Genomic DNA, 57,406 nt, shown 5'->3' on the forward strand with positions numbered 1-57,406 from the left:
TTATGTGACATCAGTTGGTTCATGCGTTGTCTCAACGAACCGATAGCGCGTCAAGCCAATCAGGAAGATAACTGTACCGGCCGATTCTGGGAAGGTAGATTTAAATCACAAGCCTTACTCGATGAAGCCGCGGTGTTAACCTGCATGGCCTACGTTGACCTCAATCCCATCAGAGCCAAGATGGCCGATACGCCTGAGCAGTCGGCACATACCAGCATTCAGCTACGTATTCAGGCAGCATTGAAATGCGAACAACCCGCCAGGTTACTGCCCTTTATCGGTAATGAATGCGATAACCAGCCCAGTGGTATTACGTTTGGGCTCAAGGATTATCTTGAATTGATGGATGATACCGGGCGCTGTATTCGCAATGATAAACGTGGCGCGATAGGTGAAAAGAGTGCCAAGCTACTGACGCGGTTGAATATCCCTCATGAGAACTGGCTCAAGCTTACCACTGAATTTGGAAGACTATTTCGTGGACCGGTAGGCACCTTGCAAGAGCTCAGCTGTTACTGCGAACATTTGGAGAAGCGACGACGGCATTTTGCAACCAGTTGCCAGTACTTTCAAACGGCTTGAACCCCACTCTATCTCAACCGCAGTCATTGAAATCCCCTGAACCATGGGTGGGGCTAGCACGGCTCAAATCTCACATTTTTGCGTGAAATCGGTTCGATTTCATCAAACCTCTGCAACTCACGGATATCTTTCGGCCTCAGCGCACTCAAATCACCTAGCGGTGCTTGAACGCAGACCGAAAGAAGATTAAGTTATTGTTTTAAAGTGGGTGGCTTGATTTTTCGTCAATGTCATGGTCTTAAATTCGGGGGAAAGGTCAGCTGCGTGAAATCGGTTCGATTTCATCAAAGCTCTGTAACTCACGGATATCTTTCGGCCTCAGTGTGCTGAAATCACCTAGCGGTGCTTGAACGTAGACAGAAAGAAGATTAGGTTATTGTTTTATAATGGGTGGCTTGATTTTTTTGTAGCGCTCAAATCCGCTACCGGTGCTTGAACGCAGACCGAAAGAAGATTAAGTTATTGTTTTACAGTGGGTGGCTTGATTTTTCCTGAAAATTACAAAATAGATTAAAGAACGAATATGGAATATGGATATTTTAATAGAAACACCTCGTCTCTTAATGAGAGAGTTTTGCTTAGATGATGTAGATGCTGTCTTTGAATTTTCTACTAATCCAGATGTTATGCGTTATACGGGTGATGTGGGTACCGTTAATACCAAAGAAGATGCAGAGAATTTAATTGTTAATTGCTGGCAAGCAGAATATAAGAAGTATGGTTACTCTCGGTATGCATTGATTCATAAAGAAGATGATAAAGTTATAGGGTTCTGCGGAGTTAAGTACGAACCCGATTTGAACTGTCCAGACATAGGCTATCGGATGCTACCTGAATACTGGGGAAAGGGATTAGCCACAGAAGCTGTAAAAGCCACTTTAGAGTATGCAAAAAATACGCTTGGGCTTACTAAAGTAATTGGTGAGGTCTTAGTTGAGCATCTAGCGTCAGGTAACGTTTTACTTAAATCTGGTCTACGTAAAGTTGACACTTATGAAAAAGATGGGTTTATATTGAATAGATATGAATAAAAAATTAAGTTTACAAGTAATAGTAAAGAAAGATAACAAGTTGCTGAATTCGATAAACGAATTGACGGAGCGTTATTTTTCAACGAAGATATTATGAGGATTTGGCTCCTCGCTTTTTTAAGCCTCCTGTTACCAGGTTGCTCTTCGATCAATAAAACTACCTATCAACCTGTTTGTTTTCAATCCGTAGAACAAGCAATAAACATTGGTGAATCTCTGATATCTGCGGGATATTTTGAAAAAGTAAGTTACTGGGTTAACGGAGACCCCAGCATACCTGTTCGTGGGTTGGGTTTGGAATGGGATGGATTCGAACATTCAAAGTATTGTCCCAGCGGAGGATATCCTGTCCTCATCTCTTACCTGGATAAGGATGAACTTGGGAATTCTGAAATAGTGATTAAATGGGCTCAAATAGTTTTTAAAAATATGCTTAAGGAACGAGGCATTGAAACATAACAAGTGACTGTGGTATTCCGTCAATAAGTATTTCGCTAATTGTGATAGCTTTCGTCTCATTTGGGTTCGATTTTTCATCATGGTATTGAGCATAACCAACAACTTTCGCATATAGGCTATCAACGCTACTTAGGGCAGCGGTTATTTCCCGAGGAGGGATTGGTACAATTCTGCAAGAATAGTGTTGCTTGAAGTTGCTTATATTCCCGCAGACATACACCTATTTTCCAGGCGCAGGCGGAACTGTGACCTTCCGAGCCAGGGATGGCGAGGCAGAGCTTACAGGGACGTACTCGCAGCGTGTCACAGGATCGCCTGTGCGAAAAGCGCACCGCAGGTGATTGGCCGCTGCTTAACCACGTTATCTGCGCCAACGGCTGTCGGCGACACCGAGGGGGGATTAGTGCAATACTGTTAGTCCTGAGTAGCTGAAGTGTTCGCAGACATGCACCTCATTTTTAGGCACAGGCGGAACTGTGACTGTCGAAAACAGGGCCGAATTTTGTTCCAGACAAATTAGGCATTTCCTACGTCCTTGTAGGTCAGACGTTTTCGTCGAGCGCCCAAGGATGGGGAATGAATGTACTATTCCCAATCTCAACTTCTGGGTAAAAACAGGGTGAAGCGGGCGCCACCCAGGGGAGATTGATCTATTTGCCACTGGCCTTGGTAGCTCTGCAGCAGATCTTTGACTATCGCCAGTCCTATACCATGACCTTGTTGGTAGTTATCGGCTCTGACACCGCGCTCGAACAGCTGGTTTTTTTGCTGCTCAGTAATGCCTGGGCCATCGTCTTCGATGCAGAGGTTTAGCCCTTTTTCGCTAACCCAGGTTTTGAGGGCGACTTTGCTGTTTGCTGCCTTGCAGGCGTTATCCAATAGATTGCCGAGGAGTTCGGCCAGGTCGGCTTCATCGCCGTAAAACAGGGCGTTTGTTGCCAGGTCAGCCTCAAACTCCAGCGCCTTGTCCGCATAAATCTTGCCAAGGGTTCGCAGCAGTTTGTCGGCCACGGTTTTACTGTTCACCCCTTGGTGCCAAGCGCCGCTGCCGGCACTTTGGGCTCGCTTCAACTGGTGGCCTATGCTGGCGTTGATTTGGCTGATGGGCTCTTGGGCATCGCTCGGCAAAGACTTGAGGCTTTGCAGTACCGCCAGCGGTGTTTTCAGGCTATGGGCCAGATCCGACAGGGCGTTGCGATAACGCTGGCGTTGGCGCTGTTCGTTGCTTATCAGGGCATTGAGCTGGGTCGCGACCTGTTGCAGCTCCTTGGGATAGTCGCTGCCGAGATGTTGCCGTTTGCCTTGCTCAACCGCTTCGAGCTCGGCGCGAAAGCGCGCCAGTGGTTTGAGTGTCCACCAGAGCCAGCCCCCTTGTACCAGTAACAGGAACAGCATTAATAGTCCCAGGTATTGCCAGAGCTGGCGGCTGAAGGCGCCTTGGGTTTGCTCAAAGCCGGTCTGATCTTTGATGATGTGCACGGTAAAGGGAATATCCCGGCCATTATTCGAGGCCGAGGCAAAGCTGGCGCTGAAGCTGTAATTGAAGTGGGGTTTGCCCAGGAGAAGCATTTCGCCAAAGCGGCCTTCACCGAGTGGTGGGCTTGGAAGCTTGCCCGGAGGCGGCATACCGATAAAGGAAGGCGAATGCCATACCAGTTTGCCTTGGCTGCTGACCAAGGCGTAGAGCCCGGATTGATCTATGTTGAACTGTTTGTCCTGTAATTGTTCCGGCAGAACCAGTTCGCCCTGTTCCACTTCTGCCAATGCCAATACTCCATAAAGGGCGGCGCTGAGTTCATCTTTTACCGCGTGGGTCAATTGGGCACGAAAGGCATCGCTCAGGGTTACGCCGATAAGCGGCAAGAGCACCAGATTCAACAGCAGGGCGCTGATCACCAACCGGCCCTTGAGTGAACCGGGCAGCAGCCTTGCAGGCAAGGGCTTCATCAGGGGTTATCTCTGACAGGAAGCGTATTAAGGCGATAACCCTGACCACGCAGGGTTTCAATAAGCCCAAGCGTGCCCTCGGGATCCAGCTTCTTGCGCAAACGGCGAATAAATACCTCAATCACATTGGAGTCGAGATCAAAGTCCTGATCATAGATATGCTCGATAAGCAGACTCTTGGAAGTGACTTCGCCCTGATGCAGCATCAGATACTCGAGCAATTTGTATTCGGAGGCGCTGAGGCTGACGCTGTGTTTGCCGAGTCTCACTTCACCGCTGCTGGTATTCAGGGTGACAGGGCCACTTTGCAGCAAGGGGCTGGCCTTACCGGCGCTGCGGCGGATTAAAGCCTTGATCCTGGCGGTGAGCTCCATGGGGTGGAAGGGTTTGGTGAGGTAGTCATCACCGCCGGCATCCAGGCCTTCCACCTTGTCTTGCCAGCCATCTCTGGCGGTGAGGATCAGCACAGGGTAATCCAGTCCCTTGGCACGCATCTGTTCAATCAGTGCTATGCCGCTGAGTTTGGGTAGGCCGATATCGATAATGGCGGCATCATAGGGATATTCCGCCGCCAGAAACAGGCCCTCTTCGCCGTCTGACGCCGTATCCAGATTGAAACCTGCCTCTTGCAGATGTTGTTTTAAGTTGGCCTGTAAGGCGGCATCATCTTCTACCAATAACAGTCGCATAAGCTATTTCCTGTCAGTTTGCCTGCAGGCGGCCGCTGCGGGCATCCACAGAGACATAGACAATTCGGCCGCTGTCCTGCAGCAGTTTGACCCGATAACCCGGGTTGCCGTTGACCTTCACAGACTGCACCCTGAGTACCTTACCGCCATAAGCCTGCTTCACCAGTCTGGCGGCTTCATCGCCGCTGCGGACTTTCAGCTTGGCCTCCTGGCCCTGAGTCGTTCGTTCCGGCTTGGCAAAGGGGCCGGCATGCAGGGGCTGAGCGAAAGCCAGCGACAGCAATAGCATGCTTGCCGCGATAATTCCGCTTGAGTGATAAGCTTGATGCTTGATTTTACTGCCCCTTTTCATGGTTTTGCCCTTTTGGAAACGCTTGGCCCAGTGTAAAAGATCCCCGCGGTGGATGAAATAGCCAGCCGGGTCTTCACTCTCTATCTGTCCTTCCCCCCCGGTTTTCGCTCAGGCCCGGTCAGTTGTACTCCTTCCAAGATGAACATCTGCTGACAGAAACCGTTCATCTCATGTTCACCCAGGCTGACTTTTAATAATGCTAAGGAAGGTGCGAATAAGTCCTCGTGGCACTCTGGCTTGCACAGCAATTGGCGTTCAAGGCATCTGACTGAAGGCATGCCGGGGCCTGTCGAAGTCGGATAACGCAGAGAGCCGGTTGCTGTGAAAGCCCCGAAGGGCGTGGCTTACAGACCTGCCTGCTATGTTGTGCTTCTTGCAAAGGACTAGGGCCATTTGCTGCGAACCACGCCTTGCATCCAGGCCTGTAAGCCGACGCAGAGCACACATGGGACTTGTTCGCACCTTCCCTAAACCCGAATAAGCGCGGGATGCGCCCTGTGGAGAAGCACTATGAAATTATTATCTTACACTGTATTTAGCCTGTCGCTGTTTTTGGCTCTGTTTGGGGCTCTGCCTGCTGCCTATGCCAAGGAGCCTGTCGGCGGACAAGTCTCCATCGGCCAAAAAGCGCAGCAACCGAGCGATGAACAGGATAGCTCAGGCGCGAAGCTACGGGCGGCACAACACAGGCAGTTGCTCAAGCAACTGCAGCAGGAGTGGCAATCTACCGGAGCTCAGGTTTCCGGTGAGCGCATGACCCGCGAGCAGATGATTGCCAAGAAGCAGAAACTGCCCGAGATCCAAGCCGCGCCGCAGCGGATGGTCTCCACTACGGCCCACAGCTATTACCATGAGTTCAGCTTTTATGAGGCGGCCAGCTACCTTTATGATGATTATGACTCTGATGGCTTTTATCGTAGCTTTGCGGTGCGCTTCGATGCCGATGTTTACGGTAATGATCCGGCCGAGTCTGTGCCCGTTTATGCCGAGCTTTATCTGAGCCGCAACGGCGGTGACTGGGAGCATTACTACAGCACTGAGGTGTTCTACATTCAGGGAGACAGTACCCAGGATGACTTTGAAGTGCTCACCACGTTAGAGAGCGGCTATCCCAGCGATCACTATGATGTGCTGATCGACCTCTATGAACCCGGTTACAGTGACATAGTGGCAACCATAAGTTCTTATGAAAGCAATAGCCTCTATGCCTTGCCGCTGGAGAGTCGCGAATGGGACAGAGATGATGGCGCGACTGTGATAGTCGATGCCGGCGGCAGCCTGTCAGTGCTGGCGCTCGCGAGTCTGGTACTGCTTGGCGGCTTGCGTTACAGACGCGGCCAAGTTGCCGCCTGAAATCACAAAATTTAACTACACAGGCCGGGGTCTCTCCCGGCCTGTTTCTTTCCAGGTTCCCAACGGGGGCCGGAATGGGTCAACAAGGTTTACTCTTGTTGGCCTTTTATTTAGAGGCTTGCAGGATCACAAACTTACCATTGGAGGCTATGGTCTTGCAGTTGCCAAACAGGCGCTTGAGCTTGATGTGGTAACCCAGGTGACGGTTGCCGACCACATGCAGTATGCCGCCGTTCACCAGACGCCGTCTGGCATCGAGGAACATCTGCCAGGCAATATGATCTGTGATGGCCTCTCCCTGATGAAACGGCGGGTTACAGAGCACCAGATCCGGTGCGACGCCGGCGCTCAAATGACTCAGACAGTCATCCCAATAGAAGTGGCCGCGTTCGGCTTCAAAGCCATTGCCCTGCCAGTTGAGTCTGGCACTTTCCACGGCCATCTCTGAGTCATCGACAAAGTGAATGCTCGCCTCGGGATAACGTTTGGCCGCCGCCAGCCCTAAAACGCCATTGCCGCAGCCCAGGTCCACCACAGAGCTAAACTCACCTTCGGGGAGGTTGGCCAACATCAAACGGGCGCCGATATCCAGTTTGCCGGCGGCAAATACATTGCTGAGATTACAGATGTTGAGGCCGAATTCGCCAAGGGGCCACTCGCTGGGGGCAGGCAATTCGCGTGCCTGGCCATCGGCAAAAGCGGTAATCACCCGGGTTTTTTTCCATGCCAGACTGGCGCTGGCCTGGCCCAGATGTTTGCCAATCAGGGCCAACAAGGCTTGATTGATGGATTTGGCCTTGGCGCCAATCAATACCCGGGTACCGGCGGGAAGCATATTGGCCAGCATGCTCAACTGCCAGGCAAAAAAGTTGAGGTTCTTGGGCAGCTTCAGCAATATGGTATCGGGTACACAAGCAGGCATTTCCCGACTGTTTAGCCAGTGAATGTCGGCAGCGCTGAGATGGTTTTTCTCAAGATTCTGTCGAGCGCCAAGGTGGGAAGTGCGGGCATCCGAGCTCCAGTGAATCTTTGCATCTGGGTAACGTCGGCGAATGGCGCACAGCAGGGCACCAAAGCTGTCGTTGATAATAAGCACAGATTGAGGCGCCTGTTCCTCGGCGAGTTGTTTGAGCAGGTGTTCATCGGCGGCATCCCAGGCCTGGAGGTTGGATTCCTGCTCTTCGGGATAGCGGTGCAGAGTGAGCTGAATATCAGCGGCTGAGAACTGGCTGGTCATATAACTGGGCTTAAAGGACGAATTTGCGCGGATTATCGCAAATACTGGCGCTCAAGGCGATATTTGCGAAAATCTGCCTTGGTCATTATGTAATAGAGAAGGCTTAAGCCCGGCAATAAGCCACAGAGAAACAATGTCATGAAGTTCAAAGATGAGATTAAACATGAGTTCAAAAGAGATACAGCAGTCGCTGTTTGCACTTGAGCCTGGCTCATCTGCTGAGTCGGCAACAGGCGTGCAGCGGTTTGAGCAACCGCCTATGTTGCTGGTGCGCGGTTATCTCAATCCAGCCCAGCAGGAAGCCATTTGGCGCGAGGCGGAGCATTATCCCCTGACTCGCCCCGAGCTTGAGATATTCGGTAAGCGTCACGCCATTCCCCGTACTCAGGCGTGGTTTGGCGATCCCGGCTGTGATTATCGCTACTCAGGGTTATTGGTCAGGGCGCTTCCCTGGCCCAAATATCTGTTACGGCTAAGGCAAAAGCTGGATCGGGATTGGCAGCTTGGCAGCAATGGCGTGCTGGTAAATCGTTATGCCGATGGCCGCGACGCCATGGGGTGGCACAGCGACGATGAACCTGAGCTGGCAGAGGGGGCTGATATCGCTTCAATTAGCCTGGGCGCCGGGCGCGATTTTGATTTGAGACACAAGCAAAGCGGCGAGAAGCTGCGGCTGAGGCTTAACTCGGGCGATCTCTTGTTGATGCGCTGGCCGATGCAGCAGGAATGGCAACATGCGTTGCCAAGAAGGCTGAAACTCACAGAGCCCAGGCTCAATCTCACCTATCGGCGGCTCAAATTGGGTTTTCATCCCCCTGGTGGTTGAAAATTGCCGGATTGATCTTTGTTCGCCGACGCAGTAACCTGCCGCCAATCCCAACAGCTTATATCAGGTTTTACCATGTCCGTTGCCCAAACCATAGAGCAGAAGTTGCACCTCGCCCTGACGCCGAGTCATATAGAAGTCATCAACGAGAGCCACAATCACCATGTGCCGCCTAATTCAGAGACGCACTTCAAGGTGATCATTGTCAGTGAAGCCTTTGATGGCAAGCGTCTGCTGGCTCGCCATAGAGAAGTGAATCAGGCCTTGGCGGAAGAACTGGCCAATGGCGTGCACGCTCTGTCCATGCATACTTATACTCAGGCTGAATGGGATGCCCAAAGCGCTGTGCCTGAGTCGCCCAAGTGCCGAGGTTAAAAGTCCTGGCTTGATAAACCGCCTCCAGGGGCTGCATTTGTGTTTTGGCGCTGTAATAATAGCGCTTTGAGACACGAAACCATTTAACAGTGCAAGCCTGCTTGCCATCCAAGGGAGAATACCCATGCCATTGTTAGACAGCTTTACCGTGGACCATACCAAGATGGAGGCACCGGCAGTGCGGGTGGCCAAGACCATGAGCACACCAAAGGGCGATACCATTACGGTATTTGACCTGCGTTTTTGCGCGCCCAACAAGGATATTCTCAGCGAGCGTGGCATTCATACTCTGGAACACCTGTTTGCCGGCTTTATGCGCGATCACCTCAATGGTGACGGAGTGGAGATCATAGATATTTCACCCATGGGTTGCCGCACCGGCTTTTACATGAGCCTTATCGGGACACCGGAAGAAGGCCGGGTTGCCGATGCCTGGTTGGCAGCCATGGAAGATGTGCTCAAGGTACAAGATCAAAAGGCTATTCCCGAGCTGAACGAATACCAGTGCGGTACCTATCAGATGCATTCTCTGGAGCAGGCGCAGGATATTGCCCGCAATATTATTGCCGCCGGTGTCAGCGTTAACCGTAACGACGATCTCAAGTTGAGTGAGGAACTGCTGAAGCAGCTCTAATCCCGCCCGGCTTACCTCGCTCAATCAAGCGGCTTGATATTTACTCAAGTCGCTTTTTTTTTATTCGCAAATCAGTTAGTTTACAAAAATATAACATCAAAAGTGCGGTAACTGCTGATAGGGGATTGGGATATGAGTCAGAGGCGTGGCTTGCTTAAGGTGAGTGCAGTGGCCGTTTTGGTGAGCGGGAGTTTGGCCGGGCCGTGGGCGCACGCTTCCGAGCCTCTGGCTGCTGACCATCCGGCTTTTGAGCCCGCAGCAATCAATGCCATGTACTATGACTCGGCCGAGCGGCAATTGACTGCCGGTGGCGAGCTTATCCCAACCCTGCCTGCCAGTTTCAGTATCCGCGGCGCCGGTGGCAGCGGCCATTCCGGAATAGCGATTATCGAAGACAGGGTCAATCTGGCGCCGGCACCTTATTCTGCACCTTATTTGTGGCAACTGCCGGATCCCGATACCCTGGTTGCCAGCAGGGCCAATGCCGCCGGTAGCTTGTTCTATGGCGGTAGCGGCAGTTTTGGCGTTTTGGAAACCCAAAGCCTGGGGTTGCAGGAATCTCCGGGCAAGAGCGTGCGGCTTCAAGGCAATGAAGATAAAGGTTGGGGCGCCGAGGGCCGCGGCCTGATTGATGCCGATGATTATAAGGTGTTGCTGCAGGCGAGCCACAGGCGCCAGCAACCCTGGCAGGAGCCGAGAAGCGCCGAGCAGGGGCAAGACGACAGCCAGACCAAGGTCCTTTTCAAGATAGCGGCCAACAGCTTGCCGGGTGCCCGCAGTCGGCAACATACTGAATTCAAGTATCAGTATTCACAGCTGCGGCAGTTTTTGCCGGGAATGGGGCTGACGGCTGCCGATTGGCAACTGAACCCTGAACTGGTGTATGGCGCTGCCACGCAGGATAGACTCAAGAACCGCAGTCACAGATATCAGCTGTCCCACCGCGTTGAGCCTAGCGCCGGCTCTCGAGTGTTTACCGAGCTTTACTACCATAGCCATCACAGCTCGCAGTTGCAGATGAGTTTTGCCGATGGCGCCTTTATTCAAGGTGACGTGCTGGAGCAACTGGCGGCCTTGGATGCCGATGCTATCGGCGCGGTTTCATTGGTCGACTTTCGCCGTGATGATGACTTCGAGGCTATGGGGATCCAGACTCAGGCCATTACTCAGTATGGTCGCCACAAGGTGAGTTACAGTGCCCGCTGGCACAGAGACAAGGCCGAGCAGGCCCCCGGCCTGGGGAGTTGGTTATGGCAGGATGGACGACTGAGTGATACTGCGCAGAGTCTGAGTGTCAGGATTGATGACAAGGCCAGTGTCTGGAGCTCGGCGGTGACGGCTGAGCTCAACTGGTCGGCCGTGACTCTGGAGCTCGGCGTCGGCTATGAAGATGTCAGCTTGGAGCGCAGTAGCGAAACAGTGCCGCTTTCAGCCGCGGATTTCTCTGAAAGTGAATGGTTACCCACGGCCAAGCTCAGTTGGCGCGGGGAGGCACTGAGCCTGTTCATCAGTGCCGGCAGGGCCTGGGCGGCGGCGAGCCCCGGCAACCAGGGGCAACGCTCCCAACAAGCCTGGCAATATGAACTCGGTGGCCGCTTTGAGTCAGGTAGGCTGAAAAGTGCACTGAGCCTGTACCAGCGAGACTTCGACAATCTACATTTTGATTGCACCGCAAATAGCTTCTGCGACCCAGTGCTGCGCCTCAATCAATACAATCTCGGAGAAGTGGATGTTAAAGGCGCCGAACTGGCGCTCGACTACCGGCTGGACTCAGGCAGTGTCAATTGGCCCATGGGGCTCAAGTATCATTATACCCAAGCCGAGGCGCAGCATTCGGGTTGCCTTATGCTGAGTGGACCTTGCCTGATGGTCGATGAGCAGTTGCCCTGGTTGCCTGAGCATGCCTTGAGTCTTCATGCCGGTCTGGAGTGGGGCGGCTTTAAGGCCAGAGCTCAGGGTATATATCGTTCAGAAGTGGCAAGCCTTACCCCTCAGGTGACGGCTAAGGACAGCATGCAGCTGGATCTGCTGCTGAGTTATGACTTCAACTCAAAACATCAGCTCTATTTTCGCGCCGAGGATCTGCTCGATGACGCTAGTCCGTTACGTGAAAATGACAGTGGTTTGTTGGCAAGTGTTGGTCGACGTTTACAGCTGGGCTATCGAATGAAATTTTGAAGCAGAGCCTCCCCGGTAAAGCTGTGAAGATGAAATAAGTATTTTCGACTATTTAGTCGATTATTTCTTTAAAAATTAAAGGTATAAATTTATGAGTCAGGACAAAATCCTGCCTTTTGCCTGCTTGTCGCTATCTCTGCTTAACTCGTTTGGCTCAATTCTCTCTTGGTCACTTTGAAAGCAGGTTAAAACACTACAATTTTCGTGGCGATAGCGTTTCAATTGGGGTAAAATGCGCGCGACCAGCGTGATTGCGATCGCATTTCTGTGATAAATCTGCGCTAGCTCAACGCTCGATTTTTTTGTGTGAGAGTCGGGGGTTAGCAGGAACGCGGCGCATTGTCTTTCCTTCAAAACGTAGTGCATGTGGATATGATTACAATTAAGAAAGGATTGGATTTGCCTATAGCAGGCGGACCAAAGCAAGTTATCCATGATGGCCCAGCCATTAAACACGTAGCTACTTTGGGTGAAGAGTATATTGGCTTACGTCCAACGATGAAGATCAAAGTGGGCGATAAAGTGCAAAAAGGTCAGGTGATTTTTGAGGATAAAAAGAATCCTGGCGTTAAATATACGGCTTTGGCCAGTGGCACAATATTAGAAATCAACCGCGGCGCCAAACGTGTTCTGCAGTCGGTCGTCATAGACATAGAAGGGGACGACGCCGTCTCTTTTGCCAAGTATGATGCCCAGGCTCTGGATACTCTGGAACCGCAGCAGGTTCGCGATAATCTGATTGAATCAGGTATGTGGACCGCATTGCGCACCCGTCCTTTCAGTAAGGTGCCGGCAGTGGATGCGACAGCAGCGGCTATCTTCGTGACAGCCATGGACACCCAGCCACTGGCGGGCGATCCTCAAGTTGTTATCGCTGAGCATAAAGACGATTTCGTCAACGGCCTGAAAGTACTGGCCCGACTGACAGACAAAGTCTTCGTCTGTAAAGCACCAGGAGCAGACATTCCAGCGGCTAATGCCCAAGTGGAAGAGTTTGCTGGCCCCCATCCAGCGGGTCTGCCTGGGACTCATATCCACTTCTTGATGCCTGCCTCTGCCCGTCGCAGCGTATGGTACCTGGGTTACCAGGATGTCATTGCGATCGGTCAGCTGTTTACCACAGGTGAACTGAACAACCAGCGCGTAGTGGCCATCACTGGCCCCAAAGCCAAGAACCCTCGCTTAGTGCGCACTCTGCTGGGTGCCAGCACACAAGCCCTGACCCAAGACGAAGCCGATGGCCAAGTTCGGGTTATCTCAGGTTCTGTGCTTAACGGCCGTACTGCAATAGGTCCTCATGCTTATATGGGACGCTACTTCCAGCAGTTGACCCTGATTGAAGAGGGTACTGAGAAAGAGTTCTTCGGTTGGGTGATGCCTGGATCCGATAAATACTCCATTACCCGTGCTTTCCTGGGCCACTTGAGTCCTTCCCGACTGTTCAATATGACCAGCAGTACCGGTGGTTCCGAGCGGGCCATGGTGCCTATTGGCAACTATGAACGGGTGATGCCTCTGGATATTCTGCCCACTATGTTGCTGCGCGATCTTATCTCTGGTGATACCGATGGCGCCGTGGCATTGGGTGCGCTGGAGCTGGATGAGGAAGACCTGGCACTGTGTACTTTCGTATGTCCCGGTAAGTATGACTATGGTTCATACCTGCGTGACTGCTTGGAGACCGTCGAGAGGGAAGGCTTATGAGCTTGAAAGATTTTCTTGAGCGTATTGAACCGCAATTTGAAAAGGGCGGTAAATACGAGAAGTGGTATGCGCTCTATGAAGCCGCAGCGACCATTTTTTACACCCCGGGTAAAGTGAACAAGGGCAAGACCCACGTACGCGATAACCTGGATCTGAAACGCATGATGATTACTGTCTGGGCCTGTACTTTCCCCGCCATGTTTGTCGGGATGTACAACGTGGGTCTACAGGCGCAAATCGCCCTGGCCGCTGGCTTCGGTACTCCCGATGTTTGGCAGGTGGGTCTGTTTGAGCTCTTCGGTACTCAGCTGACAGCCGATTCCGGCTGGGCCACCTTGATGTGGTATGGCGCCTGTTTCTTCCTGCCTATATATGCAGTGACCTTCGCGGTCGGTGGTATTTGGGAAGTGCTGTTCGCCTCGGTTCGTGGTCATGAAGTCAACGAGGGTTTCTTCGTAACCTCTGTGCTGTTTGCCTTGACCTTGCCGGCGACTATCCCATTGTGGATGGTGGCACTGGGTATCACCTTTGGTGTGGTTGTGGCCAAGGAAGTGTTCGGTGGTACCGGACGTAACTTCCTCAACCCAGCACTGGCCGGTCGTGCCTTCCTGTTCTTTGCCTATCCGTTGAATATGTCCGGTGACACTTCTTGGGTCGTTGCCGACGGTTTCTCCGGCGCTACCGCGCTGAGTCAAGCAGCTTCAGGTACTCTGGACTACGCCTTCAACCAGAACTGGTGGGACGCCTTCTTTGGCTTTATTCCTGGTTCTGTCGGTGAAGTCTCTACCCTGGCTATCCTGCTCGGTGGTCTGGTTATCATCTATACCCGTATCGCTTCCTGGCGCATTGTCGGCGGCGTGATGGTCGGTATGATTGCCGTATCTCTGTTGCTGAACCTGGTCGGTTCTGAAACCAACCATATGTTTGCCATGCCTTGGTACTGGCACCTGGTTCTGGGTGGCTTTGCCTTCGGTATGATGTTTATGGCCACTGACCCAGTGTCGGCTTCCTTCACCAACCAGGCCAAATGGGCTTACGGTATCCTGATAGGTGCCATGGCAGTATTTATCCGTGTCATCAACCCTGCATTCCCTGAGGGCATGATGCTGGCGATTCTGTTTGCCAACCTGTTTGCGCCACTGTTTGACCATTTTGTAGTCCAGGCAAACATCAAGCGGAGGATTGCTCGTGGCTAGTAATAAGGATTCGTTCGGAAGAACGCTATTTGTTGTCGTTGGCCTGTGTCTTGTCTGCTCGATTTTCGTATCGACCGCAGCGGTACTGCTCAAGCCAACCCAGCAGGAAAACAAGCTGCTGGATAAGCAGAAGTTTATTCTGGAAGCCGCCAATCTGATCGATACCAAATCCGGCAAGGTCAGCAAAGATGTGGTTTTGGAAACTTACAAGAAGTATGTTGAAGCCAAGGTTATCGAGCTGAAAACCGGTGACGAAGTCACAGATATCAACGGCGATACCTATGATCAACAGAAAGCCTCTCGTGATCCTGCCACCTCTGTGGTGCCTGAGCATGACATTGCTTCGGTTAAGCGGATTGCCAAAAACGCCGTGGTTTATCTGGTGCGTGATGATGCCGGTAAAGTGACCAGCGTTATCCTGCCGGTTCATGGCTATGGCCTGTGGTCAACCATGTACGCCTTCCTGGCTTTGGAACCTGACATGAACACCATCCAGAACCTGGTTTATTACAACCAAGGGGAAACTCCGGGACTGGGCGGTGAAGTTGAAAATCCAAGCTGGAAAGCCAAATGGCAGGGTAAGAAGCTATTTGACGAGCAGGGTAACATAGCTATTACTGTGACCAAAAACCCCGCCGTTGCCGAGTCAGCTCATGGTGTTGATGCCTTGTCTGGTGCAACCCTGACCAGTAATGGTGTTCAGCACTCGCTGACATTCTGGCTGGGCGAGGAAGGTTTTGCTCGCTTTATTGAAAAAGCACGCAATGGAGGATTGAGCTAATGGCCGATAGTAAAGAACTCAAACAGGTTCTCACCGGACCTATAGTCAGCAATAACCCTATTGCGCTGCAGATCCTCGGGGTGTGTAGTGCCCTGGCGGTAACCAGTAAGCTGGAAACCGCATTGGTTATGACCATAGCACTGACGGCGGTAACCGCGTTTTCCAACCTGTTTATCTCCATCATACGTAACCATATTCCTGCCAGCGTGCGGATTATTGTGCAGATGACCATTATTGCTTCGTTGGTAATCGTGGTGGATCAGGTGTTGCAGGCATACGCTTATGACATCGCCAAGCAGCTGTCGGTATTCGTTGGTTTGATTATTACCAACTGTATCGTGATGGGTCGCGCCGAGGCCTATGCGATGAAGACCCCGCCGCTGATGAGCTTTATGGATGGTATAGGTAATGGCCTGGGTTATGGTCTGGTACTGATGAGCGTAGGTTTTGTCCGTGAACTCTTTGGTAACGGTTCGCTGTTTGGCGTCGAGATACTTTCCAAAGTATCAGACGGTGGCTGGTATCAGCCCAACGGCCTGTTACTGCTGCCGCCAAGTGCCTTCTTCCTGATCGGTATTCTGATTTGGATAATCCGCACTTATAAGCCAGAGCAAGTAGAAGCAAAAGGGTAAGCGCGATGGAACATTATATCAGTTTGTTAATTCGCTCTGTTTTCATCGAAAACATGGCACTGGCCTTCTTCCTGGGGATGTGTACCTTCTTGGCAGTTTCCAAGAAAGTGAAGACGGCCATGGGGCTTGGGGTTGCGGTTATCGTGGTGCTGACCATTTCAGTACCTGTTAACCAGATAATCTATCAAGGTATTCTGGCTCCTGGCGCACTGGCTTGGGCAGGTGTACCGGATGCCGATCTGAGCTTCCTTAAGTTCATTACCTTTATCGGTGTTATCGCAGCCTTGGTTCAGATCCTGGAAATGGCTCTGGATAAGTACTTCCCGCCACTCTACAACGCCTTGGGGATCTTCCTGCCGCTGATCACAGTAAACTGTGCGATTTTCGGTGCGGTATCTTTCATGGTTGAACGTGACTACAACCTGGGTGAGAGCCTGGTGTTCGGTTTCGGTTCCGGTTTTGGCTGGGCATTAGCTATCGTCCTGTTGGCCGGTATCCGTGAGAAGCTGAAGTATGCTGATGTGCCTAATGGTCTGCGTGGTCTGGGTATTACCTTTATCACTGCAGGTCTGATGGCCTTAGGTTTCATGTCGTTCTCTGGTGTGTCCCTTTAAGGGGCACCAAGCGGCTTCCGAAATTGAACCTCTAAGGATAAGTTAATGGATATTCTTGGTATTTTTAAGTCTACTCCGCTCGAGGTTTACCTCGGTGTGAGTATGTTTACCGCGATAGTTCTGATCCTGGTACTGGTGATCCTGTTCGCCAAATCCAAGTTGGTCTCCAGCGGTGATATTACTATTGGCATCAACGGTGACCCAGACAAGGCGATTACCACTGCTGCCGGTGGCAAGTTGCTGGGCGTTTTGGCCAACAACGGTATTTTCGTGTCATCTGCTTGTGGTGGCGGTGGCTCTTGTGGTCAGTGTCGTGTCAACGTTAAGTCCGGTGGCGGTGATATTCTGCCAACCGAACTGGATCATATCAGCAAGGGTGATGCCCGTAAGGGTTGCCGTCTGTCTTGTCAGGTTAACGTCAAGTCAGATATGGAAATTGAGCTGGACGAAGAGATCTTCGGCATCAAGAAGTGGGAATGTACTGTTATCTCCAACGATAACAAGGCAACCTTCATTAAAGAGCTCAAGCTGCAGATCCCTGATGGCGAGTCTGTACCTTTCCGTGCAGGTGGTTATATTCAGATTGAAGCCCCTGCTCACCATGTGAAGTATAAAGACTTCGATATTCCAGCAGAGTATCGTGGTGACTGGGAACACTTTGGTTTCTTCAACCTGGAATCCAAGGTTGATGAAGAAACCATTCGTGCATACTCTATGGCTAACTATCCGGAAGAGTTCGGTATTATCATGCTGAACGTGCGGATTGCCACACCTCCACCACGGAATTTGAGTCTGCCTTGTGGTAAGATGTCGTCTTACATCTGGAGTCTCAAGCCAGGTGATAAAGTCACTATCTCCGGCCCATTCGGTGAGTTCTTTGCCAAAGATACCGATGCTGAAATGGTCTTTATCGGCGGTGGTGCAGGTATGGCGCCTATGCGTTCTCATATCTTCGACCAGCTCAAGCGTCTTAAGTCCAAGCGTAAGATGAGCTTCTGGTACGGTGCTCGTTCCAAGCGCGAAATGTTCTATGTTGAAGATTTCGATGGCCTGGCGGCAGAGAATGATAACTTTGTCTGGCATGTGGCCCTGTCCGATCCTCAGCCTGAGGACAATTGGGATGGCTACACTGGCTTCATTCACAACGTGCTCTATGAGAACTACCTCAAGTCGCACGAAGCCCCTGAAGATTGCGAGTTCTACATGTGTGGACCTCCAATGATGAACGCAGCGGTAATTGCTATGCTGAAAGATCTTGGCGTTGAAGATGAAAATATCCTCTTGGATGACTTCGGTGGCTAAGCATTAGTTCATTCCCTGGCACTGCCTTTTGGCAGTGCCAGTTTGTAAGGGAAATTCATAGTATGCAGTTCAAGACCGCTAAGTTTACAACGCTGGCAAATTGGCTGGTCCTCATAGGATTGGCCTTTTTTGTTTCTGGGTGCAGTAGTCAGGATGATGTGATTGCACTCTCCGGCAGCACCATGGGCACCACTTATCACATTAAGGTGGTCAACAGTGAGCGCTTGCCGGATGCTCAGTTGTTACAGGCTGAAATCGATATGGCGCTGGAGCAGGTGAACGACCAGATGTCGACCTACAGGCCCGACTCCGAGCTTTCACGTTTCAATCAGCTCAAGCCAGGCCAAAGCCAGGCCGTTTCCGCCGATACCATTACCAATATTCGTGAAGGAATTAGACTATATCAGCTCACCGACGGCGCGCTCGATATTACCCTGGGACCCTTGGTCAACCTGTGGGGGTTTGGCCCGGATAAGCGGCCTTTGGAAGTGCCTTCTGCCGAGCAGATAGCCAACGCCAAGGCAAGAATGGGCATAGATGCCATTCAAATAGAAGGGGACCGGCTCAGCAAGACTCAGTCCAGCGTCTATGTGGACTTGTCATCCATAGCCAAAGGGTTTGGGGTCGATAAAGTGGCTCATTTGCTGGATAAGTATCAGCCCAAAGGTTATCTGGTGGAGATTGGCGGTGAGATCAGCGTCAAGGGAAGCAAAGGCGATGGCAAACCCTGGCGGGTGGCGATAGAGCAGCCGGCGGATAATGGCCTGGCCGTGCAACAGGTGATAGAGCCGGGCACCATGGCCATGGCGACCTCGGGTGATTATCGCAACTACTATGAGGAAGACGGACAGCGCTTTACTCATATTATTGACCCCCGCAGCGGCTTTCCGGTAGAGCACAGACTGGCCTCTGTCACTGTGTTGCACCCTCAGTGTATGACGGCCGATGGTTTCGCCACTGCCATGATGGTGATGGGCACAGAAGCCTCACTGGCCCTGGCCGAAAAGGAAAAGCTGGCCATCATGCTGATTGAAAAACAGGACGAAGGGTTTAAGGTATACTATAGCTCTGCGTTTAAAGCCTTCGTCGACTAGAGTAATTGGAGCCTTTATGAGTACTTTTATTGCAGCCTTTGTGATACTGCTGGCATTTTTCCTGCTGATGTCTGTGGGCTATTTAATCAAGCGCAAGGCGGTGCAGGGTAGCTGTGGTGGCCTCGGGGTCTTGGGCATAGAAAAAGCCTGTGATTGTGATGAGCCATGTGATAAACGCAAGGCCCGTGAAGCGGCAGAAGAAGCCCGGCGCGAGCGTTTAACCAAAGATAGAATTATTTGAAAAAGGGCCTCTTCGGAGGCCTTTTCTTCGTCCATCGTTCTCGTCAATTTCTCTTGTACTACACTCTGTGGCATGGACAAGCGCTCTGTAGAGGAGATATGCCGATGAACCGGGAACCGGAAGCTATTCTCGATTCTGTGGTACAACTGACCGAGCAGCGGCAGTTGGATTCGCTGGCCGAGAGCCTGGTGTCCACTGTATCGCAAATGCTCAGTATAGATGAGGTGTGTATCCTGGATGTGGATAAGCTGACCAAGCGTAAAGGGGGCCTGGATGGCCAGCGCAATGTCAGTAGCGCCAGCTTGGCGGTGTCGGTCAAACTCTGTATTGAACAACGAAGGGAGATCTGTTTTTCCAACGGTTTGCATCAGGAGTTGGCCGTTCCTATTATCATCAATGACAAACTCACCAAGGTGCTCTTGGTCAGCGCGCCTTTATTGACTGAGCAAGACAGGGTTCTACTCAGAGGTTTCGCCAAGGTCTATGAGAACTATTTTCACATAGTGGTGGAGAGTGAAACCGACAGCCTGACCAATTTATTAAACCGCAAGGCCTTTTTGCCACAGCTTTATAGCTCGGTGGAGATTGCCTGCGACCTCCTGCAGGAGCAAGCGCAGGCAAGTCAGGATGCCGACGAGGAGCTCAAGTTGTGGATCTGCATCTTCGATATAGATTACTTCAAGAAAATCAACGATACCTTCGGTCACCTCTATGGCGATGAAGTCTTGTTGCAGGTTTCGGCGCTGATGAAACAGGTGTTCAGTGCTCAGGATCTTATGTTCCGTTTCGGCGGTGATGAGTTTGTTATCTTGCCGGCGCCGCGCAGCCGCAGGGCACTTATCGAATTGTGTCAGGAGTTCACCCAGAATTTGGCTCAATTGCAGCAGGAGCGTTTAGGCGGGATCCGCATCTCTATGGGCATTGTGGGAATCGATCCCCGGGTTGATCCCGGCACCTTGCTCAATCAGGCTGACAATGCACTGTATTTTGTTAAAGGCAATGGCCGTAACCAAGTAGCGTTTTATGGGCAACTGCTGGCGGAAGGCAAGCTCGAAGGACCACAAATTGAGGATGATATTGAGCTTTTTTAATCACTTGAACACAAAGTTTTCTTGCTAATCATAGTCAAAATGATAATGGTTGCCTTTTGTAAGTTGGTGAAATTAAAGGTTAATTTGTAATGCCTCCTACTTTAGGCTAGGCTGGGAAAACTTGACTTGGATCAAGTTTAATCAAAGCTAAAGGACGAGATAATGAAAGGTCATCCCAAAGTGGTTTCCCAGCTCAACAAGGTGTTGACCTGTGAGCTGACAGCCATCAATCAGTACTTCCTTCATGCCCGCATGTTCAAGAACTGGGGCCTGGAAGGACTCAACCATAAAGCCTACAAGAAATCGATTCAGGATATGAAACACGCCGACAAGCTTATCGAGCGGGTGTTGTTTCTCGAAGGTCTGCCCAACTTGCAACAGCTGGACAAGCTGCGCATAGGTGAACACAGCGAAGAGATGCTGGCCTGTGACAAACAGATGCTGGAAGAACAACTGACAGTGCTGCGTGATGCCATTGCCTTGTGTGAGGCTGAGCGTGATTATGTCAGTCGCGATATCCTTGAGGATCTGCTGGAAGATGAAGAGGAACATCTGGATTGGCTGGAAGCTCAGTTTGAGCTGATAGGCCTGACCGGACTGGCTAACTATCTGCAATCACAGATTGAGACAGAATAAGGAGACAGATATGAAAGGCCATCAGCAAGTCATAGATGTGCTCAATAAGCTGCTGACCGGGGAGCTGTCGGCAATGGATCAGTATTTCGTACATGCCCATATGTATGAAGACTGGGGGCTGAATGAGCTCTATGAGCGGATCAAGCATGAGTCGGACGATGAAAGAGAGCATGCCGCCAAGTTGATTGCGCGGATCCTGTTTCTGGAAGGCACTCCGGATGTTGCCAGTCGCGACGCTCTCACCATAGGCAAGAATGTGCAGGAGATGCTCCACAACGACTTGCAATATGAATACAAGGTTGCTGCCAACCTGAGAGAAGCCATTACCTTGTGTGAGCAACTCAAGGACTATCAGAGCCGGGAGTTATTGGAGCTATTACTGGAAGAAACCGAAGACGACCACATGTATTGGCTGGAGAAACAGCTGGGCCTTATTGGCAAGGTTGGGCTACAGAATTACATCCAGTCCAAGATGTAACGGTATCAAAGCCACTACGACAAGAGCCGCTATTGCGGCTCTTTTGCTATCTGATGTTGCATTGAACCTGAATTAAATTGAATGCACTTAAGTTGGGCAATAAGGCACTGAATTACTTCGGTTTGGTGCAGTGGATTGTTTACATAGAAAATTATATTGTTTCTTGCCATTTTATAGTCAAATTTGTTAACAGATTCTGATACATTGCAGGTTTCCTTAAATAAAAATATAACAAATAGGACTCGCAATGGAGCAGATAAGACGTTCCCTCAGTTTGCAACTTGTATTAGCTATCGCCGGTGCCCTGGCGCTGTTGTTGTCTATCGTGGCGGCTGTGATGGTTAAGAGCAGTAGTGAAGATACCCGTGCCCGTATAGATCAGGATATATCGGCGCTGATCACCCTCAAGGCCAATGAAATCGGCAACTACTTCTACGCCAAGGGGCAGATTATTCACTCTGTCTTTGCTAACCCTGCCATCAATAACTGGTTTGCCAAATACCATAGCCGTGGCTTAGATCTCAGTCTTGATCCCGGCTATCAACAGCTGGTGGATTACTTTCACTTTTTCTCCGAGCAGGACAAGGAGATCAAGTCGGTGTTCTTCGGCTCGGCCAATACCTTCGAGTACTTTGATCTCAATGGCCGTTACGATGGCGATCCCGACTACTACACCAACAAACGTCCCTGGTGGCAGGAGGCGATAGACAAAAATGGTTTGTTTGTCGGCGACCCGGCTGTGGATGCTAACGACGGCTCAATCTCGGCCACAGTCAAGACAGTAGTCAAGGATGCCAATGGTCGCCTGATAGGCATAGGCGGTATGGATATTCTCATCGATACCATAGGTAAAAACCTGCTGGCGCCAATCAAATATCGGGGCGAAGGCCAGGCATTTTTGATGACGGAGCAGGGAAAACTGGTGTACTTCCCGGGTTTTAATCAAGCGTTCCCCGCCGGCTCTGATGCGGCCGTTATTGACAATCTCAGCGGTGACAATCAGGGCTTTAGTGAACTGAAACGTGAAATGCAAACCCGGGATGCCGGTATTGCCGAAGTCACTTATCAGGGAGAATTGCAGCGAGTGAGCTATATTGCCATTCGCGGTGATTATCCCAAAGTGCGCTGGTATTTGGGGTTTATGTTGCCTAATGAAGTGTTTCAGGCTCCTGTGAAGCAAAGCCTTTGGCAAACCAGCCTGGTCTCAGTGGGGATTATTTTACTGGTGGCGTTAACCGTTTTCCTGATGATGCTGCCTTTTCGGCGTAATCTCAATAGCCTGCTGCACACCATGGAAGATATCGCCGAGGGTGAGGGCGACTTGTCACGCCGCATTGAAATCAACCGCACCGATGAACTTGGGCGTCTTGGCGCAGCATTCAACCGTTTTGCCGCCAAGGTGCAGAGTCTGTTGCTGGAAACCCGTGAGCTCAGTGGTCGGGTGGATAATGGGGTTGCCGCCGCGGCTGAGGTGTGTGACAACGCACTGGCCTCTGTCAGCGCCCAGAAACAGGAAATTGCCTCAGTGGCCACTGCCGCTACCGAAATGGCCCACACAAGCCAGGAGATGGCGACCAGCGCCCAACGAGCCGCCGAGTTTGCCGAGACGGCACTGTTGCAGTCAAGAAACGGCGCAGATGTGGTGCAGCAGGCCAGTCAGGGAATGCACTCACTTTCCACACAGGTTAACCAAGCCGCCGGGGTTATTCGGGCGCTCAGAAGCAGCTCAGAGGAGATAGGCGAGGTGCTCAGTGTGATCCGCGCCATTGCCGAGCAAACCAATCTGCTGGCACTCAATGCTGCCATTGAAGCGGCCCGCGCCGGGGAGCAGGGAAGGGGCTTTGCGGTTGTTGCCGATGAGGTGCGCACCCTGGCATCCCGCACCCAGGACTCGACTACCAATATTCAGGGCATTATCCAGACTCTGCAGCAACAGGCACAGCAAGCCGAACAGGTGATGGAAGCCGGAGTCAGGGAGGCCAACCAGGGCCAAAGCCTGACACTGGAGGTTGAGCGAGCATTGACAGAAATCACCGCGGCAGTGGATGCCATCCAGTTGCAAACCATGGAGATCACCGCGGCGATAGGCCAGCAGGCTGTGGTGGCCGAAGAAGTGGCCTGCAACATTGAAAATGTTCGTGGCCGCTCCGATGAATCCCTGAGCGCCAGCGAAGAATTGTCACAAAAGATGCGGGCATTCCAACAGTTGGCCACGGCTCTGGGGCGTAACATAGGTCAGTTCCGCATCGATTAAGACGAGCTTCAAATCCATAAAGGAGAGCCCAGGATCTCCTTTTTTGCTCCCGATTGAAATATCTTTACGTTATCCCAGCTTGTTAACTGTGTTTATATACAGTACTCTGTTTATATCCGGCTCGACCGAGCCCTTTGAGATCCGGAAAGCAAGCTTGAGAAAGATCATACATATCGACATGGACTGCTATTTTGCCGCGGTGGAGATGCGTGATTTTCCAGAATATCGTGGCCGACCTTTGGCCGTAGGCGGCAGTAGTGACAGACGCGGGGTGATAAGCACTTGTAATTATGAGGCGCGTAAATTTGGCGTTCGTTCTGCCATGGCCTCGGCCTATGCGTTAAAGCTTTGCCCGGATCTGCTGCTGATCCCCGGGCGCATGTCTGTCTATAAGGAAGTCTCGGCAGAGATCCGGGCCATCTTCGCCCGCTATACCTCACTGATTGAACCTCTGTCGCTGGATGAAGCCTATCTGGATGTATCCGATAGCTCGTTATACCAAGGTTCGGCCACCCTAATTGCCGAGGCTATTCGCGCCGATATCCTGGCGGAAACAGGCCTTACGGCTTCTGCGGGTATCGCTCCGGTCAAGTTTCTCGCCAAGGTGGCCTCAGATCTCAATAAGCCCAACGGCCAGTATGTGGTCACGCCACAGGCGCTGCCTGAGTTTGTAAAAAAACTGCCGCTTATCAAGATCCCCGGAGTCGGTAAGGTCACCGCTCAGAAACTGGCCGAAATGGGGCTGCATACCTGTGCGGATGTACAGAAGGTGCCTTTGGCCATATTGCAACAGAGGTTTGGAAAGTTTGGAAGCTTACTTTATGAAAGGGCTCAGGGGATAGACGAGCGTGAACTGACCATCAACCGAGAGCGTAAATCGGTCGGGGTAGAGACCACGCTGGCAGAGGATATCCATACCCTGGCTCAGTGTCGTCAGGTGATGCCACAGTTGGTGCAGGAGTTGGCCCGCCGTTTGGAGCGCGGAGCCAAAGACAGGCAAATTCAAAAGCTGGTGGTCAAACTCAAGTTCAGTGACTTTAAACAGACCACTATAGAAACCCGCTCGAGAGAGTTATCTGTGCGTCTGCTGGATGACTTGCTGACCCAGGCATTGCAAAGAGCCAACGGCCGTGGCATCCGCCTGCTGGGTGTCGCTGTCGGCTTGGTTAGCCAGGATGACAGCCACTCATCGGCAGAGGAAACTCTACAGCAGTTGGATTTGGCTTTCTAAATTGACAGTTTGGATTAGTTTACAGAAATTCAATCGGCTATCGGTTCTTGGGGTAACGGATTGTGAGGCTAAAAAGCTCCTTCTACGGCATTACCTTTATGTGCCAGTTTACCCGACGCTTACTGTATGAGGCGGTTCCTGGGTATTGGGCCATCATCATAGGGCCATCATCAATTTCCAACATTAGACGAGTTGCACAGATAAGGCCGAGAATCTTCGTTGCCCTTAAATAATGGCTTAATATGGCGTATCACACTACCTTCATTTTCGGTGCCTTGGGTTTCAGCAGTTTCTGTATCAAGAGGGCTGACAGGATAAGTCCCATACCGACCAGAGTCGCCAGAGTGATGGCTTCTTTCAATATCAGCGCAATAAACACCATGGACATGAGTGGCGTCAGAAACACCAGATTGGTGATGCTGGCTGCCCGCTCTGTGGTTCTCAGTGCCATTAGCCAGAGCACAAAGGTGACGCCCATCTCAAATAGCCCCACATAGACACCGGCTCCCAGCGCTTGCCAATGCAAAGAGGGCAGACTTTCTGTTGTCAGCAGGGTGATGGTTATCAGCGGTAGACTCACCAAAAAACTCAGCAATAGGCTGACAATGGCATCGCCCTTGTCTTTGGTGTTGATGATCCAATATAGGCACCATAGCAGGGTACTGGAGAGTGCCAGCAGAATACCGAAGGGGTTTTCAAAGTCCATCGATAACAGATTACCGCCGGTGGCTATCACCAGTACTCCAAAGTAGCCTGTGATGGCCGCCAGCATGTCGCTGAGTTGCAGCTTTTGCTGCAACATGGGGGCGGCAAGCAGTGGCAACAGTACCGCCCAGGTGTAGTTCAGCGACAGCGCCTGCTGCGCCGGCAAGAGATCATAGGCTTTGAACAGTACCAGATAATATAGAAATGGATTCAGTATTCCGGTTTGCAGATAAAACCAGGGCCGGGCGCGAAACTGCTGCTTTAATAATGTGAGTTTCCCCTGCCAGGCAAGAATAAGCCCCAGACAGATGGATGAAGTGATAACGGCAATAAACACCAGTTGCAACGGCGAGAAAAAGCCGAGGGCGATTTTAAAGGCGGTCGCAACAGTGGACCAGAGGAATACGGCGGCCATTCCGTAGATCAGGGCCAGCTGGGATTTTTTCACTTTAGAGGTCTCTGTTTCTACTCTTGTTTTATGGCTGGTTCTGCCACGGTCGCAATCGACACTATTTTATTCAGTACTGCTAAACAAAAAAAGATCTCCGGCACCGACGATGCGTAAAAAGATTGTACAAAAAAATCTATTTTTTTCTTCCTGGCCCTTGTAAAGCAGTTTTACGCCCCTATATAGGGGGTAAGGCAAGATTGGGGGCCATCTACAACGGACTTGAAAACAGCGAGTTTACCCCCATATCTGAAATCAGATAAACATATTCAGTTCGAAAGAAAAGATTTTTCGGAGGACCTCATGGGTAAAATTATTGGTATCGACTTAGGCACAACAAACTCTTGTGTAGCTGTCCTCGATGGTGACAAGGCTCGCGTATTGGAGAATGCCGAAGGCGATCGCACAACACCTTCTATCATCGCCTTCACTGAAGACGAGACGCTGGTTGGCTCACCTGCAAAACGTCAGGCTGTGACCAACCCTGCCAACACTTTCTTTGCCATCAAGCGTTTGATTGGCCGTCGCTTCACTGATGATGAAGTTCAGCGCGACGTCAGCATCATGCCTTTCAAAATCATCAAGGCCGACAACGGCGATGCTTGGATTGAAAGCCATGGTAAGAAGATGGCACCTCCTCAGGTGTCTGCTGAAGTACTGAAAAAGATGAAGAAAACTGCTGAAGACTTCCTGGGTGAGCCAGTGACTGAAGCGGTAATCACAGTACCTGCTTACTTCAACGACTCTCAGCGTCAGGCCACCAAAGATGCCGGCCGTATCGCGGGTCTGGAAGTAAAGCGTATCATCAACGAGCCAACTGCTGCGGCACTGGCCTATGGTATCGACAAGAAGCAGGGCGACAACATTGTTGCTGTATATGACCTGGGTGGTGGTACTTTCGATATCTCCATCATCGAAATCGACAGCAACGACGGCGACCAGACTTTCGAAGTACTGGCAACCAACGGTGATACTCACCTGGGTGGTGAAGACTTCGACAACCGTCTGATCAACTACCTGGCTGACGAATTCAAGAAAGAGCAAGGTCTGGATCTGCGTAACGACCCTCTGGCTATGCAGCGTCTGAAAGAAGCTGCCGAGAAGGCCAAGATTGAGCTGTCCAGCACCACTCAGACCGAGGTGAACCTGCCTTACATCACTGCTGATGCGACAGGTCCCAAGCACTTGGTGGTTAAGATCACCCGTGCCAAACTGGAATCTCTGGTTGAAGACCTGATCCAACGCTCACTGGAGCCTCTGAAAGTGGCTCTGGCCGATGCCGACCTGTCAGTGTCTGACATCAACGAAGTGATCCTGGTGGGTGGACAAACCCGTATGCCTAAGGTTCAGGAAGCGGTAACCAACTTCTTCGGCAAGGAACCACGTAAAGACGTGAACCCTGATGAAGCGGTAGCCGTAGGTGCTGCGATTCAAGGTGGTGTACTGGCCGGTGACGTGAAAGACGTATTGCTGCTGGACGTAACGCCTCTGTCCCTGGGTATTGAAACCATGGGCAGCGTAATGACCAAGCTGATTGAGAAGAACACCACTATTCCTACCAAGGCGCAGCAGACCTTCTCTACAGCAGACGACAACCAGAGCGCAGTGACCATTCACGTGCTGCAGGGTGAGCGTAAGCAAGCCAGCGCCAACAAGTCACTGGGTCAGTTCAACCTGGAAGGTATTGAGCCTGCTCCACGCGGCATGCCACAGATTGAAGTGACTTTCGACATCGACGCCGACGGTATTCTGCACGTGTCTGCCAAAGACAAGAAGACAGGCAAAGAGCAGAACATCACCATCAAGGCCTCTTCCGGTCTGTCTGATGATGAAGTCGAGAAAATGGTTCGCGACGCCGAGGCTCATGCCGAGGAAGACAAGAAATTTGAAGAACTGGTCAGCGCCCGCAACCAGGCTGACGGTCTGGTACACGCTACCAAGAAACAGGTGGAAGAAGCCGGTGACGCTCTGGCAGCAGACGACAAGGCCAAGATTGAAACCGCTATGGCCGCTGTAGAAACTGCCACCAAGGGTAACGACAAAGAAGCTATCGAGAAGGCGACTCAAGAGCTGATAGAAGCTTCTGCCAAGCTGATGGAAATCGCTCAGGCCAAGGCACAACAAGGCCAAGGTCAAGGCGAAGCCCAGAGCAGCAATGCCCAGGCCGATGACGTTGTCGATGCCGAGTTCGAAGAGGTTAAAGACGACAAGAAGTAATTGGGTGGTAACACTCGATTAATTCCGGCGGGCGTTACGGGGCAACCCTAACGCCCGCTTGTGTGAATCCAGCTTGGAAAGCGTGAGATTATGTCAAAGCGAGATTATTACGAAGTATTGGGCGTCGGTCGCGACGCCAGCGAGCGGGAGATCAAGAAGGCCTATAAGCGCCTGGCGATGAAGTATCACCCTGACCGCAATCCGGGCGATAAGGCGGCCGAGGCCAGCTTTAAAGAAGTCAAAGAAGCCTACGAGATCCTGACCGACGAAGACAAAAAAGCTGCCTATGATCAGTTTGGTCATGCTGGGGTTGACCCTAACCGTGGCGGTGGTGGTTTTGGTGGCGGCGCTGATTTCGGTGATATCTTTGGTGACGTGTTCGGGGATATCTTCGGTGGTGGTCGTCGCGGCGGGCATCGTCAAGCTGCCCGTGGTTCAGATCTGCGTTACAACCTGGAACTGTCGCTGGAAGAAGCGGTGCGTGGTATTACCCGTGAGCTTAGGATCCCAACCTTGGTTAGCTGTGATCTCTGTGATGGCAGCGGCGCGAAGAAGGGTACCTCGGCTACTACTTGTGGTACCTGTCACGGTGCCGGTCAGGTACAGATGCGTCAGGGTTTTTTTGCGGTGCAGCAACCTTGTCCTACCTGTCATGGTCGCGGCAAGATCATCAAAGAACCTTGCAGCAAGTGTCACGGTGATGGCCGCATAGAAAAGAGCAAGACACTGTCGGTGAAAATTCCGGCCGGTGTCGATACCGGTGATCGTATCCGCCTGGCTGGTGAAGGTGAAGCCGGTGAATTCGGAGCCCCGGCGGGGGATCTCTATGTACAGGTTACTGTGCGCGAGCACCCAATCTTTGTCCGTGACGGCAATAACCTTTATTGTGAAGTGCCGATATCCTTCGCCAAGGCCGCCCTCGGCGGTGAAGTGGAAGTGCCGACACTGGACGGTAAGGTTAATCTGAAGATCCCGGCGGAAACCCAGACCGGCCGCATGTTCCGCATGCGCGGTAAAGGGGTTAAGTCGGTGCGCAGTCACGCGGTTGGCGATCTGCTTTGCAAAGTGGTGATGGAAACGCCGGTGAACTTGTCCGAGCGTCAGAAAGAGCTGCTGCGTGAATTTGAAACTTCAGTCACCGGCGCATCCAAGAAACATAGCCCCAAGGCTGAAGGCTTCTTCGATGGAGTGAAAAAGTTCTTTCAGGATTTGAATAGCTAACCGGCGCTCTACCGAAACAAAAAACCGATGCTCAAGGCATCGGTTTTTTTTGGGGTCATACTTGAGCTGGCGTGAATGTCGCACTCGATACTTATGCCGTTTCTGCTGTTTCCGGCCGCGGATTTAAGCACTTTTAGAATAGCAATGTTCAGAGTTACTGTCTGGTATTCAGAGCCCTGATATTCAGGCACCCAGCTTATGGAGCAGGCTTAGCCACAGTTGTTGCTCTTGCTCACTCAAGCGTGACATAAACTCATCGGCGACTTGCTGAAATGATACCTCGGCCTCAGTAAAAATCTTAGTGCCCGCCGGTGTCAGGGCTACCAGGCTGACTCTGGCATCACGGCTGGCAGTTTCCTTGTCTACCAGACCAATTTTTTCCATTGGGTTAAGCAGGCGGGTGATCCCCGAAGCGCTGAGCCCGGCACCCTGGGCCAGGTCGATCCTTCTGAGTTTATTGCCCTCGGCCTTTGCCAATTGTCTCAGTACCAAAAACTCGCTGAAGCTGATACCGTGCAGCGACAACCTGCCTGCCAGACTGCGTTGCAGTTGACTGTGCATCTCGGTTATAGCAAGCACAATGCTTGTCGTTATGGGTTGTGTCATCTGTGAAACCTCTGGAAACGAAATTAACTTGACCAATGCTTTATCAATACTTGATTGTGCAAGTATTGGTTTGCTTACTTGAGCAGTCAAGTAGTTTGCAAGTTTCTATCGGGTTGGATGACTTATGGCGCTGAGCTTCAGGTCTTTGCCTAAGGCTTTTGTTCGGAAGCAGACTCTTGCTCTTGCGGTGGCGCAGACTCTTGCCCTTGCTTTGGCGCAGACTCTTGCTCTTGCGGTGGCGCAGACTCTTGCCCTTGCTTTGGCGCAGACTCAGCTTGGGTTGCGGGTGCATTGGCCTTGCTTATCATGGCGGCGCTGCGCTCAAACGTCATTATCAGGCGCTCAAACATCCCCTGAACCATCTCCAGTTGCTCCTGTGTCAAACCATCGGTTTGCAGCCGGGCTAAAAGGCGTTCGCAACTGTTACGGAAATCAGGTGGATTTTCGCCGCGGGAACAGAAGATAAAGGCGTTGGCGAGCGCCAGTTGCCAGTCTTGCAGTAGTTCGTCGAGTTGGCTGTCGCTGATGCTGGCCAGCAGGCGGCGCAGACGCATTGATACATGGCCCAGGTTAAGGCCGGTGAGGCCTAAGTCGGTCAGGGTTCGGTTGTTGCTCTGGCTGCTGCGTTCATAATTGGCCAAGCGCAGCAAGCGATCAGCCATACGGGCATTAAACCAGTCTTCAGGCTTGTCCTGTTTGACCATCTCAATCAGATCTTTGCGGGTGGCGTTGAGTAGGCGTTGCTGCATCATTTTGACTCCTGGCTCAGTCACCAGCTTAAACAGCCAATAGAGGATGCTGACGCCGACAAAGATGGCCATCGCCTTGCTCAGGGTGTTGTCTACGGCAAAAGCCTGGCTCATGTCTTTGCCGGGGCTGACCAAAATGGCAAATGGTATGCAAAATCCAAGGCCGTAGGGCAGGGTGGCCTGATTGGCCAGGGCCATCAGACCAATAAAGAAGGGGCCTGCCAATACCAACAACATGATCTCAATATCGCCGCTGCTTTGGGCCAGTAGTCCGAGGGCGTAAAATATTGCGACAGGAATGGCTATCATTACTCCTATCAGTAGTCGCCGCAGGATCATGCTCAAAAGGGGTAAGGGCAGTCTGGCCATCATGATGGAGAAGATCACCGGCATAGTCATTATCATCAGGGCCGCACTGGAAGCGGTGCCAATCCACATCCCGGCACCTATCAGGAAAATCAGCATGGTTCTGACACCCGTGATAAGCCCCAGCAGGGGATCTCTGTGGGTCTGCATTGCGGGAGCATTGAGCAGCGTTTTATCCGGTGACTCCAACGCCTTGAATGCCCGCAGCACCAGCACCAAATCGCTGGCCAGCTCCGAGGCGGTTTTCAGCAGCCGCGATTCCAGTGGGCTGATACAGGTATGAGTGTTGCGAAAGTGGATGATTTCGCGCCTTTGCCTGTGTGCCAATTCATAACAGAATTGGAAATCGTCCGACTCGGACATCGCCTTGAAGTTGCTTTTTAGGGTACGGATTAGCCCTGAGAGGGTGCCTGTCATCAACTCTTCATGGTTACGCTGCAAACGGCCGAATATCTGGATCACGGCGAGCAATGATAACACCTTGTTGAATAACAAATTGGCCGCACGACTGCGTCCCGGGCCTTCCGGACCCTCGTAGCTGAGAGCGTTGGCATCGTCGCTGGCTGCTGCCAGTGATTCAAGAATTGCGTCTATCTGATTATGGCGATTTTCATGGGAGCCGTTGAGATCCAGCTCCAGTGTGAGGTATTCCAGGGTTTGGTTGACTATTTTACGGGTTTGTTTTTGTAGCCCTTCGGTGACTCTGACTGGCCACAGCAACTGGCTCACCAGAGTGGCACAGATGGCACCGACTATAATTTCGCTGACCCTGGAGTGGGCGACGGCGAAGATGGTTTCACTGTTTGCTGTAGCTGGGCTTACCATCACTAAGAGCACAATAAGACAGGGGGTGATCCCCGCCATGGCGAAGGCGTAGACAAAGTTGATATGGCGTACCATGGCCGACAATGCAGAGTTGAGCCCCAACCACAGCGCCAGGGTGAGCATGGCCAGTTCGGGGGCACCGTAAAAAATGCTGAGAATAGCTATGCCGGCAACCCCGCCTACCAGGGTGCCTATTATCTGGCAAAGACCTTTTTCCAGCACCAGGCCACTTTCGGGGCGCATCTGCAGGAATATTGCCGATACCAGCGCCCAGTAGGGGCGCTCCAAGTCCAGATAGAGCGCCGCCGTCAATGCCAGTGCCATGGCAATCACCCCTTTGGTGGCGAAGATTAGCGTGCGCTTGTCCGGGGTCAGAAATACCGCCAGCGTGGGAGATAGGGGCATATTATTTTTCGGCTTGCAGTTGGATGGAAACCGTCAATCCGGCGCTGAGTTCATGTTGTTCCGAAGCCGGGTCCAGCTTGATATCCACAGGGATCCTCTGCGCCAACCTGACCCAGTTGAAGCTCTGTTGAATTTGCGGCAATAGTTGACCATTGGCATTGGTATTGGTATCGGCAATTGCTTTGCCTATGCTGATCACTTCGCCCCTGAGCGGCTTGCCACCGCTCATTAGGCTGATTTTGGCCTTTTGGCCTACCTTTATTAGTGGCAGCTTGGTTTCTTCAAAGTAACCTGTGACATAGAAAGAGCCTTGTTTAACCAGAGATAATACCGCCTTGCCCTGGTTGACATAGTTGCCCTGACGCAGGCTGAGGTTGATTATGGTGCCATCGGCGGGGGAGTGAACCTGAGTGCGCTGAAGATCTATTTTGCTGCTGTCGAGTCTGGCCTTTGCTAAGTTGTAGCTGGCTTTGGCCAACTCTGTGTTGATCCGTGCAGTTTCCAAATCCTCTTCACTGATCACCTCGCGGCCGGTGAGATTCTTGCGCCGTTCATATTTGTGCTTGGCCAGTTCCCAAGCGTGTAGCTTGTTTTCCAGCTCGGCGGCCAATTCGGTACTGGCGGCTTGATAACGGGTATCGTCCACCTTAAACAGCAGATCGCCACGTTTAACTTGTTGGTTATCTTTAACATTCAGTTGAGTGACCCAGCCTGAGACATCGGCCGAGAGGGTAATGACTTCGGCCCGCACCCGGCCATCACGGGTCCAGGGGGAATAGAGGTAGTGATTCCAAATCCAATATCCGGCCACTAAGGCTGCCAGCACGAGAAGCAAGGTAATGGAGATGCGCAGTACTTTTGCCATGATAAGTGTCAACTCTCAAACAGGTAGATAATCAGTGCCAGATAGCACACGAACAGGGCGACTTCGAACCAGGCCACTCGCCAGATTTTTGTGTACAGCCCGGTCCAGTGAAGAACCAGTCTGGTCAGAAACCAGAGTGCGAGCGCAAGAGGTGCGAAGAGAACCAAAGGACTGAACAGCAATCCCCCCAAGGCTAATTCTTCAAGCATTGTATGAGTTGGAACCTATAAAAAGACGTTTGGTAAAGAGTCACTTATAAGTGGATAACGGCGTTTGCCGTATCCATGTATCTCAATCAGTGTGGTGCCTGACAAGCCAGAGGTCAACTTTTTTCAAGCCTTGGCTGTACGCGCAGCTGGCTTTTGGCCGGCGGGATCATTGGCGATACGACAAGCTGTGCTTGCGTGTGACACTCAGGTAAAATCCAGGGAAACTTTATCACCGGAAGATAAAAGATGAATAACCGAATTTTCGGCCTACTTGCCATACTCTTTGTGGGAGCTCTTTCAGGCTGCTCCACTACTCAGTCGCCCACCGGGCGCTCGCAGATGTTACTGTTTTCGCCCGAGCAGATAAACCAGATGGGTACCGCCTCTTTCGAGCAGATAAAAGCAAAAGAGAAGCAGAGCCAGGACAAGGCCGCCAGTGCCTATGTTGCCTGTGTGGCGCAGCGTATTACCTCTTTATTGCCGCAACAACATTGGCAATGGGTACTGTTTGAGTCGGATCAGGTCAACGCCTTTGCCTTGCCTGGTGGTCATATCGGTGTCTATACCGGGCTTCTTAAGGTGGCCAACAATGAAGACCAACTGGCAACGGTAATCGGCCATGAGATAGCGCATGTGTTGGCGCAGCACGGTAATGAACAGGCCTCACGGGCCCAACTCAGCAATACCGGTATGCAGTTGGCCGGTACGGCGTTGGGGATGGGGCAAGTAGCCAATGCCGATCTTTACATGGCGGCCCTGGGGCTTGGGGTGCAGGTGGGCTATATCTTACCCTATGGCCGGGCGCAGGAATCCGAGGCCGATGTGATGGGGCTGGAGCTGATGGCCAGGGCCGGCTTCGATCCTGGAGCCGGGGTGACCTTATGGCAAAACATGGCCAAGGCGGGGGGCGGTCAGGGGCCGGAGCTGTTGTCGACTCATCCATCCAATGAGAACCGCATTGCCCAGTTGCGTGATTTACAAGCGCAGATGATGCCGCTCTATCAGGCGAGCAAGGGTAAATTTAGCTCTTGCCAAAAATGAGGTTAACAAAGTCGGCTTGAGGCTCGGCCTTCTGTCCATTTTGGCTTGAGACTCGGCGAATGAACAAAGCGTAGGGATACGAATAAGCGCAACACTTGAACCCGGATAAGTGTTACACTGTGCCGCGAAAAATTCACAGATAAACTGAGAGTAAACTGATTATGTCTGATAAGTTCACCAGTGTTGAACAACAAGCCAGCTACGGCGTAGGCCGCCAGTTGGGTGAGCAACTGGCCGCAAACTCTTTCGAAGGTCTGGATATTCCAGCCGTTCAAGCCGGTCTGGCCGATGCATTTGACGGCAAAGAGAGTGTTGTTTCCATGGAAGATATGCAGGTTGCTTTCTCTGAAATCAGCCGTCGCCTGCAAAAGGCGCAGGAAGAGGCTGCCGAAGCCGCTTCTGCCGAAGGTAATGCTTTCCTGGCCGAAAACGCCAAACGTGAAGGTGTGGTGACTACCGAATCAGGTCTGCAGTACGAAATCATCAACGAAGGCTCAGGCGAGAAGCCAAGCTATGATTCCAACGTTCGTACTCACTATCACGGTACCTTTATCGACGGTAAAGTATTCGACAGTTCAGTAACCCGTGGTCAGCCTGCCGAATTCCCGGTTTCCGGCGTGATTGCCGGTTGGACCGAAGCGCTGCAACTGATGCCGGTTGGCGCCAAGTACAAGCTGTATGTACCGCATCACCTGGCCTACGGCGAGCGCGGTGCCGGGGCGGCTATCCCGCCTTATTCCACTCTGGTCTTTGAAGTGGAACTGCTGGACATTCTGTAATACCAAAATCGCTTGAGTCTGACTCAGGCGATTTTTTTAGCCTGTATGTGGAGAAAGTTATGAGTGGACATGTCAGAGTTGCGGTTGCCGGAAGCAGCGGCCGTATGGGGCGTACCTTGATAGAAGCGGCCGCGCATTTCAGCCGGATCATTCTGGGCGCGGCCATCGAGCGCGCTGGCTCGACTCTGGTGGGAGTCGATGCCGGGGAGTTGGCCGGGGTCGGTTGTCTTCATGTCCGGGTCTGCGATAGCCTGGATCAAGTTGCGGATGACTTCGATGTGCTGGTGGATTTCACCAGCCCGGAAGGCACCCTCAGCAATCTGGATTGGTGCGCCCGCCATCATAAGGCGATAGTGATAGGCACTACAGGTTTCAATTCGGCGCAAAAGGCGCAGATTGAGGCCTTTGCCGAGCAGATCCCTGTGGTATTGGCACCCAATATGTCGGTTGGGGTTAACTTGATGTGGAAGCTGCTGGAACTGGCGGCGGAAGTCATGGGTGATTATACCGACATAGAGATCATCGAAGGCCATCACAGACACAAGAAGGATGCTCCTTCAGGTACCGCCTTGAAGATGGGGGAAGTGATTGCCAACACACTGGGGCGGGATCTGGAAAAAGTCGCCGTCTATGGCCGCGAAGGGATCACCGGCGAGCGTGAGCGCGACACCATAGGTTTTGCCACTATCAGAGCGGGTGACTTGGTGGGCGAGCATACCGCCATGTTTGCCGATATGGGCGAGCGTTTAGAGATCACTCACAAGGCTTCCAGCCGAATGACCTTTGCCAACGGCGCCATGCGTGCGGCACTTTGGTTGCAGGAACAGGATGCCGGGCTCTACGACATGCAACAGGTATTGGGGTTGAACCCCCTGTGACATTATTTAAAAAACCGCCGATTGGCGGTTTTTTTTCGAATTCGTCCGCCAAGCTATAGACGGATTGCTATTTCTCGTGTAGGATGCGCGGAATTTGTCAAAATTTCGTATTTTAGCGGAAATTGGTACTTTAAACAAAGATAAAAACATTACATTTCAGTGGCTTGGCTCTTTTCTCGGAGGTCGCGTTGACAAAGTCTGCCTTACTCGTACTCGAAGATGGAAGCGTATTTTCCGGCACAGCAATCGGTGCCGATGGGATCGCAGTCGGAGAAGTCGTTTTTAACACTTCGATGACCGGATATCAAGAAATCCTCACCGATCCATCTTATTCTCGCCAGATAGTAACTCTAACCTACCCACATATCGGTAATACCGGTACTAACACTGAAGACACAGAATCCGATGCAGTTCATGCCTGTGGTCTTATTATTCGTGATCTTCCCCTCCTCGCCAGTAACTTCCGTAACCAACAATCCCTCAGTGATTACCTCAAAGCCAACAAGGTAGTCGGTATCGCCGATATCGACACCCGTAAGCTGACCCGTATTCTGCGGGAGAAGGGCGCTCAGGCCGGTTGCATTCTGGTGGGTGAGCAGGACGTAGACAAGGCGCTGGCTGCCGCCAAGGCATTCCCTGGGCTGAAAGGCATGGACTTGGCCAAGGAAGTGACGACCGACAAGTCTTACACCTGGCGCAAGGGAACCTGGCGTTTGGAGAGCGGCCTGCCGGTCGATACTCCCGAGTCAGAACTCAAGTACAAGGTAGTGGCTTATGACTACGGCGTGAAGCAGAACATACTGCGAATGCTGGTAGACAGAGGCTGTGATGTGACTGTGGTTCCCGCACAAACGTCTGCCAGTGAAGTGCTGGCGATGGCACCGGATGGGGTATTCCTCTCCAACGGCCCCGGTGACCCGGAGCCATGTGATTACGCCATCAAGGCGATTCAGCAAATTCTCGAAACCGATATCCCGGTATTCGGCATCTGCCTTGGCCACCAACTGCTGGCGCTGGCCAACGGTGCCAAGACGCTGAAGATGAAGTTTGGTCACCACGGCGCCAACCACCCTGTGAGCGATATTGACAAAGGCACTGTGATGATCACCAGCCAGAACCATGGTTTTGCTGCCGATGAAGCCACATTGCCTGCCAACATCAAGGTGACTCACAAGTCGCTGTTTGATGGCTCACTGCAAGGGATCCACCTGACAGACAAGCCGGCCTTCAGCTTCCAGGGCCACCCTGAAGCGAGTCCGGGGCCGCACGATTGTGCGCCTCTGTTCGATCACTTTATCGAACTGATTGAGCAATACCGTCACCAAGTCAAGCTGTAATCGCCGGGAGAAGATAGAAGAAAATGCCAAAACGTACTGATATTCAAAGTATTCTTATCCTGGGTGCCGGCCCAATCGTTATCGGTCAGGCCTGTGAGTTTGACTATTCGGGAGCCCAGGCCTGTAAGGCGCTGAGAGAAGAGGGTTACCGGGTTATTCTGGTGAACTCCAACCCTGCAACCATTATGACAGACCCGGAAATGGCCGATGCCACATACATCGAGCCTATCCACTGGGAAGTGGTGCGCAACATTATCGCCAAAGAACGCCCCGATGCGATTCTGCCAACCATGGGCGGTCAGACGGCGCTGAACTGCGCCCTGGAACTGGAAGCCAAAGGCGTATTGAAAGAGTTTGACGTCGAGATGATCGGTGCCACTGCCGATGCCATCGATAAGGCCGAAGACCGTGCCCGTTTCGACAAGGCGATGAAGAGTATCGGTCTCGAGTGTCCTCGTGCCGGTATTGCCCACAGCATGGAAGAAGCGCACAAGGTACTGAATGAAGTGGGCTTCCCCTGCATCATTCGCCCCTCTTTCACTATGGGCGGCAGCGGTGGCGGTATCGCTTACAACGTCGAAGAGTTTGAAGAGATCTGTACCCGAGGTCTGGACTTGTCGCCGACCAATGAGCTGCTGATTGACGAGTCGCTGATTGGCTGGAAAGAGTACGAGATGGAAGTGGTGCGCGATCGTAACGATAACTGCATTATAGTCTGCGCCATCGAAAACTTTGACCCCATGGGTGTACACACAGGTGACTCCATCACAGTTGCACCGGCTCAGACCCTGACCGACAAAGAATATCAACTGATGCGTAACGCCTCCATGGCGGTGCTGCGGGAAATCGGTGTTGAAACCGGTGGTTCCAACGTGCAGTTTGGTATCAACCCCAAAGATGGTCGCATGGTGATCATCGAGATGAACCCACGGGTATCGCGCTCATCTGCGCTGGCCTCCAAGGCGACCGGTTTCCCGATTGCCAAGGTTGCGGCAAAGCTGGCGGTGGGCTTTACCCTGGATGAGCTGATGAACGACATTACCGGCGGTTTGACTCCGGCTTCGTTCGAGCCTTCTATCGACTATGTGGTTACCAAAATTCCTCGCTTCAACTTCGAGAAGTTTGCCGGCTCCAACGACCGCCTGACCACTCAGATGAAGTCTGTCGGTGAAGTGATGGCCATCGGCCGTACCTTCCAGGAGTCGATGCAAAAAGCTCTGCGCGGCCTGGAAACCGGGATGACAGGTTTTGACCCTATCGTGGATATCAACGAGCCGGAAGCCCTGGCCAAGATACGTTACGAGTTGCAGGATGTCGGCCCTGAGCGTCCGTGGTATATCGCCGATGCTTTCCGCGCCGGTATGTCCATGGAAGGTATCCGCCGCATCACCAACATAGACCCTTGGTTCCTGGTGCAGATTGAAGATCTGGTGCTGCAGGAAGAGAAGGTCAAAGAAAGTGGCTGGAGCGGTCTTACCCAGGAGTTCCTGCGCAAGTTGAAGCGTAAAGGTTTCTCCGATGCGCGCCTGGCGTCACTGCTGGGGGTTTCTGAAAGTGAAGTGCGCAAACTGCGTCACAAGTATGAACTCTTCCCTGTCTACAAGCGGGTAGATACCTGCGCCGCCGAGTTCGCCACGGATACCGCCTATATGTACTCCACCTACGAGGAAGAGTGTGAGGCCAATCCGTCCGATAAAGACAAGATCATGGTGATAGGTGGCGGCCCCAACCGTATCGGTCAGGGTATCGAGTTCGACTACTGTTGTGTGCATGCGGCGCTGGCGATGCGTGAAGACGGTTATGAAACCATTATGGTTAACTGTAACCCTGAAACCGTTTCCACTGACTATGACACCTCTGACAGACTCTACTTTGAACCTGTTACCCTGGAAGACGTACTGGAAATCGTGCGGGTTGAGCAGCCCAAAGGGGTTATCGTGCAGTATGGTGGCCAAACGCCACTGAAACTGGCCCGCGCCCTGGAAGCCGCAGGTGTGCCCATCATAGGAACCAGCCCGGATGCCATCGACCGCGCCGAAGACCGTGAGCGCTTCCAACAAGCGGTTGAGCGTTTGGGGCTGAAACAGCCTGAAAACAGCACAGTGACCAATCTGGAGCAGGCGGTACTGGATGCCGAGCGTATAGGTTACCCTCTGGTGGTTCGTCCCTCCTATGTATTGGGTGGCCGGGCGATGGAAATCGTCTACGATGAGCAGGATCTGCGCCGTTACTTCAACGAAGCCGTGAGCGTATCCAACGAGTCGCCGGTACTGCTGGACCGCTTCCTGGATGACGCCACCGAAGTAGACGTGGACGCCATCTGCGATGGTAAAGACGTGGTTATCGGCGGCATCATGGAGCATATCGAACAGGCCGGTGTTCACTCAGGTGACTCAGGTTGTTCACTGCCTCCTTACACTCTCTCCAAGGCGATTCAGGATGAGATGCGCGAGCAGGTACGCAAGCTGGCGCTGGAACTGGGCGTTGTTGGTCTGATGAACGTGCAGTTTGCGGTCAAGAGCGACGTGATTTACCTGATTGAGGTGAACCCGCGTGCCGCCCGCACAGTGCCTTTCGTCTCCAAGGCCACAGGCGTGCCTCTGGCCAAGATTGCCGCCCGGGTAATGGCCGGTACTTCACTGGCCGAACAGCAACATACTCAGGAAGTGATCCCGCCTTACTACTCAGTGAAGGAAGTGGTTCTGCCGTTCAACAAGTTCCCGGGTGTTGACCCTCTGCTCGGCCCTGAAATGCGCTCTACCGGTGAGGTGATGGGGGTGGGTGATACCTTCGCCGAAGCCTACGCCAAGGCGCAACTGGGCTCAGTGAAGGATGTACCCAAGTCAGGCCGCGCCCTGTTGTCTGTTCGTCACAGCGACAAGAAGCGGGTTTCGGATCTGGCGGCCAAGCTGATTGAACTCGGCTATGAGCTGGATGCCACCCACGGTACGGCTGTGGTGCTGGGTGAAGCGGGTATCAATCCTCGCCTGGTGAACAAGGTGCATGAAGGTCGTCCACACATTCTTGACCGGATCAAGAACGGTGAATACACCTACATAGTGAATACCACTGAGGGTCGTCAGGCCATCGAGGATTCCAGACAGCTGCGCCGCGGCGCGCTGCAGCACAAGGTGAATTACACCACCACCATGAATGCGGCTTTTGCAACCTGTATGGCCCATGATGCCGACGACAGAAGCAATGTTGCCTCGGTGCAGGAACTGCACGCCAGAGTCAACAAGTAAACGCTGTCAGTCAGTAACTGAAACTGAACAGGCCACCCATTAGGGTGGCCTGTTTTTTTGTAGGCAGGATGATTTGGGTCAAACTTCTTGGGAAGGTGCGGACAGGCCCCGGCATGCATTCAGTCAGATGCCTTGAACGCCAATAGCTGTGCAAGCCACTCTCTACAAAAAAGAACGCCGCGAAGACTTATTCGCACCTTCCCTTGGCTTTGGGATCTTGGCGGCTCTTGCTAAACTCGCTCACTATCAAGGCGTTTCATTTAAGATGCTGCAATCAAGATGTTTCAGGGAAAGGAAGTGATGATACTCGAGTCTGTCTCAAAGAAGCCCAAGGGCCGGGAAAGCGTTGCGGGGCGAGTCAAAGGGTTGTTCTACCGGCGGCGTAACACGCAGGCTCTGGCCTTAAGCCTTGGCTTGGCTTTGAGCCTCGGCAGCAACGGCGTGCGGGCCGATATCAACACCGTGCCTTTGGTGGCACCCTTGTATCACGGCGGCGAACTGCTGCAAAAGCAGTTGTTTAAAGGGTTGGAGCTCAGTGTCACCACAGGGCGCGATCTGGCGATATTTTCTGTTGCCGGTATGAGCCTGGATGCCTACATTTTAACGCTGCCGCTCGATGCGCCGACCAAGGCCAGGGTCATAGCCCGGCTGTCGGATCCTTTCTACAGCATCCCCCTTGGGCATTTTCTCTACCTTTTTTACGACAGATACAGCCGCGCCGAGAACCGGGATCAGTTCCGGGATTATCTGCTGAGCCAATACAGCAAGGAGCAAATCGCGCCCTGGCAGCATTCGCTGTTCAGCCTGGAAGAGCAGGTTAAAGACAACACCGAACCGACCGCTGAAGCCAATGACAGACGCGAGGGCATGACGCTCAATCGCCAGTTGGTTGCCATGTTGGTGACTGTCTATGATCGCCTGTTCAACAATGATGACTGGGCCCTTGGCAAGATACTGCCGGAGCATTACAACTATCTTGGCGATAGCCCTGAAGATCTGGCGTTGATTGCCGACATTCAGCCGCTGATCATCACTGAGATTGGCAAGTATGTCGGCAGTCTGCCTGAGGGGGATATGCGCAGCGCCCTCGAGCTGATTATTGAAGATGGCAAGGCGGAAAATGCCGCCAAGGTAAACAACAAGGCGCAGGCGATAACCGTTACTCTTATCGACTTTGTCCGTCTCAATGTGCTCAAGGCCTATCGCCAATATGCATTACCGGCGCAGCGGGCAAAAGCCTTTTCGGCCTGGATGCAGGCCAGTCTCAAGGAAGATCCCAAGGGGCTGAGTGATTTTCTGGCAAGTTGGAGTCAACGCCCAAGAGCGGTGCAGATAACGGTAGATGGCTTGAGCCAGGGACTGATGCAGGCGTTGGTTGCACCCAATTCCGGCCCTTATCTCAAAGAAGTACTTGCCAGGGACGCGGCTTTGTCGCAACTCACGCCCGCGTCAGCCAAGGGGCGGCCGCAGCACACTCCCAAGCAGGACTTTTTGCGTCAACTGGTGAAAAATGGCGCCACCGACCAGTACTATCTGCCGTTTTTCAAGTCACTCTATCGCCGGAGTGAGAATGGCATAGCCACAGGAGGCATCTCTTCCACGCCGACCATCAGTGTGCGCAATCTGCCGATTATCAAGACAGGCGCCGCAGTGTCCGGTAAGGGTGGCACAGGGATCCCCAATTTTCACTTTGTCGATCGCACCCGTGACCGGGCCTATTACTTTTTCGGCAACGACGCCCTGCAGCTCGAAAATCTGGTGGAGAGCCGCGGCATGCGTACCATGTTCGACCGGCTGAATTATCTCAAGACCTTAAACTGCAACGCCCAATATGACTGGAACGCCCAGACCAGTTTCGATGCCCTGGTTAATCTGGGGCTGGGGGAAGCGATCCGTGATTTTGGTGAGCAGCGCTGTCTCAATGAGTTGTCGCTGCGCGCCGAAGCCGAGAGGGACTTGCAACATAGCGTGGCGGCGGTTCGCAAGCAACTCGAGGCCTACGACAAGATGGGGGCCTGGCGGCTGTTTTCCCGCATGAGCTTGCGGGGTAAGCTCAATGAACAGCTTAATGAGCTGGCCTTGCTGAGTGAACAGGCGATGCCGGACTATCTGCTTATTTATAACCCCTGGCCGGATCATTTCGCCCATTTCAAGGGGCCGTTCAGCGACGAAATCATAGCGCCGACCGGTGAGCTTAACCGGCTCGATTACTGGCTCGGTCGTCTGGACAAGGTGTATCGGGACGCGGGTATCTATCCGCAGACGCTGTGGGGCATGGCCGGCGATCATGGTTTGGCACCTGTGTATCACACCCTTAACCCCGAACTGGTGTTGCAAGATGCGCTCAAGCAACGCGGGGTCGAGCTCAAGATAAGCAAAATCTCCTCTGATGAAGGGGAAGGCCCCAAGATAACCAACAACCTCAACCCGCCTTCACTGCATGGGGTAGACTTGGTGATAGCCTCTACCGCAGGTGGTAACTATATGCTGGACTTCTTTAACTCGGACCGAGGTTGGCAGGTGCAACCCTTGTATCAGGAGTTGACCCGTTTTAAGGTCAAAGAAAGCGAGGCGCTGGATATGGTCAGCTTGCTTGCCGATGAGTTGCAGGAATCGCTGGATTATCTGGTGGTGCGTCAAAGTGATTGCACACTTGATAGCTGCTCTGTGCGTTTGGTGGGATATAGAAACGGGCAGCGCCGAGATGAAATGATCAGTCGTGACTCGGGCGCTATCCGTTATCAGGCGCTTGATGATAAAGGCGCGCCTGAGCTGCTGGCACTGGCTCAGAGCAACCCTTATCTGCCGCCGCTGTCTGATGTTCAGTTATCGGCCAAACAACAACTGCTCGAATTGTGCTTGGGGAGTGCCAAGGGCTGCAGCGCCGAGCAGTGGCGCAATCTGGCGGCCATGAGTCCCAGACCCGATGCCGTGGTGCAGCTGGCACACCTCTATGATGAAGACAGGGCCGGCACCATCAACCTCTTCCCCAAAGAGGGATTTGGCTATAACACCCTGGTGCCGGGGCGTCATGCGGGCGAGCATTATCTGGAAAAAGATGCCTTCATAGGTTTCTGGGGCGAGCCTAGCAAACCCGGCCAGAGATTGGGGCCGCTGGATAACGGCTCACTGGCACCGACTTTGTATCAGTACCTTACCGGTGAGCAGGTCGAGGTAGGAGACAATGGTTGGGGCTATCCCTCTGTGCTTTCGAGTCTTAACTGAGATGAATTTATTATCGTCGGTGCCACAGAAACAGAGATTTTTGTCGCCATCACTGGCAAGCCTGCCATGCCTTAGGTAAGCTTGTAGCCAAGATGAATTGAGTTTTGGCCGGTGTGTTCCCCGGTATTCCGCTATGCATCCCTGGCGCCGCAGACAAAATGGCGCCCATTCACCCGAAAAATGAGTCTCTGTTGGCCCTTGGCTGACGGAGGCTGCTTTTGTTTGACAGGAGACGAAAGAGATTATGAACAAGGTTCCCATGACCCTGGTTGGGGCAGAACAGTTGCGCAAAGAACTGGATATACTCAAGTTTGATCGCCGTCCCAAGATCACCGAGGCAATTGCCGCGGCGCGTGAACTGGGGGATTTGAAAGAAAACGCCGAATACCATGCCGCCCGTGAAGAGCAAGGCATTTGCGAAGCCCGTATCCGCGATATCGAAGGCAAACTGTCCAACGCCCAGATCATTGATGTGACCAAGATGCCCAACAATGGCCGGATCATCTTTGGTTCTACCGTGACCATACTGAACCTGGACACAGATGCCGAAGTGACTTACCGCATTGTCGGTGACGATGAGGCGAATATCAAAGAGAACCTGATCTCGGTGAACTCCCCAATTGCCCGTGGCCTTATCGGTAAAAATCTGGGGGATGAAGTCAATATTCAAACTCCCGGTGGCCTGGCAGAATATGAAGTTGTTGCCGTCGAATATATCTGATTGCGTTATCAAGCCGCCTCCGGGCGGCTTTTTTGTGCAAGATGGACAAAGTTTAATTTGCCCGCCAGGGCTTGAAAGGCTAGCATCCGCCCAAATAACCATTATCAATGGACACCTTGTTGCTGAAAATCATGCGCCTCTTTACCCTGCTGATCGCCATAGGTCTGCTGGGAAATGTGTATTCCGGGATTGCCTCAGATGCAACCTGGAAGGCGTTTGAACAGGCTTTGCCCGAGCTCAGTCAGCAAGATGCTGACAAAGAGCCGTTGTCCATAGCTTCATCTACCTCAGTTGGTCAGGAGTCTCAAGTCCAAGAGGCCCGGTATCACAAGTTTGGCAAGCATGATGCTAGTGGCAGAGCTGAGGTGGATGGCAAGGTTTCCCTGTCTGACTTATCCAAGTTGCTGCGCTCCGAGCAGGGCGACCAACTCTATTCTGCCCCTGGTGCTCGTCTGCGCTGTCTCAGTATGGCCGCTCAGCAGGATGTGCCCGAGCCGCCCTATGAATTGGCGTTTGAAATCGCTATGCCACCGGCGCCAGTGCTCAGCATAGGTTTTGCCGAGCAATTGCCTATCGAGCAGAATTGGACCTTAACGCACCCCGGGGCTGGTTTGCGCCTTGGGGGCTGGAAAGACGCCAACCTCCGCTATCGCTTCAGTCAGCAGGCCGCCTGACGCTCTCTTCCGGGCTTTTCTGTCCGGGTTTCACTTCATCTGTTGTCAGTCACTCCTTCATTGGATGACTGCGACTGTGATATGTGGCTTAAGCCACGAGTCGAAAAGAGAGCATAAATATGATAACTGACTCATTATTAAAGAGTAATGGCCGTGGGCGCCTGCCTAAAAAACTGCTTAATCACTACAGCGCCTGGAAATATCTGGTGTTGGTAGTCACTCTGGTGGTGATGGCGCTGAGCGCCTTGCCAACCTGGTATGGTGAAGATGCCGCGGTGCAAATTTCTCCCAAGGCTGGAATAGCCTTATCTCCGACCCAGATAGTTTCTGAACTGGCCAAGGCCGATATTCTCGTCAAGCGCCTGGACAGCAAAGATCAGCAAACCCTGGTTATTCTCAATGACGAAGGCCAACAGACACTGGCCAAGTCATTGCTGGCCAATCATGCCAAAGATCCCGCTGAACTCACTCTGGCCTTGAGCCCGGCGGCGCCCGAGTGGCTGCTCGGCATGGGATTTGAACCCATTAAACTGGGACTGGATCTTCGTGGTGGGGTGCAGTTTCTGTTGGATGTGGATATTGCTCCTGTGTATCAGACTCAAGGCAGTTCATTGGCCGACGCCCTGCGCGCCTTTGCCAGAGAAAAGGGGATCCGTGGCTTAAGTGTGCGTCAGGGCGCTGAAGAGCAACTGACTGTGATTATGCCTGAGGCGGCTCGCGCCGAGGTGCGGCAATTTATGGCCAAGCAATACCCACTTTGGCAGGTGAGCAGCGATAACAGTCAACTCAAGCTGGTGCTGACGGAGGCCGAGAAAATCAACCTGCGTAATCTGACGGTGCAGCAAAATCTGCAGATCATGCGTAGCCGAATTGAGGAACTGGGGATCACCGAAGCCTTGGTGCAGCGTCAGGGCGAGAGCCGCATCCGTATCGAGCTGCCCGGTGTTCAAGACCCGGCGGCCGCCAAGAGCGTGATAGGGGCGACCGCGACTCTGGCCTTCTATGAGGTTAAGGATAGTGCCACCGGCGCCATCTTGATTAAAGACAAGTCCGGCAATCCTGTGCCCGTGGCACGTAAACCTGTGCTGACCGGCGAGCATATTGTCGATGCCCGTGCCGGAATAGGAGAAATGGGCGCTGCAGAGGTGAATATTACCCTGGACAGTGAAGGCGGCCGCCGTATGACCGACTTCTCCCGAGGCCATATCGGTAAACCTATGGCCACGGCATACAGTGAGTACAGTCGCGATGCCGATGGCAAGGCGGTGCAAAGCAATGAAATTATCAGTGTCGCCACCATCCAGTCTGTGCTGCCGGAGCGCTTTCGGATAACCGGCGCCGGTAGTTATCAGGATGCGCAGCAATTGGCTCTTTTGCTGCGGGCCGGTTCTATGACTGCACCTGTCACCATAGTTGAAGAGCGCACCATAGGCCCGACGCTGGGGGCAGAGAATATTCACAATGGCTTTGCCGCCCTGGCGCTCGGTCTGGGGATCACCCTGGTGTTTATGGCGCTTTGGTATCGTAGGCTGGGCTGGGTCGCCAACCTGGCACTACTGGCTAACATGGTGTTGCTGTTTGGCTTGCTGGCCTTGATCCCCGGCGCGGTACTGACTCTCCCCGGGATTGCCGGTTTGGTGCTGACAGTGGGGATGGCGGTGGATACCAATGTGCTGATTTTCGAGCGGATCCGCGACAAGCTTCGTGAAGGGCGAGCATTGGCGCACGCCATTGACAAGGGCTTTGACAGCGCCTTCTCCACCATTTTCGATGCCAACTTCACCACTATGATCACCGCCGTAGTGCTCTACGCCATAGGTAATGGTCCTATTCAGGGGTTTGCGCTGACGCTGGGGCTGGGGTTATTGACCAGTATGTTCAGCGGGATTTTTGCCTCAAGGGCGATTATCAATCTGGTTTATGGCAAGAACTTCAGCCGCGACGTGAGGGTTTAATATTATGATTAATATGAAAAATGCAACCAAGTGGCGTTATTTCAGCAGCGCGATTTCTGTAGTTTTGATGATAGTGTCCATCAGTGTGATTGCCGTCAAGGGGCTCAACTGGGGGCTGGATTTTACCGGCGGTGTGGTCAGTGAAATCCGTATCGACAGCTCAATCAGCGCCAAGACGTTGCAACCTTTGTTGCAGCAGGCCTATGGCCAGGAAGTCAGCCTGATTGCTGCCGGTGAGCCGGGACGCTGGGTGCTGCGTTATGCCGCGCCAAGTGCCGGACAGAGTATGCCCGAAATGCCGGAAGTGTTGGCGGGTATGAACACTCAGGTGGAAGTGCTCAATACCAGCATAGTCGGGCCTCAGGTCGGCCAGGAGTTGGCCGAGCAGGGCGGTTTGGCTTTGCTGGTGGCTATGTTGTGTATTCTGGGCTATCTCTCTTACCGCTTTGAGTGGCGTCTGGCATCCGGCGCGGTATTTGCACTGGTGCATGATGTTATCTTTGTGCTGGCTTTTTTTGCCGCCACTCAGATGGAGTTCAACCTGACGGTGCTGGCGGCAGTGTTGGCCATTTTGGGATATTCACTCAACGATTCCATCATTATTGCCGACAGGATCCGCGAATTGCTGGCCGCCAAACCCAAGCTGGCGGTAAAAGACATCAATAACCAGGCGATTGCTGCCACGTTTGCCCGAACCATGGTGACATCCGGTACTACCTTGATGACCATTTCAGCGCTGTGGATCATGGGCGGAGGTCCCTTGGAAGGATTTTCCATCGCCATGTTTATCGGGGTGTTGACCGGTACCTTCTCCTCAATATCGGTTGGTACTTCATTGCCGGAATGGTTGGGACTGTCCAGTGAGCATTATCGGGTGACGCCTGTGACCCAGACCCCTTGATTGAAACCCGTCAATTAATACTGATTTAATCCACCGGCGCCACAATGTGCGCGCCGATGGGATACTGGCAACAAAAAAGCCACCTTAATTAGGTGGCTTTTTTGAGGGGAATGGGCTTATCTGGCCTTGGGCAGAGCGATTTTCATCTCTTCGGATTGGCGGAAGAGCACCAATACATGGCCTATCAGCTGCACCTTGGTTGCCTGGGTTTCACGGACAATGGCATCAACGATAGCGGCTTTCAGTTCTCTGTCTTCAGAGGCGACTTTAACTTTAATCAGCTCATGATGAGAGAGCGCATTATCAATTTCAGCCAGTACCCCTTCAGTCAGGCCATTGGCACCAAGCAGCACTACTGGCTTGAGGCTGTGTGCCAGGCCCTTTAGATGCTGTTTCTGTTTGGTTGTTAAGTTCATTTCTACCAACTTTTGCTGAGTTACTGTTGAAAAGCCGCTATTCTACCCTCATATAGCCCTTGTGTAACTCTCATTTGTTGCGGATTTTGAATGTCAGGTAAGAAACGTACGGCCAGTTCCACCCGTTGGATGCAGGAACACTTTGATGATCACTATGTCAAATTGGCACAAAAACGGGGGCTGCGTTCGCGGGCCGCGTTCAAGTTAGAGGAGCTGCAACAAAAAGATCAGCTGATTAAACCCGGGATGACAGTGGTTGACCTGGGGGCCGCTCCCGGAGGTTGGTCTCAGGTAGCAGCCAAGTTGGTCGGTGAAAAAGGTAAAGTGGTTGCCTGTGATATTTTACCGATGGACCCAATCGTTGGCGTCGATTTCCTTCAGGGAGACTTCCGTGAGGAAAAAGTCCTTGAGGCCTTGCTGACTCGTGTAGGGGAAGATAAGGTTGACTTGGTGCTCTCGGATATGGCGCCCAATATGAGTGGTTCAGATGGTGTGGATCAGCCCAGAGCCATGTATTTAGTGGAGTTGGCGCTGGATATGTGTCATCAGGTGTTGGCAGCCAATGGCAGTTTTGCTGTTAAAGTCTTTCAGGGGGAGGGCTTTGACGAGTATATGAAAGCAGTCAGACAAGCGTTCAAGACTGTAAAAACCCGTAAACCGGATTCCTCCAGGCCACGTTCTCGCGAGGTCTATCTGGTAGCGACAGGGTACAAGTTGTAGTACCCTGATTGAAGTAAATCTCAAGACTTTGTGAGGTTCAGTAATTGAGTGACATGGCAAAAAATTTGATTCTCTGGGTGGTCATCGCCGTGGTGCTGATGTCCGTGTTCCAGGGTTACTCCCCCTCTTCTTCGTCAGCGCAGAAGATGGATTATTCGACTTTCCTGGACGATGTTCGTAGCGGCCAAGTCAGCAACGTGGAAGTGAAAAGCGACCAACGTACGATAGAAGGCGTTAAAAAGTCCGGTGAAAAGTTCACCACCATTATGCCCTTGTATGACCAGGATCTGATCAATGACCTGGATCGTAAAGGCATCCGTATGAAAGGGCAGGAAGCCGAAGAGTCAGGATTCCTGACACAGATCTTTATCTCCTGGTTCCCCATGCTGCTGCTTATCGGGGTGTGGATCTTCTTTATGCGACAGATGCAGGGCGGTGGCGGTAAAGGCGCCATGTCCTTTGGCAAGAGTAAAGCCAAGCTGATGAGCGAAGATCAGATTAAGACCACCTTTGCCGATGTGGCCGGTTGTGATGAGGCCAAGGAAGAAGTGAAGGAGATGGTGGATTATCTGCGTGATCCCAGCAAATTCCAGAAACTCGGTGGCCGTATTCCTACCGGTGTGTTGATGGTAGGCCCTCCAGGTACAGGTAAAACCTTGCTCGCCAAGGCGATTGCCGGTGAAGCCAAGGTGCCTTTCTTTACCATCTCAGGTTCTGACTTTGTGGAAATGTTTGTCGGTGTCGGTGCCTCTCGGGTACGTGACATGTTCGAGCAGGCCAAAAAGTCGGCGCCATGTATCATCTTTATCGATGAAATCGATGCCGTTGGCCGTCAGCGTGGTGCCGGACTCGGTGGTGGTCACGATGAGCGTGAGCAAACATTGAACCAGATGCTGGTGGAAATGGACGGCTTTGAAGGTAATGAAGGTATTATCGTTATCGCCGCAACCAACCGTCCAGACGTATTGGATGCCGCGTTGCTGCGTCCCGGCCGTTTCGACCGCCAGGTTGTAGTAGGGCTGCCGGATGTTCGCGGCCGTGAGCAAATTCTTAAAGTGCACATGCGTAAAGTGCCTTTGGGTGACGATGTTAAAGCCAGTGTAATTGCCCGCGGTACGCCTGGGTTCTCTGGTGCGGATCTTGCCAACCTGGTTAACGAGGCGGCACTGTTTGCTGCTCGCGGTAATCGCCGTGTAGTGACCATGGAAGAGTTTGAGAGTGCCAAAGACAAGATCATGATGGGCGCCGAGCGCCGCTCTATGGTGATGTCTGAGTCCGAGAAAGAGATGACGGCTTACCACGAAGCCGGTCACGCGATTGTGGGTTATCTTGTACCTGAGCACGACCCTGTGCATAAGGTAACCATTATCCCTCGAGGCCGCGCCTTGGGTGTGACCTTCTTCCTGCCGGAAGCCGATGCCATCAGTGAGAGCCGCCAGAAGCTGGAGAGTAAGATCTCCGTGGCCTACGGTGGTCGACTGGCCGAAGAGATTATCTTTGGCACTGAAAAAGTCTCTACCGGTGCATCTCAGGACATTAAATATGCCACGGCCATTGCCCGTAACATGGTGACCCAATGGGGCTTCTCCGAGCGACTCGGTCCACTGCTGTATGCAGAGGAAGAGGGTGAGGTATTCCTGGGCCGCTCCATGGCCAAGTCCAAGCATATGTCTGATGAGACCGCGGCCATCATAGACTCTGAAATCAAGGCCATCATTGACCGCAACTACCAGCGAGCCAAACAACTGCTGGATGAGAATATGGACGTACTGCACGCGATGAAAGATGCGCTGATGAAGTATGAGACCATAGACTCGCGCCAGATAGAGGACCTGATGGAGCGCCGCGAAGTGCGTCCTCCGGTCGATTGGCATATGGATGACAACGGTTCTTCCAACGGTAATAACGGCAATAAAGCTGCCAAGCCTGAAGAGACTGAAGTTGAAGAGCATGAGCCGAGTGATACTGCTGCAGATTTGGGCAAACCCGGCGAGAGCCCGCTGAAATAGGCCCATTCTGAGGTTAAAGAAAACCCCGCAAGGGGTTTTCTTGTTTCTGCCGCAAGGCACAATACTAAATCCAAGAAAGATGTTCTCGCGCTTGACGCGTAAGGGAGTAATGAGTGTTTGAATTGAAGTCCGGTGCTCAGCAACTACTACTCGATGAGCCCAAGGTGATGGGGATCCTCAACGTAACCCCGGATTCGTTTTCCGATGGCGGGCGTTTTTCTTCCTTTGAACTGGCCTGCCAGCACGCCGACCAGATGGTGGCCGATGGCGCCGTGTTTATCGATATCGGCGGTGAGTCCACCCGGCCCGGTGCTGCCGATGTCAGCGTCGATGAGGAGCTTGCCCGGGTTGTCCCCCTGGTGGAGTATATTGCTGCCAAGCATCCCCAAATTTGGATCTCTTTGGATACCAGTAAAGCCGAAGTGATGCGTGCCGGTATCAATGCCGGCGCTCACCTTATCAACGACGTGCGGGCCTTGCAGGAGCCCGGCGCTCTACAAGCCGCTGCTGAGCTGCAGGTGCCTGTGTGCCTGATGCATATGCAAGGGCAGCCCAGAACCATGCAGAATGCGCCCCACTATGAGGATCTGCTCGCCGAGGTGAATGACTTCTTTGCCAAGCGTATCGAGGCCTGTATTGAAGCGGGGATCGCCAGAGAGGCAATATTGCTGGATCCGGGTTTTGGATTTGGCAAGACGCTGGAACACAATTATCATCTGCTGGCTCATTTACAAGAGCTGGCAAAATTTGATCTGCCTTTACTTATCGGACTGTCGCGAAAGAGTATGATAGGAAATCTGCTTGAGCGCAGCGTAGATAATAGATTGGCAGGCAGCCTGGCTGGCGCCATGCTGGCTGCTCAGCGGGGCGCACATATTATTCGGGTACATGATGTCGCAGAGACTTGCGATGTACTCAAGGTTATGGCTGCCAGCAAACGCTTTGGATAGGAAATGTATTTGGGATAAAAGCATTTCAAGCCAATAGGTCAGCCAACATTAGGTTTACAGTATATAGAATAGCCATTTGAAGATGGTTCTCAGTAGGAGTGAACGTGAGAAAGTTTTTTGGTACGGATGGGATCCGCGGCAAAGTCGGAGCGGGCAAGATGACCCCGGAGTTGGCTCTTAAGCTTGGCTGGGCTGCCGGTAGAGTCTTGTCCCGCAGTGGCACTCGTAAAGTGATCATAGGCAAGGATACCCGGATCTCTGGTTATCTGTTTGAGTCGGCGTTGGAAGCCGGCCTGTCTGCCGCCGGACTCAATGTGATGTTGATGGGCCCTATGCCTACGCCTGCAGTCGCCTACCTGACCCGAACTTTCCGCGCAGAGGCGGGGGTCGTTATCAGTGCATCTCACAATCCTTACTATGATAACGGTATCAAGTTTTTCTCCACAGATGGCAGCAAGCTGGATGACGAGTTGGAACTTGAGATTGAAGCCGAGCTGGAAAAGCCTCTGGTTTGTGTCGAGTCGCATCTACTGGGGAAGGTCTCCCGTATCGATGATGCCGCCGGTCGTTATATCGAATATTGCAAAGGTAACTTCCCGGCGGATCAAACCCTTGCCGGACTCAAGATAGTGGTGGACTGTGCTCACGGCGCAACCTATCACATTGCCCCCAATGTGTTCCGTGAACTGGGCGCCGAGGTAGTGACCATAGGGGATAAGCCCAATGGCATCAATATCAATGATCAAGTAGGTGCGACCTCCATGGCCAAGATCTGTGAAACCGTGGTCAGCGAAGGCGCCGATCTGGGTATCGCCCTTGACGGTGATGGCGACCGTATCATGATGGTCAATCGACAAGGTGACATTATAGACGGCGACCAGATCCTCTATATTCTTGCCTGCGACGCGCAAAAGCGCGGTATCCTCAAAGGTGGGGTTGTCGGTACTCTGATGTCCAATCTCGGGCTCGAATTGGCGCTCAAACAGCTCAATATCCCTTTTGCCCGTTCCAAGGTCGGTGACCGCTATGTAATGGAACTGCTGAAAGAGAAAGATTGGCGCATAGGGGGGGAAAACTCAGGTCATATCCTCAATCTGGACCATGGCACGACTGGAGATGGTATAGTTGCAGGTATTCTTGTGCTGGCGGCCATGCGTCGTCACAACGCCTCACTGGAAGAGTTGACCGAGTCGATGCAGATGTTGCCCCAGGTCCTTATTAATGTTCGCTTTGAAGGCAACTCAGATCCGCTGGCGTCGCAACTGGTACAAGATGCCCAGACTCAGGTTGAGTCGCAACTTGGCGAGCGTGGCCGGGTACTGCTGCGTAAATCCGGAACCGAACCTTTGATTCGGGTAATGGTGGAAGGGGATGATGAAGCCTTGGTGCGCGCCCATGCCGAAACCATAGCCGCTGCAGTCAAACAAGCGGTTTAAACTGGCATTCTTTAGCTTAATTAAAGTAAAATTAATAACTTAAGCTGGAATTGTGAGCGATTTACTGAGTGTGAGCATAAAAAGTAGCCGAACACACAGTAAATCGCAAAAATTCCGTAATCAGGTATTGTAAGTTAATAAGTGGTTCGCTATTATTCACGCCGCTTTCAGAGGAGATGGTGATGGCACTCAGACGTCCAATGGTAGCAGGTAACTGGAAAATGAATGGCAGTGCGCAGTTAGCACAAGAGCTGTTCAAGAAGTTTGCCAGCAAGCTACATAATGATTCTGTTGAAGTGGTTTTATGCCCACCAGCGATTTACCTGGAAAGCGTAAGGCAACTGCTCGAAGCTAACAAAGAAACCCTGAATGGTTCTCTGGTTAGAATGGGGGCTCAAAACCTGAGTCAGCACGATTTTGGTGCTTACACTGGTGAAACCTCAGGGCGGATGCTGAAAGATGCCGGTTGTCGTTATGTGATAATTGGTCACTCGGAACGCCGCCGTATGTACGGTGAGACGAGTAACATAGTGGCAGAGAAATTTGCTGCTGCTCAAAAGCACGGTCTGACTCCGATACTTTGTGTTGGTGAATCTGGCCCGGCTCGTGAGGCAAGACGTACCTTCGAGGTGCTTGCCGAGGAGCTTGATGTGGTAATCGAAAAGAACGGTACCATGGCTTTTGATAATGCGATCATCGCCTATGAGCCCCTTTGGGCTGTAGGGACAGGTAAGAGCGCAACACCGGAGCAGGCACAAGAAGTTCACGCGTTTATACGCAATCGCCTCTCTGAAGTGTCCCCTTATATTGGGGAAAACATCAGGATCTTGTACGGCGGCAGCGTCACACCGAGTAATGCTGCAGATTTATTCGCCCAACCTGATGTGGATGGTGGACTGATAGGCGGTGCTAGCTTAAACTCTACCGAATTCTTGAGTTTATGTTCAATAGCAATGAGCGCTTAATATGAAAGAAGTACTGATGGTTATTTACTTGTTGGTAGCTTTGGGTCTGGTTGGACTCATTCTTATCCAGCAAGGGAAAGGGGCTGACATGGGCGCATCTTTTGGTGCCGGTGCTTCAGGAACCCTGTTCGGTTCAGCAGGTTCAGGTAACTTTCTGACTCGGACAACGGCGATTCTCGCTATCGCGTTTTTCACTCTAAGCCTGGTTATTGGCAATATGAGTGCACACCACGTGAAGCAGGATACCAACATATTGGGGCCTGAAGTAGAACAGACCCAACAGTCTGAGACTAAAATTCCAGACTAATACCGAATATGCCGAGGTGGTGAAATTGGTAGACGCGCAGCCTTGAGGTGGCTGTGACCTAACGGTCGTGCGGGTTCAAGTCCCGCTCTCGGCACCAATCTTTAACTGAGTTAATCGATATGAAATTTTTCTCAGTTATTGCAAGTAAAAGCTGAAATCAGTAAACTTGCAGCAGTTGACGCGGGGTGGAGCAGCTTGGTAGCTCGTCGGGCTCATAACCCGAAGGTCGTCGGTTCAAATCCGGCCCCCGCAACCAGCTCCCAGTGATGAATTAAGCTGATAGATAATTCATCCTGTTTACAGGTTCTTGAACATAATGACCTCGTGATTACGGGGTTTTTTGTTATCTGGGACTTTTAAATTTGCTGCCTTTTACGGCAGCTCAATACTGGGGCTATTAATAGCCCTTTTTTGTTTTTCGGGGGTTACCTTGGCAACATTAGAATCCAGACTCACAGAAATGCTTACTCCGGCAGTGGAAGGCCTCGGCTACCAGCTCTGGGGTATTGAATTTGTTAAGGCCGGCAAGCATTCAATCTTGCGGCTCTTTATTGACGGTGAGAACGGCATTAATATTGAAGATTGTGCCAATGCCAGTCGTCAGGCGAGCGCCATTCTGGATGTCGAGGACCCAATCACTTCCGAATACACACTGGAAGTCTCCTCTCCCGGTCTCGATAGGCCGCTGTTCACCTCTGAGCAATATGGTATGTACCTTGGAGAGGAAGCAAAGATTCAACTGACTATGCCGGTGGCGGGTAGTCGTAACTTAAAAGGTACCATCACTAAGGTGGAAGGGCAGATGCTCACCCTGACAGTGGATGGAAAAGACTTGATTATTGCCTTGGATAACATCCGTAAAGGCAACCTGATCGCTAAGTTTTGATGGTTTCAAGGTGAACGAGGCAAGACGATGAATAAAGATATTTTGCTGGTCGCTGAAGCGGTTTCCAACGAAAAGGCTGTACCGCGCGAAAAGATTTTCGAGGCGCTCGAAATTGCGCTGGCTACCGCAACCAAGAAAAAGTATGAAGGCGATATCGATGTTCGTGTTGCCATAGATCGCAAAACCGGCGATTACGAGACTTTCCGTCGCTGGTTGGTGGTTGATGATAACGGTGAAGCGTTGGAAAACCCTTACCGTGAAATCACTCTGGAAGCGGCTCGTTATGAGAACCCTGAGATCCAGCCTGGTGAGTTCATTGAAGATGAAATCGATTCGGTACAATTTGACCGTATTACTACTCAAACCGCCAAGCAGGTAATAGTACAGAAAGTTCGTGAGGCCGAGCGCGCCCAAATCGTCGAGCAGTTTATCGACAAAGAAGGTGAGTTGGTTACCGGTGTGGTCAAAAAGAGCAACCGCGACAGCGTAGTAGTTGATCTCGGCAATAACGCCGATGGCGTGCTGTTCAAAGAAGACCTGATCTCCCGTGAGACTTTCCGTCCTGGTGACCGGGTACGCTCCCTGCTGTATGCTGTGCGTCCTGAGGCACGTGGTGCTCAGTTGTTCCTGACCCGCACCAAGCCAGAGATGTTGATCGAATTGTTCCGTGTTGAAGTACCGGAAATTGCCGATGAGATGATCGAAGTGATGGGCGCCGCCCGTGACCCAGGTTCACGGGCCAAGATCGCCGTGAAATCAAACGATCGTCGTATCGACCCTATCGGGGCTTGCGTCGGTATGCGCGGTGCCCGGGTGCAGGCTGTATCCAATGAACTTGGTGGCGAGCGTGTTGACATAGTGCTGTGGGACGATAACCCGGCACAATTTGTTATCAACGCCATGGCACCGGCCGATGTGGCCTCAATTATTGTTGACGAAGATAACCACTCAATGGATATCGCCGTCGAAGCCGATAGTCTGGCACAAGCTATCGGCCGCAATGGTCAAAACGTTCGTTTGGCGACACAGCTGACAGGCTGGGTACTGAACGTGATGACAGTGGAAGACATGAACAAGAAACATCAGGCCGAAAGCGCCAAAGTGATGGAGCTGTTCGTGGGTGCGTTGGATGTGGACGAAGATTTCGCCCAGGTGCTGGCCGACGAAGGATTCACCTCTCTGGAAGAGGTGGCTTATGTTCCTGTTTCCGAGCTGTTGGCCATCGAAGGATTTGATGAGGACATAGTTGCTGCATTGCGTGAGCGCGCCAAGGCTGCCTTGTCTACCCGTGCACTGGCATCCGAAGAAGCACTGGATGGTGCCGAACCTAGCGAAGAGTTGTTGTCCATGCCTGGAATGGAGCGCCACCTGGCGTACGTTCTGGCAAGTATGGGTGTGATAACTCTGGAAGATTTAGCCGAGCAAGGC

Annotated in this window: 51 protein-coding genes and 2 tRNA genes (1 of these 53 cut by a window edge); 43 read left to right on the forward strand and 10 right to left on the reverse strand. The window is 52.3% G+C overall.

Features of this window, described 5'->3' with window-relative positions:
* The 3 genes from ACMHXH_RS04995 to ACMHXH_RS05005 form a co-directional block, all read left to right on the forward strand.
* Positions 1-582: transposase (locus ACMHXH_RS04995; protein ID WP_413737703.1), on the forward strand; the 582-nt coding region annotated here is incomplete at its 5' end.
* Between the two features lie 530 nt (positions 583-1,112).
* The gene (locus ACMHXH_RS05000; RefSeq protein WP_234520578.1) at positions 1,113-1,613 is read left to right on the forward strand and encodes a GNAT family N-acetyltransferase; all 501 of its coding nucleotides are present in this window, start codon (positions 1,113-1,115) and stop codon (positions 1,611-1,613) included.
* Between the two features lie 93 nt (positions 1,614-1,706).
* Positions 1,707-2,072, forward strand: coding sequence for a hypothetical protein (locus ACMHXH_RS05005; protein WP_412499949.1), 366 nt, complete (start codon positions 1,707-1,709; stop codon positions 2,070-2,072).
* Positions 2,073-2,669: 597 nt separating this feature from the next.
* Here the strand turns inward: ACMHXH_RS05005 and ACMHXH_RS05010 are convergent.
* The 3 genes from ACMHXH_RS05010 to ACMHXH_RS05020 are packed head-to-tail and all read right to left on the reverse strand — an operon-like array spanning position 2,670 to position 5,060.
* Complete coding sequence (locus ACMHXH_RS05010) at positions 2,670-4,019, reverse strand: ATP-binding protein (protein WP_335912248.1); 1,350 nt, start codon at positions 4,017-4,019, stop codon at positions 2,670-2,672.
* The gene (locus tag ACMHXH_RS05015; RefSeq protein WP_101095255.1) at positions 4,019-4,708 is read right to left on the reverse strand and encodes a response regulator transcription factor; all 690 of its coding nucleotides are present in this window, start codon (positions 4,706-4,708) and stop codon (positions 4,019-4,021) included. The genes ACMHXH_RS05010 and ACMHXH_RS05015 overlap by 1 nt, the downstream gene beginning before the upstream one ends.
* Before the next feature lie 13 nt (positions 4,709-4,721).
* Positions 4,722-5,060, reverse strand: coding sequence for a PepSY domain-containing protein (locus tag ACMHXH_RS05020; RefSeq protein WP_025011880.1), 339 nt, complete (start codon positions 5,058-5,060; stop codon positions 4,722-4,724).
* Positions 5,061-5,570: 510 nt separating this feature from the next.
* On the opposite strand from ACMHXH_RS05020, the gene ACMHXH_RS05025 reads away from it, so the two are divergent.
* Entirely contained in the window at positions 5,571-6,413 is an 843-nt protein-coding gene (locus tag ACMHXH_RS05025; RefSeq protein ID WP_071475611.1) for a choice-of-anchor H family protein, read from the forward strand.
* A gap of 106 nt (positions 6,414-6,519) precedes the next feature.
* Here the strand turns inward: ACMHXH_RS05025 and ACMHXH_RS05030 are convergent, their stop codons facing one another.
* Positions 6,520-7,650 (reverse strand): methyltransferase, encoded by a 1,131-nt coding sequence (locus ACMHXH_RS05030; protein ID WP_335912249.1) that lies wholly within the window; start codon positions 7,648-7,650, stop codon positions 6,520-6,522.
* 163 nt (positions 7,651-7,813) lie between these two features.
* On the opposite strand from ACMHXH_RS05030, the gene ACMHXH_RS05035 reads away from it, so the two are divergent.
* The 17 genes from ACMHXH_RS05035 to dinB all read left to right on the forward strand — a co-directional run bounded on the left by ACMHXH_RS05035 (position 7,814) and on the right by dinB (position 24,917).
* The gene (locus ACMHXH_RS05035; protein WP_335912250.1) at positions 7,814-8,476 is read left to right on the forward strand and encodes an alpha-ketoglutarate-dependent dioxygenase AlkB family protein; all 663 of its coding nucleotides are present in this window, start codon (positions 7,814-7,816) and stop codon (positions 8,474-8,476) included.
* A 75-nt stretch (positions 8,477-8,551) separates the two neighbouring features.
* Entirely contained in the window at positions 8,552-8,851 is a 300-nt protein-coding gene (locus ACMHXH_RS05040; protein WP_039033687.1) for a BolA family protein, read from the forward strand.
* Positions 8,852-8,975: 124 nt separating this feature from the next.
* Entirely contained in the window at positions 8,976-9,485 is a 510-nt protein-coding gene (gene luxS, locus ACMHXH_RS05045; protein WP_039033608.1) for an S-ribosylhomocysteine lyase, read from the forward strand.
* A gap of 132 nt (positions 9,486-9,617) precedes the next feature.
* Positions 9,618-11,663, forward strand: a complete 2,046-nt coding sequence (locus ACMHXH_RS05050; protein ID WP_335912251.1) for a TonB-dependent receptor — start codon at positions 9,618-9,620, stop codon at positions 11,661-11,663.
* A gap of 372 nt (positions 11,664-12,035) precedes the next feature.
* Positions 12,036-13,367 (forward strand): Na(+)-translocating NADH-quinone reductase subunit A, encoded by a 1,332-nt coding sequence (locus tag ACMHXH_RS05055; RefSeq protein ID WP_039033688.1) that lies wholly within the window; start codon positions 12,036-12,038, stop codon positions 13,365-13,367.
* Entirely contained in the window at positions 13,364-14,563 is a 1,200-nt protein-coding gene (locus ACMHXH_RS05060; RefSeq protein WP_039033611.1) for an NADH:ubiquinone reductase (Na(+)-transporting) subunit B, read from the forward strand. Before ACMHXH_RS05055 ends, ACMHXH_RS05060 begins: the two co-directional genes overlap by 4 nt.
* Positions 14,556-15,344, forward strand: coding sequence for a Na(+)-translocating NADH-quinone reductase subunit C (locus tag ACMHXH_RS05065; RefSeq protein ID WP_039033612.1), 789 nt, complete (start codon positions 14,556-14,558; stop codon positions 15,342-15,344). The genes ACMHXH_RS05060 and ACMHXH_RS05065 overlap by 8 nt, the downstream gene beginning before the upstream one ends.
* Positions 15,344-15,976, forward strand: coding sequence for an NADH:ubiquinone reductase (Na(+)-transporting) subunit D (locus tag ACMHXH_RS05070; RefSeq protein ID WP_039033613.1), 633 nt, complete (start codon positions 15,344-15,346; stop codon positions 15,974-15,976). Before ACMHXH_RS05065 ends, ACMHXH_RS05070 begins: the two co-directional genes overlap by 1 nt.
* Before the next feature lie 5 nt (positions 15,977-15,981).
* Positions 15,982-16,590: an NADH:ubiquinone reductase (Na(+)-transporting) subunit E gene (gene nqrE / locus ACMHXH_RS05075; protein WP_039033614.1), complete on the forward strand. Its 609-nt coding sequence runs from the start codon at positions 15,982-15,984 to the stop codon at positions 16,588-16,590.
* Between the two features lie 45 nt (positions 16,591-16,635).
* Complete coding sequence (nqrF, locus tag ACMHXH_RS05080) at positions 16,636-17,892, forward strand: NADH:ubiquinone reductase (Na(+)-transporting) subunit F (RefSeq protein WP_039033615.1); 1,257 nt, start codon at positions 16,636-16,638, stop codon at positions 17,890-17,892.
* A gap of 62 nt (positions 17,893-17,954) precedes the next feature.
* A complete protein-coding gene (locus ACMHXH_RS05085) occupies positions 17,955-18,986 on the forward strand; it encodes an FAD:protein FMN transferase (protein WP_071475608.1) in 1,032 nt (343 codons plus the stop codon).
* Positions 18,987-19,002: 16 nt separating this feature from the next.
* Positions 19,003-19,227: a (Na+)-NQR maturation NqrM gene (nqrM, locus tag ACMHXH_RS05090; RefSeq protein ID WP_025011868.1), complete on the forward strand. Its 225-nt coding sequence runs from the start codon at positions 19,003-19,005 to the stop codon at positions 19,225-19,227.
* A 104-nt stretch (positions 19,228-19,331) separates the two neighbouring features.
* The gene (locus ACMHXH_RS05095) at positions 19,332-20,318 is read left to right on the forward strand and encodes a GGDEF domain-containing protein (RefSeq protein ID WP_039033617.1); all 987 of its coding nucleotides are present in this window, start codon (positions 19,332-19,334) and stop codon (positions 20,316-20,318) included.
* A gap of 162 nt (positions 20,319-20,480) precedes the next feature.
* Complete coding sequence (gene bfr, locus ACMHXH_RS05100) at positions 20,481-20,954, forward strand: bacterioferritin (protein ID WP_039033618.1); 474 nt, start codon at positions 20,481-20,483, stop codon at positions 20,952-20,954.
* Between the two features lie 10 nt (positions 20,955-20,964).
* Positions 20,965-21,432, forward strand: coding sequence for a bacterioferritin (gene bfr, locus ACMHXH_RS05105; RefSeq protein WP_039033619.1), 468 nt, complete (start codon positions 20,965-20,967; stop codon positions 21,430-21,432).
* A 247-nt stretch (positions 21,433-21,679) separates the two neighbouring features.
* Positions 21,680-23,686: a methyl-accepting chemotaxis protein gene (locus ACMHXH_RS05110; RefSeq protein WP_144361803.1), complete on the forward strand. Its 2,007-nt coding sequence runs from the start codon at positions 21,680-21,682 to the stop codon at positions 23,684-23,686.
* Between the two features lie 154 nt (positions 23,687-23,840).
* Positions 23,841-24,917, forward strand: a complete 1,077-nt coding sequence (dinB, locus tag ACMHXH_RS05115) for a DNA polymerase IV (RefSeq protein WP_101095273.1) — start codon at positions 23,841-23,843, stop codon at positions 24,915-24,917.
* A 250-nt stretch (positions 24,918-25,167) separates the two neighbouring features.
* Here the strand turns inward: dinB and ACMHXH_RS05120 are convergent, their stop codons facing one another.
* Positions 25,168-26,070: a DMT family transporter gene (locus tag ACMHXH_RS05120; RefSeq protein WP_233962550.1), complete on the reverse strand. Its 903-nt coding sequence runs from the start codon at positions 26,068-26,070 to the stop codon at positions 25,168-25,170.
* A gap of 303 nt (positions 26,071-26,373) precedes the next feature.
* Between ACMHXH_RS05120 and dnaK the strand changes: the two genes are divergently transcribed.
* Together dnaK and dnaJ are read left to right on the forward strand one after the other, a co-directional pair.
* Positions 26,374-28,287 (forward strand): molecular chaperone DnaK, encoded by a 1,914-nt coding sequence (dnaK, locus tag ACMHXH_RS05125; RefSeq protein ID WP_039033622.1) that lies wholly within the window; start codon positions 26,374-26,376, stop codon positions 28,285-28,287.
* A 90-nt stretch (positions 28,288-28,377) separates the two neighbouring features.
* Positions 28,378-29,508, forward strand: coding sequence for a molecular chaperone DnaJ (dnaJ, locus tag ACMHXH_RS05130; RefSeq protein ID WP_039033623.1), 1,131 nt, complete (start codon positions 28,378-28,380; stop codon positions 29,506-29,508).
* Between the two features lie 183 nt (positions 29,509-29,691).
* On the opposite strand, the gene ACMHXH_RS05135 is transcribed toward dnaJ, so the two are convergent.
* The 4 genes from ACMHXH_RS05135 to ACMHXH_RS05150 all read right to left on the reverse strand — a co-directional run bounded on the left by ACMHXH_RS05135 (position 29,692) and on the right by ACMHXH_RS05150 (position 33,533).
* Positions 29,692-30,114 (reverse strand): MarR family winged helix-turn-helix transcriptional regulator, encoded by a 423-nt coding sequence (locus ACMHXH_RS05135; RefSeq protein ID WP_215773284.1) that lies wholly within the window; start codon positions 30,112-30,114, stop codon positions 29,692-29,694.
* 149 nt (positions 30,115-30,263) lie between these two features.
* The gene (locus tag ACMHXH_RS05140) at positions 30,264-32,459 is read right to left on the reverse strand and encodes an FUSC family protein (protein ID WP_162206774.1); all 2,196 of its coding nucleotides are present in this window, start codon (positions 32,457-32,459) and stop codon (positions 30,264-30,266) included.
* 1 nt (position 32,460) lies between these two features.
* Complete coding sequence (locus tag ACMHXH_RS05145; protein WP_039033691.1) at positions 32,461-33,324, reverse strand: HlyD family secretion protein; 864 nt, start codon at positions 33,322-33,324, stop codon at positions 32,461-32,463.
* A gap of 8 nt (positions 33,325-33,332) precedes the next feature.
* Positions 33,333-33,533, reverse strand: a complete 201-nt coding sequence (locus ACMHXH_RS05150; protein WP_039033625.1) for a DUF1656 domain-containing protein — start codon at positions 33,531-33,533, stop codon at positions 33,333-33,335.
* A 246-nt stretch (positions 33,534-33,779) separates the two neighbouring features.
* Here ACMHXH_RS05150 and ACMHXH_RS05155 point away from each other — a divergent pair, with 246 nt between their 5' ends.
* From ACMHXH_RS05155 to secF, 10 genes are all read left to right on the forward strand, one after another.
* Positions 33,780-34,574 (forward strand): M48 family metallopeptidase, encoded by a 795-nt coding sequence (locus ACMHXH_RS05155; protein ID WP_039033626.1) that lies wholly within the window; start codon positions 33,780-33,782, stop codon positions 34,572-34,574.
* Between the two features lie 161 nt (positions 34,575-34,735).
* The gene (locus ACMHXH_RS05160) at positions 34,736-35,353 is read left to right on the forward strand and encodes an FKBP-type peptidyl-prolyl cis-trans isomerase (protein ID WP_039033627.1); all 618 of its coding nucleotides are present in this window, start codon (positions 34,736-34,738) and stop codon (positions 35,351-35,353) included.
* Between the two features lie 59 nt (positions 35,354-35,412).
* The gene (gene dapB, locus ACMHXH_RS05165) at positions 35,413-36,231 is read left to right on the forward strand and encodes a 4-hydroxy-tetrahydrodipicolinate reductase (RefSeq protein WP_039033628.1); all 819 of its coding nucleotides are present in this window, start codon (positions 35,413-35,415) and stop codon (positions 36,229-36,231) included.
* 188 nt (positions 36,232-36,419) lie between these two features.
* Positions 36,420-37,568 (forward strand): glutamine-hydrolyzing carbamoyl-phosphate synthase small subunit, encoded by a 1,149-nt coding sequence (gene carA / locus ACMHXH_RS05170; protein WP_335910193.1) that lies wholly within the window; start codon positions 36,420-36,422, stop codon positions 37,566-37,568.
* A gap of 23 nt (positions 37,569-37,591) precedes the next feature.
* Positions 37,592-40,813 carry a carbamoyl-phosphate synthase large subunit gene (gene carB / locus ACMHXH_RS05175; RefSeq protein WP_100144222.1) on the forward strand — a complete coding sequence of 1,074 codons (3,222 nt, stop codon included), beginning with the start codon at positions 37,592-37,594 and terminating at the stop codon, positions 40,811-40,813.
* A gap of 279 nt (positions 40,814-41,092) precedes the next feature.
* Entirely contained in the window at positions 41,093-44,038 is a 2,946-nt protein-coding gene (locus tag ACMHXH_RS05180) for an alkaline phosphatase family protein (RefSeq protein ID WP_335912253.1), read from the forward strand.
* Between the two features lie 244 nt (positions 44,039-44,282).
* A complete protein-coding gene (greA, locus tag ACMHXH_RS05185; protein ID WP_039033631.1) occupies positions 44,283-44,759 on the forward strand; it encodes a transcription elongation factor GreA in 477 nt (158 codons plus the stop codon).
* A gap of 107 nt (positions 44,760-44,866) precedes the next feature.
* Positions 44,867-45,433, forward strand: a complete 567-nt coding sequence (locus ACMHXH_RS05190; protein WP_144361804.1) for a hypothetical protein — start codon at positions 44,867-44,869, stop codon at positions 45,431-45,433.
* 119 nt (positions 45,434-45,552) lie between these two features.
* Entirely contained in the window at positions 45,553-47,388 is a 1,836-nt protein-coding gene (gene secD / locus ACMHXH_RS05195) for a protein translocase subunit SecD (RefSeq protein ID WP_335912255.1), read from the forward strand.
* A 4-nt stretch (positions 47,389-47,392) separates the two neighbouring features.
* Complete coding sequence (gene secF, locus ACMHXH_RS05200; RefSeq protein WP_412513901.1) at positions 47,393-48,289, forward strand: protein translocase subunit SecF; 897 nt, start codon at positions 47,393-47,395, stop codon at positions 48,287-48,289.
* Between the two features lie 116 nt (positions 48,290-48,405).
* Here secF and yhbY read toward each other — a convergent pair whose 3' ends face one another.
* A complete protein-coding gene (yhbY, locus tag ACMHXH_RS05205; RefSeq protein ID WP_025009926.1) occupies positions 48,406-48,705 on the reverse strand; it encodes a ribosome assembly RNA-binding protein YhbY in 300 nt (99 codons plus the stop codon).
* A 90-nt stretch (positions 48,706-48,795) separates the two neighbouring features.
* Here yhbY and rlmE point away from each other — a divergent pair, with 90 nt between their 5' ends.
* The 10 genes from rlmE to nusA all read left to right on the forward strand — a co-directional run.
* On the forward strand, positions 48,796-49,425 hold the full coding sequence (rlmE, locus tag ACMHXH_RS05210) for a 23S rRNA (uridine(2552)-2'-O)-methyltransferase RlmE (protein ID WP_025009927.1): 630 nt from the start codon (positions 48,796-48,798) through the stop codon (positions 49,423-49,425).
* A 44-nt stretch (positions 49,426-49,469) separates the two neighbouring features.
* Complete coding sequence (gene ftsH / locus ACMHXH_RS05215) at positions 49,470-51,434, forward strand: ATP-dependent zinc metalloprotease FtsH (RefSeq protein ID WP_143078337.1); 1,965 nt, start codon at positions 49,470-49,472, stop codon at positions 51,432-51,434.
* A 113-nt stretch (positions 51,435-51,547) separates the two neighbouring features.
* Complete coding sequence (gene folP, locus ACMHXH_RS05220; RefSeq protein WP_162206778.1) at positions 51,548-52,384, forward strand: dihydropteroate synthase; 837 nt, start codon at positions 51,548-51,550, stop codon at positions 52,382-52,384.
* A gap of 98 nt (positions 52,385-52,482) precedes the next feature.
* The gene (glmM, locus tag ACMHXH_RS05225; RefSeq protein ID WP_335908643.1) at positions 52,483-53,820 is read left to right on the forward strand and encodes a phosphoglucosamine mutase; all 1,338 of its coding nucleotides are present in this window, start codon (positions 52,483-52,485) and stop codon (positions 53,818-53,820) included.
* 182 nt (positions 53,821-54,002) lie between these two features.
* The gene (gene tpiA, locus ACMHXH_RS05230) at positions 54,003-54,785 is read left to right on the forward strand and encodes a triose-phosphate isomerase (RefSeq protein WP_039033635.1); all 783 of its coding nucleotides are present in this window, start codon (positions 54,003-54,005) and stop codon (positions 54,783-54,785) included.
* 1 nt (position 54,786) lies between these two features.
* On the forward strand, positions 54,787-55,092 hold the full coding sequence (secG, locus tag ACMHXH_RS05235) for a preprotein translocase subunit SecG (RefSeq protein ID WP_039033636.1): 306 nt from the start codon (positions 54,787-54,789) through the stop codon (positions 55,090-55,092).
* 10 nt (positions 55,093-55,102) lie between these two features.
* Positions 55,103-55,189 (forward strand) — tRNA-Leu (locus ACMHXH_RS05240).
* 82 nt (positions 55,190-55,271) lie between these two features.
* Positions 55,272-55,348 (forward strand) — tRNA-Met (locus tag ACMHXH_RS05245).
* A gap of 174 nt (positions 55,349-55,522) precedes the next feature.
* Positions 55,523-55,978, forward strand: coding sequence for a ribosome maturation factor RimP (gene rimP, locus ACMHXH_RS05250; RefSeq protein ID WP_039033637.1), 456 nt, complete (start codon positions 55,523-55,525; stop codon positions 55,976-55,978).
* A 27-nt stretch (positions 55,979-56,005) separates the two neighbouring features.
* Positions 56,006-57,406, forward strand: partial view of a transcription termination factor NusA gene (nusA, locus tag ACMHXH_RS05255; RefSeq protein ID WP_039033638.1) — the 5' portion only. Its footprint extends 99 nt past the window's final position; only the first 1,401 of its 1,500 coding nucleotides appear in the window; the start codon lies at positions 56,006-56,008; the stop codon falls past the right edge of the window.

Origin of the sequence: Shewanella sp. BJSY2023SW001 (assembly GCF_047314685.1) — a bacterium.
GTDB classification, from domain to species: Bacteria; Pseudomonadota; Gammaproteobacteria; order Enterobacterales; family Shewanellaceae; genus Shewanella; species Shewanella indica.

What these genes read in the sequence shown, in the direction of transcription:
- rlmE (WP_025009927.1), top strand. Translation starts at nt 48,796, where the DNA reads ATGTCAGGTAAGAAACGTACGGCCAGTTCCACCCGTTGGATGCAGGAA.
- ACMHXH_RS05020 (WP_025011880.1), bottom strand. Translation starts at nt 5,060, where the DNA reads ATGAAAAGGGGCAGTAAAATCAAGCATCAAGCTTATCACTCAAGCGGA.
- ACMHXH_RS05005 (WP_412499949.1), top strand. Translation starts at nt 1,707, where the DNA reads ATGAGGATTTGGCTCCTCGCTTTTTTAAGCCTCCTGTTACCAGGTTGC.
- ACMHXH_RS05110 (WP_144361803.1), top strand. Translation starts at nt 21,680, where the DNA reads ATGGAGCAGATAAGACGTTCCCTCAGTTTGCAACTTGTATTAGCTATC.
- luxS (WP_039033608.1), top strand. Translation starts at nt 8,976, where the DNA reads ATGCCATTGTTAGACAGCTTTACCGTGGACCATACCAAGATGGAGGCA.
- ACMHXH_RS05025 (WP_071475611.1), top strand. Translation starts at nt 5,571, where the DNA reads ATGAAATTATTATCTTACACTGTATTTAGCCTGTCGCTGTTTTTGGCT.
- greA (WP_039033631.1), top strand. Translation starts at nt 44,283, where the DNA reads ATGAACAAGGTTCCCATGACCCTGGTTGGGGCAGAACAGTTGCGCAAA.
- ACMHXH_RS05000 (WP_234520578.1), top strand. Translation starts at nt 1,113, where the DNA reads ATGGATATTTTAATAGAAACACCTCGTCTCTTAATGAGAGAGTTTTGC.
- ACMHXH_RS05095 (WP_039033617.1), top strand. Translation starts at nt 19,332, where the DNA reads ATGAACCGGGAACCGGAAGCTATTCTCGATTCTGTGGTACAACTGACC.
- bfr (WP_039033619.1), top strand. Translation starts at nt 20,965, where the DNA reads ATGAAAGGCCATCAGCAAGTCATAGATGTGCTCAATAAGCTGCTGACC.
- ACMHXH_RS05060 (WP_039033611.1), top strand. Translation starts at nt 13,364, where the DNA reads ATGAGCTTGAAAGATTTTCTTGAGCGTATTGAACCGCAATTTGAAAAG.
- ACMHXH_RS05055 (WP_039033688.1), top strand. Translation starts at nt 12,036, where the DNA reads ATGATTACAATTAAGAAAGGATTGGATTTGCCTATAGCAGGCGGACCA.
- nqrM (WP_025011868.1), top strand. Translation starts at nt 19,003, where the DNA reads ATGAGTACTTTTATTGCAGCCTTTGTGATACTGCTGGCATTTTTCCTG.
- ACMHXH_RS05015 (WP_101095255.1), bottom strand. Translation starts at nt 4,708, where the DNA reads ATGCGACTGTTATTGGTAGAAGATGATGCCGCCTTACAGGCCAACTTA.
- ACMHXH_RS05140 (WP_162206774.1), bottom strand. Translation starts at nt 32,459, where the DNA reads ATGCCCCTATCTCCCACGCTGGCGGTATTTCTGACCCCGGACAAGCGC.
- dnaJ (WP_039033623.1), top strand. Translation starts at nt 28,378, where the DNA reads ATGTCAAAGCGAGATTATTACGAAGTATTGGGCGTCGGTCGCGACGCC.
- ACMHXH_RS05155 (WP_039033626.1), top strand. Translation starts at nt 33,780, where the DNA reads ATGAATAACCGAATTTTCGGCCTACTTGCCATACTCTTTGTGGGAGCT.
- ACMHXH_RS05010 (WP_335912248.1), bottom strand. Translation starts at nt 4,019, where the DNA reads ATGAAGCCCTTGCCTGCAAGGCTGCTGCCCGGTTCACTCAAGGGCCGG.
- yhbY (WP_025009926.1), bottom strand. Translation starts at nt 48,705, where the DNA reads ATGAACTTAACAACCAAACAGAAACAGCATCTAAAGGGCCTGGCACAC.
- dnaK (WP_039033622.1), top strand. Translation starts at nt 26,374, where the DNA reads ATGGGTAAAATTATTGGTATCGACTTAGGCACAACAAACTCTTGTGTA.
- bfr (WP_039033618.1), top strand. Translation starts at nt 20,481, where the DNA reads ATGAAAGGTCATCCCAAAGTGGTTTCCCAGCTCAACAAGGTGTTGACC.
- ACMHXH_RS05135 (WP_215773284.1), bottom strand. Translation starts at nt 30,114, where the DNA reads ATGACACAACCCATAACGACAAGCATTGTGCTTGCTATAACCGAGATG.
- ACMHXH_RS05050 (WP_335912251.1), top strand. Translation starts at nt 9,618, where the DNA reads ATGAGTCAGAGGCGTGGCTTGCTTAAGGTGAGTGCAGTGGCCGTTTTG.
- ACMHXH_RS05150 (WP_039033625.1), bottom strand. Translation starts at nt 33,533, where the DNA reads ATGCTTGAAGAATTAGCCTTGGGGGGATTGCTGTTCAGTCCTTTGGTT.
- secF (WP_412513901.1), top strand. Translation starts at nt 47,393, where the DNA reads ATGATTAATATGAAAAATGCAACCAAGTGGCGTTATTTCAGCAGCGCG.
- carB (WP_100144222.1), top strand. Translation starts at nt 37,592, where the DNA reads ATGCCAAAACGTACTGATATTCAAAGTATTCTTATCCTGGGTGCCGGC.
- ACMHXH_RS05070 (WP_039033613.1), top strand. Translation starts at nt 15,344, where the DNA reads ATGGCCGATAGTAAAGAACTCAAACAGGTTCTCACCGGACCTATAGTC.
- ACMHXH_RS05190 (WP_144361804.1), top strand. Translation starts at nt 44,867, where the DNA reads ATGGACACCTTGTTGCTGAAAATCATGCGCCTCTTTACCCTGCTGATC.
- ACMHXH_RS05180 (WP_335912253.1), top strand. Translation starts at nt 41,093, where the DNA reads ATGTTTCAGGGAAAGGAAGTGATGATACTCGAGTCTGTCTCAAAGAAG.
- ACMHXH_RS05030 (WP_335912249.1), bottom strand. Translation starts at nt 7,650, where the DNA reads ATGACCAGCCAGTTCTCAGCCGCTGATATTCAGCTCACTCTGCACCGC.
- ACMHXH_RS05145 (WP_039033691.1), bottom strand. Translation starts at nt 33,324, where the DNA reads ATGGCAAAAGTACTGCGCATCTCCATTACCTTGCTTCTCGTGCTGGCA.
- ACMHXH_RS05160 (WP_039033627.1), top strand. Translation starts at nt 34,736, where the DNA reads ATGTCTGATAAGTTCACCAGTGTTGAACAACAAGCCAGCTACGGCGTA.
- ACMHXH_RS05035 (WP_335912250.1), top strand. Translation starts at nt 7,814, where the DNA reads ATGAGTTCAAAAGAGATACAGCAGTCGCTGTTTGCACTTGAGCCTGGC.
- ACMHXH_RS05085 (WP_071475608.1), top strand. Translation starts at nt 17,955, where the DNA reads ATGCAGTTCAAGACCGCTAAGTTTACAACGCTGGCAAATTGGCTGGTC.
- nqrE (WP_039033614.1), top strand. Translation starts at nt 15,982, where the DNA reads ATGGAACATTATATCAGTTTGTTAATTCGCTCTGTTTTCATCGAAAAC.
- secD (WP_335912255.1), top strand. Translation starts at nt 45,553, where the DNA reads ATGATAACTGACTCATTATTAAAGAGTAATGGCCGTGGGCGCCTGCCT.
- nqrF (WP_039033615.1), top strand. Translation starts at nt 16,636, where the DNA reads ATGGATATTCTTGGTATTTTTAAGTCTACTCCGCTCGAGGTTTACCTC.
- ACMHXH_RS05040 (WP_039033687.1), top strand. Translation starts at nt 8,552, where the DNA reads ATGTCCGTTGCCCAAACCATAGAGCAGAAGTTGCACCTCGCCCTGACG.
- dapB (WP_039033628.1), top strand. Translation starts at nt 35,413, where the DNA reads ATGAGTGGACATGTCAGAGTTGCGGTTGCCGGAAGCAGCGGCCGTATG.
- tpiA (WP_039033635.1), top strand. Translation starts at nt 54,003, where the DNA reads ATGGCACTCAGACGTCCAATGGTAGCAGGTAACTGGAAAATGAATGGC.
- secG (WP_039033636.1), top strand. Translation starts at nt 54,787, where the DNA reads ATGAAAGAAGTACTGATGGTTATTTACTTGTTGGTAGCTTTGGGTCTG.